58 protein-coding genes (1 of these 58 cut by a window edge) are annotated in these 56,233 nt (G+C 59.8%); 45 read left to right on the top strand and 13 right to left on the bottom strand.

Annotated elements, in window-relative coordinates:
- Positions 1-1,665 carry the 5' portion of a patatin-like protein gene (locus AC13F2_RS02870; RefSeq protein ID WP_482964235.1) on the bottom strand. The gene continues 654 nt to the left of window position 1, outside the view, so only the first 1,665 of its 2,319 coding nucleotides appear in the window; its start codon is at positions 1,663-1,665; its stop codon lies beyond the left edge, outside the window.
- Positions 1,666-1,736: 71 nt separating this feature from the next.
- Between AC13F2_RS02870 and radA the strand changes: the two genes are divergently transcribed.
- The 8 genes from radA (at position 1,737) to rnr (ending at position 11,353) form a co-directional block, all read left to right on the top strand.
- On the top strand, positions 1,737-3,104 hold the full coding sequence (gene radA, locus AC13F2_RS02865; protein WP_482964234.1) for a DNA repair protein RadA: 1,368 nt from the start codon (positions 1,737-1,739) through the stop codon (positions 3,102-3,104).
- A 20-nt stretch (positions 3,105-3,124) separates the two neighbouring features.
- Positions 3,125-3,646 (top strand): CvpA family protein, encoded by a 522-nt coding sequence (locus tag AC13F2_RS02860; RefSeq protein ID WP_103025030.1) that lies wholly within the window; start codon positions 3,125-3,127, stop codon positions 3,644-3,646.
- A complete protein-coding gene (locus tag AC13F2_RS02855; RefSeq protein WP_482964233.1) occupies positions 3,646-4,077 on the top strand; it encodes an iron-sulfur cluster assembly scaffold protein in 432 nt (143 codons plus the stop codon). Before AC13F2_RS02860 ends, AC13F2_RS02855 begins: the two co-directional genes overlap by 1 nt.
- Before the next feature lie 41 nt (positions 4,078-4,118).
- The gene (locus AC13F2_RS02850) at positions 4,119-5,765 is read left to right on the top strand and encodes an MFS transporter (RefSeq protein ID WP_482964232.1); all 1,647 of its coding nucleotides are present in this window, start codon (positions 4,119-4,121) and stop codon (positions 5,763-5,765) included.
- Positions 5,766-5,772: 7 nt separating this feature from the next.
- Positions 5,773-6,807: an alanine racemase gene (gene alr, locus AC13F2_RS02845; RefSeq protein WP_482964231.1), complete on the top strand. Its 1,035-nt coding sequence runs from the start codon at positions 5,773-5,775 to the stop codon at positions 6,805-6,807.
- A gap of 75 nt (positions 6,808-6,882) precedes the next feature.
- Positions 6,883-7,425 carry a polyhydroxyalkanoate synthesis repressor PhaR gene (phaR, locus tag AC13F2_RS02840; protein WP_397491275.1) on the top strand — a complete coding sequence of 181 codons (543 nt, stop codon included), beginning with the start codon at positions 6,883-6,885 and terminating at the stop codon, positions 7,423-7,425.
- A gap of 48 nt (positions 7,426-7,473) precedes the next feature.
- Positions 7,474-9,015 (top strand): proline--tRNA ligase, encoded by a 1,542-nt coding sequence (proS, locus tag AC13F2_RS02835; protein ID WP_482964230.1) that lies wholly within the window; start codon positions 7,474-7,476, stop codon positions 9,013-9,015.
- Between the two features lie 43 nt (positions 9,016-9,058).
- Positions 9,059-11,353, top strand: coding sequence for a ribonuclease R (gene rnr / locus AC13F2_RS02830; protein WP_482964229.1), 2,295 nt, complete (start codon positions 9,059-9,061; stop codon positions 11,351-11,353).
- Positions 11,354-11,460: 107 nt separating this feature from the next.
- Here the strand turns inward: rnr and AC13F2_RS02825 are convergent, their stop codons facing one another.
- Positions 11,461-11,913 (bottom strand): universal stress protein, encoded by a 453-nt coding sequence (locus AC13F2_RS02825; protein WP_103025024.1) that lies wholly within the window; start codon positions 11,911-11,913, stop codon positions 11,461-11,463.
- Positions 11,914-12,047: 134 nt separating this feature from the next.
- Between AC13F2_RS02825 and AC13F2_RS02820 the strand changes: the two genes are divergently transcribed.
- From AC13F2_RS02820 to AC13F2_RS02785, 8 genes are all read left to right on the top strand, one after another.
- Positions 12,048-13,388: a pyruvate dehydrogenase complex dihydrolipoamide acetyltransferase gene (locus tag AC13F2_RS02820; protein ID WP_482964228.1), complete on the top strand. Its 1,341-nt coding sequence runs from the start codon at positions 12,048-12,050 to the stop codon at positions 13,386-13,388.
- Positions 13,385-13,936, top strand: a complete 552-nt coding sequence (locus tag AC13F2_RS02815) for a hypothetical protein (RefSeq protein ID WP_482964227.1) — start codon at positions 13,385-13,387, stop codon at positions 13,934-13,936. Before AC13F2_RS02820 ends, AC13F2_RS02815 begins: the two co-directional genes overlap by 4 nt.
- Positions 13,936-14,319 carry an acyl-CoA thioesterase gene (locus AC13F2_RS02810; RefSeq protein ID WP_248284381.1) on the top strand — a complete coding sequence of 128 codons (384 nt, stop codon included), beginning with the start codon at positions 13,936-13,938 and terminating at the stop codon, positions 14,317-14,319. Before AC13F2_RS02815 ends, AC13F2_RS02810 begins: the two co-directional genes overlap by 1 nt.
- Positions 14,320-14,592: 273 nt before the next feature.
- Positions 14,593-16,005, top strand: a complete 1,413-nt coding sequence (lpdA, locus tag AC13F2_RS02805) for a dihydrolipoyl dehydrogenase (RefSeq protein WP_482964226.1) — start codon at positions 14,593-14,595, stop codon at positions 16,003-16,005.
- A 28-nt stretch (positions 16,006-16,033) separates the two neighbouring features.
- Positions 16,034-17,890: a cation:proton antiporter domain-containing protein gene (locus AC13F2_RS02800; protein ID WP_482964225.1), complete on the top strand. Its 1,857-nt coding sequence runs from the start codon at positions 16,034-16,036 to the stop codon at positions 17,888-17,890.
- Positions 17,887-18,813, top strand: a complete 927-nt coding sequence (locus AC13F2_RS02795) for an aminotransferase class IV (protein ID WP_482964224.1) — start codon at positions 17,887-17,889, stop codon at positions 18,811-18,813. Before AC13F2_RS02800 ends, AC13F2_RS02795 begins: the two co-directional genes overlap by 4 nt.
- A complete protein-coding gene (locus AC13F2_RS02790; RefSeq protein ID WP_482964223.1) occupies positions 18,810-19,532 on the top strand; it encodes a sulfotransferase-like domain-containing protein in 723 nt (240 codons plus the stop codon). Before AC13F2_RS02795 ends, AC13F2_RS02790 begins: the two co-directional genes overlap by 4 nt.
- 87 nt (positions 19,533-19,619) lie before the next feature.
- Complete coding sequence (locus AC13F2_RS02785; RefSeq protein WP_397491266.1) at positions 19,620-19,799, top strand: hypothetical protein; 180 nt, start codon at positions 19,620-19,622, stop codon at positions 19,797-19,799.
- A 1,050-nt stretch (positions 19,800-20,849) separates the two neighbouring features.
- Here AC13F2_RS02785 and fixJ read toward each other — a convergent pair.
- Positions 20,850-21,473, bottom strand: a complete 624-nt coding sequence (gene fixJ, locus AC13F2_RS02780) for a response regulator FixJ (protein WP_301642871.1) — start codon at positions 21,471-21,473, stop codon at positions 20,850-20,852.
- The gene (locus AC13F2_RS02775; protein ID WP_301642870.1) at positions 21,463-23,010 is read right to left on the bottom strand and encodes a two-component system sensor histidine kinase NtrB; all 1,548 of its coding nucleotides are present in this window, start codon (positions 23,008-23,010) and stop codon (positions 21,463-21,465) included. Before AC13F2_RS02775 ends, fixJ begins: the two co-directional genes overlap by 11 nt.
- Positions 23,011-23,091: 81 nt before the next feature.
- On the opposite strand from AC13F2_RS02775, the gene AC13F2_RS02770 reads away from it, so the two are divergent.
- The 5 genes from AC13F2_RS02770 to AC13F2_RS02750 are packed head-to-tail and all read left to right on the top strand — an operon-like array spanning position 23,092 to position 25,471.
- On the top strand, positions 23,092-23,781 hold the full coding sequence (locus tag AC13F2_RS02770) for an alternative oxidase (protein ID WP_301642869.1): 690 nt from the start codon (positions 23,092-23,094) through the stop codon (positions 23,779-23,781).
- Between the two features lie 28 nt (positions 23,782-23,809).
- The gene (locus AC13F2_RS02765) at positions 23,810-24,169 is read left to right on the top strand and encodes a response regulator (RefSeq protein WP_301642868.1); all 360 of its coding nucleotides are present in this window, start codon (positions 23,810-23,812) and stop codon (positions 24,167-24,169) included.
- Between the two features lies 1 nt (position 24,170).
- Positions 24,171-24,515, top strand: coding sequence for a TehB family protein (locus AC13F2_RS02760; RefSeq protein ID WP_301642867.1), 345 nt, complete (start codon positions 24,171-24,173; stop codon positions 24,513-24,515).
- Positions 24,502-25,002, top strand: coding sequence for a group III truncated hemoglobin (locus AC13F2_RS02755; protein WP_301642866.1), 501 nt, complete (start codon positions 24,502-24,504; stop codon positions 25,000-25,002). Before AC13F2_RS02760 ends, AC13F2_RS02755 begins: the two co-directional genes overlap by 14 nt.
- Entirely contained in the window at positions 24,995-25,471 is a 477-nt protein-coding gene (locus AC13F2_RS02750; protein WP_301642865.1) for a hypothetical protein, read from the top strand. Before AC13F2_RS02755 ends, AC13F2_RS02750 begins: the two co-directional genes overlap by 8 nt.
- Positions 25,472-25,511: 40 nt before the next feature.
- Here AC13F2_RS02750 and AC13F2_RS02745 read toward each other — a convergent pair whose 3' ends face one another.
- Both AC13F2_RS02745 and AC13F2_RS02740 read right to left on the bottom strand, forming a co-directional pair.
- Entirely contained in the window at positions 25,512-25,994 is a 483-nt protein-coding gene (locus AC13F2_RS02745; RefSeq protein WP_048884282.1) for an MgtC/SapB family protein, read from the bottom strand.
- 184 nt (positions 25,995-26,178) lie between these two features.
- A complete protein-coding gene (locus tag AC13F2_RS02740; protein ID WP_146029793.1) occupies positions 26,179-26,658 on the bottom strand; it encodes an Lrp/AsnC family transcriptional regulator in 480 nt (159 codons plus the stop codon).
- Between the two features lie 142 nt (positions 26,659-26,800).
- On the opposite strand from AC13F2_RS02740, the gene AC13F2_RS02735 reads away from it, so the two are divergent.
- From AC13F2_RS02735 to AC13F2_RS02700, 8 genes are all read left to right on the top strand, one after another.
- The gene (locus tag AC13F2_RS02735) at positions 26,801-27,745 is read left to right on the top strand and encodes a DMT family transporter (RefSeq protein ID WP_301642864.1); all 945 of its coding nucleotides are present in this window, start codon (positions 26,801-26,803) and stop codon (positions 27,743-27,745) included.
- Between the two features lie 92 nt (positions 27,746-27,837).
- The gene (locus AC13F2_RS02730) at positions 27,838-28,161 is read left to right on the top strand and encodes an META domain-containing protein (protein WP_301642863.1); all 324 of its coding nucleotides are present in this window, start codon (positions 27,838-27,840) and stop codon (positions 28,159-28,161) included.
- Complete coding sequence (locus tag AC13F2_RS02725) at positions 28,158-29,894, top strand: mechanosensitive ion channel family protein (RefSeq protein ID WP_301642862.1); 1,737 nt, start codon at positions 28,158-28,160, stop codon at positions 29,892-29,894. Before AC13F2_RS02730 ends, AC13F2_RS02725 begins: the two co-directional genes overlap by 4 nt.
- 85 nt (positions 29,895-29,979) lie before the next feature.
- Complete coding sequence (locus AC13F2_RS02720; protein WP_482964222.1) at positions 29,980-30,672, top strand: META domain-containing protein; 693 nt, start codon at positions 29,980-29,982, stop codon at positions 30,670-30,672.
- A 423-nt stretch (positions 30,673-31,095) separates the two neighbouring features.
- Positions 31,096-32,538: an FMN-binding glutamate synthase family protein gene (locus AC13F2_RS02715; protein ID WP_397490016.1), complete on the top strand. Its 1,443-nt coding sequence runs from the start codon at positions 31,096-31,098 to the stop codon at positions 32,536-32,538.
- Between the two features lie 395 nt (positions 32,539-32,933).
- Positions 32,934-33,236 (top strand): hypothetical protein, encoded by a 303-nt coding sequence (locus AC13F2_RS02710; RefSeq protein ID WP_301642859.1) that lies wholly within the window; start codon positions 32,934-32,936, stop codon positions 33,234-33,236.
- Between the two features lie 158 nt (positions 33,237-33,394).
- Complete coding sequence (locus AC13F2_RS02705) at positions 33,395-33,607, top strand: hypervirulence associated TUDOR domain-containing protein (RefSeq protein WP_301642858.1); 213 nt, start codon at positions 33,395-33,397, stop codon at positions 33,605-33,607.
- Complete coding sequence (locus tag AC13F2_RS02700) at positions 33,607-34,272, top strand: DUF488 domain-containing protein (protein ID WP_301642857.1); 666 nt, start codon at positions 33,607-33,609, stop codon at positions 34,270-34,272. Before AC13F2_RS02705 ends, AC13F2_RS02700 begins: the two co-directional genes overlap by 1 nt.
- Here the strand turns inward: AC13F2_RS02700 and AC13F2_RS02695 are convergent.
- From AC13F2_RS02695 to AC13F2_RS02675, 5 genes are all read right to left on the bottom strand, one after another.
- Entirely contained in the window at positions 34,227-34,436 is a 210-nt protein-coding gene (locus tag AC13F2_RS02695) for a hypothetical protein (RefSeq protein WP_301642856.1), read from the bottom strand. The genes AC13F2_RS02700 and AC13F2_RS02695 overlap by 46 nt on opposite strands.
- Positions 34,437-34,513: 77 nt before the next feature.
- Positions 34,514-34,915 (bottom strand): PRC-barrel domain-containing protein, encoded by a 402-nt coding sequence (locus AC13F2_RS02690; protein ID WP_301642855.1) that lies wholly within the window; start codon positions 34,913-34,915, stop codon positions 34,514-34,516.
- A gap of 59 nt (positions 34,916-34,974) precedes the next feature.
- Entirely contained in the window at positions 34,975-35,709 is a 735-nt protein-coding gene (locus tag AC13F2_RS02685) for a uroporphyrinogen-III synthase (protein ID WP_301642854.1), read from the bottom strand.
- Positions 35,702-36,673 (bottom strand): DMT family transporter, encoded by a 972-nt coding sequence (locus AC13F2_RS02680; protein WP_301642853.1) that lies wholly within the window; start codon positions 36,671-36,673, stop codon positions 35,702-35,704. The genes AC13F2_RS02685 and AC13F2_RS02680 overlap by 8 nt, the downstream gene beginning before the upstream one ends.
- Before the next feature lie 32 nt (positions 36,674-36,705).
- Positions 36,706-37,710 (bottom strand): rod shape-determining protein, encoded by a 1,005-nt coding sequence (locus AC13F2_RS02675; protein WP_301642852.1) that lies wholly within the window; start codon positions 37,708-37,710, stop codon positions 36,706-36,708.
- A gap of 272 nt (positions 37,711-37,982) precedes the next feature.
- Here AC13F2_RS02675 and rnk point away from each other — a divergent pair, with 272 nt between their 5' ends.
- The 14 genes from rnk to hemN all read left to right on the top strand — a co-directional run bounded on the left by rnk (position 37,983) and on the right by hemN (position 51,976).
- Complete coding sequence (gene rnk, locus AC13F2_RS02670) at positions 37,983-38,405, top strand: nucleoside diphosphate kinase regulator (protein WP_301642851.1); 423 nt, start codon at positions 37,983-37,985, stop codon at positions 38,403-38,405.
- 833 nt (positions 38,406-39,238) lie between these two features.
- Positions 39,239-40,456 carry an NnrS family protein gene (locus AC13F2_RS02665; protein ID WP_397490020.1) on the top strand — a complete coding sequence of 406 codons (1,218 nt, stop codon included), beginning with the start codon at positions 39,239-39,241 and terminating at the stop codon, positions 40,454-40,456.
- Entirely contained in the window at positions 40,453-40,902 is a 450-nt protein-coding gene (locus tag AC13F2_RS02660; RefSeq protein WP_301642848.1) for a hypothetical protein, read from the top strand. The genes AC13F2_RS02665 and AC13F2_RS02660 overlap by 4 nt, the downstream gene beginning before the upstream one ends.
- Before the next feature lie 23 nt (positions 40,903-40,925).
- Entirely contained in the window at positions 40,926-41,651 is a 726-nt protein-coding gene (locus AC13F2_RS02655; RefSeq protein WP_301642847.1) for a Crp/Fnr family transcriptional regulator, read from the top strand.
- 133 nt (positions 41,652-41,784) lie between these two features.
- Positions 41,785-42,474 carry a Crp/Fnr family transcriptional regulator gene (locus tag AC13F2_RS02650; RefSeq protein ID WP_301642846.1) on the top strand — a complete coding sequence of 230 codons (690 nt, stop codon included), beginning with the start codon at positions 41,785-41,787 and terminating at the stop codon, positions 42,472-42,474.
- Between the two features lie 87 nt (positions 42,475-42,561).
- Entirely contained in the window at positions 42,562-44,238 is a 1,677-nt protein-coding gene (gene ccoN, locus AC13F2_RS02645) for a cytochrome-c oxidase, cbb3-type subunit I (RefSeq protein ID WP_103022844.1), read from the top strand.
- A gap of 11 nt (positions 44,239-44,249) precedes the next feature.
- Positions 44,250-45,002 carry a cytochrome-c oxidase, cbb3-type subunit II gene (ccoO, locus tag AC13F2_RS02640; protein ID WP_301642845.1) on the top strand — a complete coding sequence of 251 codons (753 nt, stop codon included), beginning with the start codon at positions 44,250-44,252 and terminating at the stop codon, positions 45,000-45,002.
- Entirely contained in the window at positions 44,999-45,178 is a 180-nt protein-coding gene (locus tag AC13F2_RS02635; RefSeq protein ID WP_103022846.1) for a cbb3-type cytochrome c oxidase subunit 3, read from the top strand. Before ccoO ends, AC13F2_RS02635 begins: the two co-directional genes overlap by 4 nt.
- Positions 45,168-46,079 (top strand): cytochrome-c oxidase, cbb3-type subunit III, encoded by a 912-nt coding sequence (gene ccoP / locus AC13F2_RS02630; protein ID WP_301642844.1) that lies wholly within the window; start codon positions 45,168-45,170, stop codon positions 46,077-46,079. The genes AC13F2_RS02635 and ccoP overlap by 11 nt, the downstream gene beginning before the upstream one ends.
- On the top strand, positions 46,066-47,676 hold the full coding sequence (gene ccoG / locus AC13F2_RS02625; RefSeq protein WP_301642843.1) for a cytochrome c oxidase accessory protein CcoG: 1,611 nt from the start codon (positions 46,066-46,068) through the stop codon (positions 47,674-47,676). The genes ccoP and ccoG overlap by 14 nt, the downstream gene beginning before the upstream one ends.
- Positions 47,673-48,122 (top strand): FixH family protein, encoded by a 450-nt coding sequence (locus AC13F2_RS02620; RefSeq protein ID WP_301642842.1) that lies wholly within the window; start codon positions 47,673-47,675, stop codon positions 48,120-48,122. The genes ccoG and AC13F2_RS02620 overlap by 4 nt, the downstream gene beginning before the upstream one ends.
- Positions 48,095-50,248, top strand: coding sequence for a heavy metal translocating P-type ATPase (locus tag AC13F2_RS02615; RefSeq protein ID WP_301642841.1), 2,154 nt, complete (start codon positions 48,095-48,097; stop codon positions 50,246-50,248). Before AC13F2_RS02620 ends, AC13F2_RS02615 begins: the two co-directional genes overlap by 28 nt.
- Positions 50,245-50,430: a cbb3-type cytochrome oxidase assembly protein CcoS gene (gene ccoS, locus AC13F2_RS02610; protein WP_103022851.1), complete on the top strand. Its 186-nt coding sequence runs from the start codon at positions 50,245-50,247 to the stop codon at positions 50,428-50,430. The genes AC13F2_RS02615 and ccoS overlap by 4 nt, the downstream gene beginning before the upstream one ends.
- Positions 50,431-50,665: 235 nt before the next feature.
- Entirely contained in the window at positions 50,666-51,976 is a 1,311-nt protein-coding gene (gene hemN / locus AC13F2_RS02605; protein ID WP_301643090.1) for an oxygen-independent coproporphyrinogen III oxidase, read from the top strand.
- Between the two features lie 259 nt (positions 51,977-52,235).
- On the opposite strand, the gene AC13F2_RS02600 is transcribed toward hemN, so the two are convergent.
- A complete protein-coding gene (locus tag AC13F2_RS02600; RefSeq protein ID WP_301642840.1) occupies positions 52,236-52,826 on the bottom strand; it encodes a hypothetical protein in 591 nt (196 codons plus the stop codon).
- Between the two features lie 1,081 nt (positions 52,827-53,907).
- Here AC13F2_RS02600 and AC13F2_RS02595 point away from each other — a divergent pair.
- On the top strand, positions 53,908-54,630 hold the full coding sequence (locus AC13F2_RS02595; RefSeq protein ID WP_482964221.1) for an HPP family protein: 723 nt from the start codon (positions 53,908-53,910) through the stop codon (positions 54,628-54,630).
- 186 nt (positions 54,631-54,816) lie between these two features.
- Positions 54,817-55,209, top strand: coding sequence for a MerR family DNA-binding protein (locus tag AC13F2_RS02590; protein ID WP_301642838.1), 393 nt, complete (start codon positions 54,817-54,819; stop codon positions 55,207-55,209).
- Positions 55,210-55,450: 241 nt separating this feature from the next.
- Here the strand turns inward: AC13F2_RS02590 and AC13F2_RS02585 are convergent, their stop codons facing one another.
- Entirely contained in the window at positions 55,451-55,705 is a 255-nt protein-coding gene (locus tag AC13F2_RS02585; protein WP_103025010.1) for a helix-turn-helix domain-containing protein, read from the bottom strand.
- Between the last annotated feature and the right edge of the window lie 528 nt (positions 55,706-56,233).

Genomic DNA, 56,233 nt, shown 5'->3' with positions numbered 1-56,233 from the left:
TGCATCGTCCGGGATGTCGGGATCTGCCTCCCAGTCGCGCGCGAGGCGCCGGGCCAGCAACCGCAGACGGCGAATGCGAAATCCGATGTCATGTTCTCTCAGGAAAGCGATTGCTTCGGGCGATGCGCCCCCGCCCGGCGCAGAAAGCGTGTCCAAACCTCGCTGCGCCAATTCGGCCCGCAGGACCGCTTCGATAGGAGACGTATCGTCGACAGCGAGTTTTGGCGCAGCCTCGATGGCGAGCCTGGCCAATCTGGTGACGATCCCGGCAAACTTGGCCTGCGCATAAGCGTGGAATGCATATCCGGCCCTTTCAGCCGCCGCCTGCTGGGCTTTCTGGCGCCACGCATTCAACCGCGCTGGAGTGGGGCGATCCAGAAACAGTGTGCGTCCGAACAGTTTGTCGACGGCTGCATCAACTTCTGGCCGCAGGGCGCTGACGATCCGCCTCAGTCTTTCAGCCTCGCGGCTCTGTTCTTCGAGCTGTTCCAGATTGTCACGAATGGGCTGTTCGCGCGGAATGGTCGACAGGGATCCGAAGATCGCGGAGAAGAAACCAACCGGCTCGTTCTTTTCCGAGGTGCGATTGCTCGACCTGTCCGGACGCGGATCGACATATACGAAACGGCGATCCACCTCGCGCTGAGCGGGACGACCCTGAAGAGCGGAAATTGCGCCGGCGAACGGTTTGTTGACGAGTACCGATCCGTCGATAAGCGACACGTTTTCAATACTATCCCGCGCAGCATGAACGGGCATTATGCGTTGGATAAAATCATCGCGCCCAGCCCACGTACGTTCGGTCAGATTTGAAAGCTGATCGATCTCTTCGACGCGCAAGGGTGGGAAGGCGCCAGGAAAACTGGCTGTCGCACGGGCCGCAAATACCAGTTCGAGCGGATTGGCCAGATCGCGTCCACCCTCCGCCGGCGTACGCGTCCTGAACGATATGGGCATGCGATGTTCGGTGTCTTCGACGACAGGCGGGCTATGGAGCCGCAGGAGTTCCAGATAGCCATGAAAATCCGTCGTGGTGACATACAGGTCCAGCGGGTGGCCCGGTGGGAGGAGCGGCTTGTCTATTTTGCTTTCGGCCATTGCCGAAAACGCCCGTTCCAGCAGACGCGAAAAGCCGATGCCGGAAAATGGCGGTTCGAACCAGCGCCCACGTACGAGATGCGAGACCTTGCGTTCGACCTCTGCCCGCGTTTCCGGTGCGACGGCATCGGCGAGATCACCGCCCGGGCGGTTCAATAGCCAGGTCGCAAAGGGCTGTGCCCACATTTTCGAAAAGCGCCATTTGAGCCGCGCCTTGGGATCGACCAGTTTGTCCACATCGGCGACCTCCAGCCAGAGATCGGTCAACGGCTCCAGTGACTGGCCCGAATGAACAGCTTGGGCCAGAAAGACGGTGTTGATCCCGCCCGCGCTCGCGCCGCTCATGATGTCGGGCAGGACCCGGACATGCAGGTCCTGTTCTGCCGCAATCCGCTCAAGTAGATCGCGATAGACCTTGCCTACGCCGTCGGGGGAGGAACTTGTCGAATGGAAATCGCGGCTAGCCCTGGCGAGCTGCCACAATTCGCGTGTAACCCCGTGCATATAGACCGCCAGGCTGACTCCGCCATAGCATACCAGCGCGATCCTCAGTTCCTTGTGCCGCATCGCCCGATGCTGTGCACGGATAAACGCCGCAAGGCAATTGCGTTCATCAAATGTTCTGTCTAGCTGGGCTCATGGCAAAGCCGAAGAAACGCTATGTCTGCCAGGCCTGTGGCAGTGTCTCCCATCGCTGGCAGGGGCAATGTGCCGACTGCGCAGAATGGAATACGCTGGTGGAAGATGCCCCGGCGACCGTCTTTTCGATGAAACACGATCTTTCGAGTGGGGGGAGGGCCGTCGAGTTTGTCGAATTGGACAAGCCGGGACCTCTTCCCGTGCGGCAGCCCACCGGCCTGGCCGAATTCGACCGGGCTCTGGGTGGCGGGCTCGTTCCGGGTTCGGCGATCCTGCTCGGCGGGGATCCTGGCATCGGAAAATCCACCCTTCTGCTGCAGGCGGCAGCACGGATCGCCCGCGAAGGGCGCGGGGTCGTTTACGTCAGCGGCGAAGAAGCATCGGGTCAGGTGCGCATGCGCGCGGCGAGGCTGGGTCTCTCCGATGCCCCGGTAAAGCTGGCAGCGGCGACCGGTGTGCGCGACATTCTCACGACCTTGGGTTCTATGGATGCACCGGGTCTGCTGGTGATCGATTCGATCCAGACGATGCATTCCGACACGATCGAAGGGGCGCCGGGAACGGTCAGCCAGGTCCGTGGCTGTGCATTCGAACTGATCCGCTACGCGAAGGAAAACGGTGTCGCCCTTGTGCTCGTCGGTCATGTAACCAAGGATGGCAGCATCGCGGGGCCCCGCGTGCTCGAACACATGGTCGATGTGGTGATGAGTTTCGAAGGGGAGCGCAGTCATCAGTACCGGATTTTGCGCGCGCTCAAGAACCGCTTCGGCGCCGTCGATGAAATCGGTGTCTTCGCCATGGCGGGGGAAGGGCTGGAAGAGGTGGACAATCCTTCCATGCTGTTCCTCTCTGGCCGCGACGAACCGATGGCCGGCAGTGCCGTTTTCCCGGCCATCGAAGGCACGCGGCCGGTGCTCGTGGAAATCCAGGCGCTGATCGTACGGCTGCAATCCGGGGCGACGCCTCGCCGTGCCGTCGTCGGTTGGGACACGGGCCGGCTTGCGATGCTCCTTGCCGTACTGGAGTCGCGATGTGGGCTGAACTTCAGTTCGGCAGAAGTCTATCTGAACGTGGCTGGCGGTTATCGGCTTTCCGACCCTGCGGCGGATCTTGCCGTCGCTGCGGCACTCGTCAGCGCGATGTCGAACAAGGCTCTGCCGGCGCGCAGCATCTGGCTGGGCGAGGTCTCGCTCGCGGGCGAAATCCGCCCGGTCGCGCATGGCGGTCTGCGCCTGCGGGAAGCTGCCAAGCTCGGCTTCGATCGGGGGTTCGGACCGCTGGATGTGAAGGGGGGATCGTCTGCGCTCGCATACGATGGTTTGGGACAACTGGCGAACCTCGTTGACCGCGTAATCGGTAATTCATAAGTCACGACCAAGGAAGGGTCATGACCGGTTTCGATTACATCGTCCTGTTGATCGTCGGCATCGCTGCTGCGGGCGGCTTCATGCGTGGTTTCCTCCAGGAAATACTTTCGCTTGCAGCCTGGGTACTGGCCGCGTTCGCCATCCGCTTTCTGCACACGCCTCTGACCCTGTCGCTGCAGGATTTTCTCGGCGACGACATCACGACATCGCTGCTGGCATTCACCCTGCTGCTGCTCATTCCTTATGCCGCGATGAAGGTCATCGCCAACAATGTGGGGATGGCATCGCGCAATTCGCTGCTTGGGCCGATCGACCGGGTTCTCGGCTTCGGGTTCGGCGCGCTGAAGGGCATGCTTATCGTCGTGATCGCCTTTTCGCTGCTCGTACTCGGTTACGATACGGTATGGAGCTACAAGGGGCGGCCGAACTGGATCACCACGGCGCGCAGCTATGAGTTGGTGGATTCCAGCTCGCGTGCCCTTGTTCAGGTTCTGGCGGAGCGGCGAGCCACTTTGCGCGATCAGTCTGACGAAAGCGAGTGATGGCTTCCTCCCGCGCGCCTGCGCTCTACTCGACCGAACTGCTGGCTCTGGCTATCGAACTGGCCGATTATCCCTTTGATGCTGCAGCCCCCGCGAAAGGCCATGCCCGGTCGCGCAGCTGCGGAAGCGTAATCGATCTGTCGTCCTCTGGTGGATCACTCGAGGATCTTGGCCTCAGGGTTTCCGCTTGTGCTGTCGGCCAGGCGTCAGCAGCTATTTTCGCGCGAGAGTCGTCCGGCATGGACGCTGCGGCGGTAGCGGCGATGGTCGAAAACCTCGGCGAATGGCTGCGAGACCAGGCACCCAGTTCCATTCTTCCCCGACTTGAACTGCTTGAACCCGCCCGGCCGCATCTGGGGCGCCACGACGCAATTCTCCTGCCGTGGAGAGCGGCGCTGGATGCGCTTTCCAAGACTGAAGCGGCCCGCTAGCTTCCCGACGCAAAGAATATTCGCGGGGGAGGAAGCGCGAGATGGTCGAGACTGTGGCGGCGGTTAACCGGGAGCCCACGGACAAGGAAATCCGCCTTGTCATAGCTGCGAGCAGCGCCGGTACGATCTTCGAATGGTACGACTTCTTCATTTACGGCACGCTTGCCGCATTGATCGGCGCGGCCTTCTTCCCGAGCGACAACGAGACACTCGAAATCCTGCTCGTATGGGCAGGATTTGCAGTCGGCTTCGGTTTTCGCCCCCTTGGTGCGATCCTGTTCGGCTTTCTTGGAGACAGGTTGGGGCGCAAATACACCTTCCTTGTGACTGTCACCCTGATGGGGATTGCCACTGCCGGTGTCGGGCTCATCCCCAGCGCATCGAGCATCGGCCTGGCGGCTCCGATAATCGTCATAGGTTTGCGCATTCTGCAAGGACTCGCACTCGGCGGCGAATATGGCGGAGCGGCTATCTATGTCGCCGAGCACGCGCCGCCTGAGAAACGGGGGTTCTACACCAGCTTTATTCAAGCCAGCGTCGTCGGCGGGTTCGTCCTGTCGATCCTCGTGGTCATCGCGTGCCGGACATTGATCTCCCCGGAAGATTTTGCGGCGTGGGGGTGGCGTATCCCATTCCTCCTTTCGATTGTCCTCCTCGGGATTTCGCTGTGGATGCGGCTGAAGCTGTCTGAAAGCCCCGTCTTTCAGGCGATGAAAGCGGCCGGCGAGACCAGCGCCAACCCGTTCAAGGAAAGTCTGACCTACCCCGGTAATCCCAAGAGGATATTTGTCGCCCTGTTCGGCATAACCGGCGTGCTGACCACGATCTGGTACACGGCGTTCTTTTCGGGCCTGTCGTTCCTGCGCGGTCCCATGCGGGTGGACGAAACCCTGGTCGAATGGATGCTGCTGATCGCCGGGGCGATCGCCATGAGCTTCTATCTTGTCGTTGGAAAATGGTCCGACAGGGTGGGCAGGAAAAAACCCATCATCATCGGCGCGGCAGCAGCGCTGGCGCTGCTGTTTCCGATCTTCTGGGGGATCGGCGCACTGGCCAATCCAGGGCTTCAGGCAAGTGCGCAGGCAGCGCCGATCACAGTCACGGGGCCGCGGTGCGAATACGATCCTTTCGCGGAAATCCAGGCAAGCCCGTGTGGGCGCGTCCTGCAGGATCTGACCGCTCTCGGAGTTCCCTATACCATCGATAACGATCCGGCCTCTGGCCTGTCGATTGGTTCTGCGACTTACGTCTATGACGATATTCCGGACAACACCCGGCGGGCGATCGTGCAGGGCTGGCTCGAAACCAACGGCTACGATTTCACACGGCAATTCCCACCCCTGGTCAACATCGTGGGGATCATCGGGCTGCTGCTGGTGCTGGGCATGCTGTCGGCCCTGACATTCGGTTCGGTTGCCGCCCTGCTTTCGGAAATGTTTCCGGCCAAGATCCGATACAGTTCGATGTCGATACCTTACCACATCGGCGCGGGCTATCTGGGCGGGTTCCTGCCGCTGATTGCGGGCTATATTGTGGCGATGACGGGTGACGCATATGCGGGGCTCTGGTACACGATGGCGGTGGTCGGATTCGGCCTGATCGTTGCGTGGTGGGGTCTTCCCGATGGGCCTCCGCGAGATTTCGAAGATGGCGAACAGACGCCGCCGGTTACGCCTTCCTTTCCGTGAGTACTCCATGACAGACTGTCCGCCGCCGACTTTGCGGCTGAGCATCGATAGCGACGCTTTGACGCAAAACTGGCAGGCGCTGAATGCGATGTCGGGCAGTGGCCGGGCAGGCGCCGCGGTCAAGGCAAACTGTTACGGGCTGGGTGTCGATCGCTGCGTGCCGAAACTGCGCGATGCAGGCTGCCAGGATTTCTTCGTTGCCCACTGGAGCGAAGTTCCCGCGGTTCTTCGCCACGTCCCTGCGACGCAGGTCAGCGTACTGCACGGCGTCCTTAGTGCAGAAGAGGCAGCATACGCCCGCGCTACAGGCGTCAGCCCGGTAATCGACAATCTCAGGCAGGCAAGGATCTGGCAGGATGGCGGCGGGGGATCATGCCACCTGATGGTCGATACGGGGATAAACCGGCTCGGCATTTCGCCTGCCGACATCGCCGATCCTGTCATCCAGACGCTCGATGTCGATATTCTCATGAGCCACCTCGCCTGCGCGGACGAAGACAGTCCCATGAACGCACAACAGATGGGGGACTTTCGCGCCTGCATTCCAGCCATACGGCACCAGCGGGCAAGTCTGGCCAACAGCGCAGGCATCGCTCTTGGCGCGGATTATGCCTTCGATCTCACGCGTCCGGGTCTGTCGCTCTATGGCGGGGTCCCGCGCGCCGAACTGGACGGACCGATACGGCAGGTTGCCCGTCCCGAAGCTTCGCTCATTCAGGTGAAGGAGCTCCAGGCCGGGGACAAGGTCGGCTATAATGCGACATTCACCGCGCCTGCCCGCATGAAAGCGGGGGTTGTCTCCCTTGGCTATGCAGACGGCATCCTGCGCAGCTGGGCCGGCGCGCATTTCCGGTCGGGCGGAACACCGCTTCCGATACTCGGCAAAGTTTCCATGGACATGATCGTGATCGACCTGACCGCTGCGCCGGAACTGGGCGAAGGGGACTGGGTCGAATTGCCCTACTGGTTGCCCGATGCTGCGCAGCAAACCTCTCTTTCGCAATATGAATTGCTCACGGTTCTGGGGCAGCGTTTCGGTTGACGTTTAGGTGACGTTGCGCTGCACATTTTGCACGTGCTAAGTATCTCGCAATGCACAATCTGGGAGCATGCTGGCATGGCCAAGAGGACCGCCGAAGGCGAAGCGATCATCATCAAGAAGTACGCCAACCGGCGGCTCTATAATACCGATACGAGCAGTTACATCACTCTGGACGATCTTGCGAAGATGGTCCGCGAGAATGTGGATTTCCACGTGCTCGACGCAAAGACCGGTGACGACATCACCCATACGATCCTGACGCAGATCATCGTAGAGGAAGAAAGCCACGGTACGCAGATGCTGCCGGTCAGCTTCCTGCGCGATCTCATTTCCATGTATGGCAATTCCATGCAGGCGATGATGCCAAGCTATCTTGAAGCGAGCATGACGAACCTGCGCAAGAATCGCGAACAGCTCCAGGCGGCCTTCGCGAAGGGTATTGAAACCAATCCGCTGGCCAAGATGGCCGAAGCCAATTTCAAGATGATGCAGAACGCTGCGGAAGCCTTCATTCCGGCAACGCGAAAGCCTGCGCGGGACGATCAGTCGGATGACCTTGCTCAGATGCGCCGGCAAATGGCCGAAATGCAGAAGAAGCTGGACGAGATGAGCAAATAGCGGCATCGGCCCGCCCGCCGATCCGACCAGCAATTACGGGAATATAACGTGGCCCAGATACGCCATGCCTTGAACACCAAGCGCGACGATGATTTTGCAGCCTGGTACCAGGAAGTCATCAGCGCTGCCGAAATGGCCGAAGAATCGGGTGTGCGAGGCTGCATGGTCATCCGGCCCTGGGGCTACGGCATATGGGAGCGCATGCAGCGCTTGCTGGATGACCGGATCAAGGCAACCGGCCACGCCAACGCCTATTTCCCGATCTTCATACCGCTCTCCAATTTCGAGCGTGAGGCAGAGCATGTCGAAGGCTTTGCCAAGGAAATGGCCGTGGTCACGCATCACCGCTTGATTGCTGGAAAGGATGGCGGCCTTATTCCGGATCCGGAGGCCAAGCTGGAAGAACCGCTGGTTGTCCGGCCGACGTCCGAAACAATTATCGGCGATGCCATGGCGCGCTGGGTTCAGAGCTGGCGCGATCTTCCGCTCAAGCTCAATCAGTGGGCCAATGTCGTGCGCTGGGAAATGCGCACCCGCATGTTCCTGCGCACCAGCGAATTCCTCTGGCAGGAAGGCCATACCGCCCATGCCGACGAGGCCGAGGCGAAGGACCACACGCTCACCATGCTGGAGGTCTATCGCGCCTTTGCGGACGAGGATCTCGCTCTTGCAGTGATCGCCGGTGAAAAGCCCGAGAACGAACGTTTTCCCGGCGCAGTCGAAACCTGGTCCATCGAAGCGATGATGCAGGATGGCAAGGCATTGCAGGCTGGAACCAGCCATTATCTCGGCACCAATTTCGCCAAGGCCAGCGGTATCAAGTTCCAGAACAAAGAAGGCAGCGAAAGCCTCGCCCACACGACCAGTTGGGGCGTCTCCACCCGCATGGTCGGCGGCGTAATCATGACGCATGGCGACGACGATGGCCTGCGCCTTCCGCCCAAGATCGCCCCGCAGCAGGTCGTGATCCTGCCGATGTTGCGCGACAAGCCGGAAGACGATGCGCTGATCGAATATTGCGAAGCCTTGCGTGCCACCCTCGCCGGGCAGAGCGCATTCGGCGAACCGCTGCGCGTCCTGCTCGACACGCGGCCCGGCAAGGCTGCCCAGAAGCGGTGGGACTACGTGCGCAAGGGCGCTCCAATCATTGTCGAGGTCGGCGGCCGCGACATGGAAAACGGCGTTGTCAGCATGCTTCGCCGTGACCGCCTGTGGGATAGCCAAACCGGCAAGGTCGATTTCCAGAACCCGACCCGCGAAGTTGCTGGCCAGACCATCCCCGACGTTCTCGCCGATATGCAGAGCGCGCTGCTCACGCAGGCTGCCGAGCGGCGCGATGCCAACGTGACCCGCGGCATCACCGATTTTGCAGCGGTGGAAGATCACTTCGGCGCCTCCCGCTACCCGGGCTGGGTCGAAGTCCAGTGGTCCAAGCCCACGGGTGACGCTCTCGAAAAGGTCGTCGAACGCTTGAAAGAGCACAAGCTCACGATACGTAATGTCCCGATGGACGCAGCGCCGGTTGACGGCGCCTGCATCTTCACCGGCGAACCGGCGGTGGAGCGCGTGCTTCTCGCCAAGGCGTATTGATCCACACCGTGACATGGGGGCGGATCGTCCCCATATCGCGCGCATGACAAAACAGAACAAGCACCGGCAGCCCAAGGGACTGCCGAACAAAGAACAGATTCTAGAATTCATCCAGACCTCCGAGACACCTGCGGGCAAGCGCGAAATCGCGAAGGCCTTCGGGCTCAAGGGGCAGGAAAAGATCGCGCTGAAAAAGCGCCTCAAGGACATGGCCGAAGAAGGCCTGATCGATGGCAAGCGCACGGCCTATCACCGTATGGGCGGCGTGCCCAAGGTGACCGTCCTCAAGATCGTCGCGATCGAGGATGGGGAGCCTGTTGCCGAGCCCGAAAACTGGTCGCCCGACACCAAGGAAAAGCCGCCTCGCCTGATGGTGAAGGAAAGCAAGAAGATGGCCGCGCTCAAACGCGGCGATCGCATCCTTGCGCGTAACGAGGAAACCGAACGCGGGTGGCGCGCCACACCGATCAAGAAACTGCCTGCGCGCACCGAAGGTCTGATGGGCGTGGTCGAGAAGGACGGTAGCGGCAATTACTGGCTGGCCCCTGTCGACAAGCGCGTGCGCGATTCCGCCCCCATCGGCGATGTCGGCGATGCCGCGGTAGGCGAACTGGTACTGGCCGAGCGCATGGGCAAATCCGCCCGCTCCAAGGTCAAGGTCGTCGAAGTGATCGGCGATCCGCTTGCCCCCAAGGCCTTCAGCCTGATCGCGATTGCCAAGCATGGCATCCCGCATGTCTTTCCGCAGGAAACCATCGCCGAGGCGGAGCGCGCAGTCGACCTGCCGCTTTCGAGCGAGCACCGCGAAGACCTGCGCGATGTTCCCATCGTCGCTATCGACCCGGCCGATGCCCGCGATCATGACGATGCCATCTGGGCCGAGCCGGACGGGAAGGGAGGTTATCGCGCCATCATCGCGATTGCCGATGTCAGCTATTACGTCCGCCCGGGCGGCGCGCTCGATCGCGAAGCGCGCAAACGCGGCAATTCGGTCTATTTTCCCGACCGCGTCGTCCCCATGCTGCCCGAGGTGCTGAGCGCCGACGTCTGCAGTCTCAAGGAAGACGTGGATCGTGCGGCCATGGCCTGTCACATCCGCATCGACGCGGAAGGCAGGATCAGCGACTGGCGCTTTACCCGCGCCATTGTCCGTCTGGCCCGCAACATCGCCTATGAAGACGCGCAGGCAGCAATCGATGCAGGCGACGCGCCCGAATATCTGCAGAACCTGTGGGGCGCGTGGAAACTGCTGTTCAAGGCCCGCCAGGCTCGCGACCCGCTCGACCTCGAACTGCCGGAGCGGCAGGTACGGCTTAACGACGAAGGCGTGATCGAGGAAATCGCCATACGCGAACGGCTCGATGCGCACCGCGTGGTGGAGGATTTCATGATCGCCGCCAATGTCGCTGCCGCCAAGGCGCTGGAGGCCAAGGCTGCACCGGTCGTCTACCGCATCCACGAGACGCCGAGCCGCGAAAAGCTGATGGCGTTCAAGGAATATCTCGCCAGTCAGGGGCGCAAGTTCGCGTTGGGTCAGGTCATCACGCCGGGCCTGTTTAACCGCATGCTCAAGGATGTGTCGGATCCGGCCGAAAAGGCGCTGATCATGGAAGCCGTGCTGCGCAGCCAGACGCAGGCCTATTACGGCCCGGCCAATGCAGGGCACTTCGGCCTGTCGCTCGGCAGCTACGCCCACTTCACGTCGCCGATCCGCCGTTATGCCGATCTCCTCGTGCACCGCGCGCTCGTGGATGCCTACAAGCTGGAGCAACCCAAGCCCAAGATCGATCTGCCGGACGGTACGGGTCTATCCGACCGCGACAGGGCTGCGCTGCATCAGATCACCGATGCGATCAGCCAGACCGAACGGCGCGCGATGGAGGCGGAGCGCGATACGATCGATCGCTATGTCGCTGCATGGCTCTCGGGCCGCGTGGGCGAGACTTTCGACACCCGCATCACCGGCGTTCAGGGCTTCGGCTTCTTCGCCACTATCGACAAGCTGGGCGGTGACGGCCTCGTCCCCGTCAGCACGCTGGGCCGCGAATATTTCACCTATGACGAAAAGGCGCAGAAGCTCGTCGGTGAAAAGACCGGTACCGAATATGCGACGGGCGATCGGCTGAAGCTGAAGCTGGCAGAAGCCAACGCGCTGACCGGCGCGCTCAAATTCGAAGTGCCGGACAGCGATGGTAAAGGCATCGAACCGCGCGGCAACCGTCCTCCGCCCAAGAAGCGCACCCATCAGAAGAAGGGTGCGGGCGCACCGCGTCAGACGCACGATCAGGGCAAGCGCGGACGACCGGGCAACATCCGCCATCAGGGCCGCCGCAAGTAGCGGCCGCCGCCCTTATCGCGAGCAACACCGCAGGGCGTGGGCGGCAACCCCTTGGGGCATCCGCATGGCCTGCGGCTGCTCGCAATGATCCGTGAAGACGAAGCGCCTCAGGCCAGTTCGTCGATCCGTTCGCGGCTCAGCCCGCCGGGCACGAGATAGAGCGGGCAGGGCAGGTGGCCTGCATGGCCTGCGAAATGCGTCACCAGCGGGCCGGAGCCCCCTTCGGCGCTCGTCGCCAGCACCAGCGCGGCGATGTTGCCATGCTCCTCGATATATTTGCGGATGACATCCGCCGGCGGGCCGGGACGAACGGCGATGGTGGGCATCTTGCCCATTTCGCCGAAAATATTTCCGGCTGCGCTGTTGGCCATGACCTCGGCGCGTTCGCGCGCTTCCTGTTCGATGGTCGCCTGGACCCCGCCGAATGCATTGAAGGTCTGCTGCGGGACAAGGGCGAGGATGTGGACCGAACCATCGGTTTTCTGCGCCCGCAGCGATGCAAAGCGCAGGGCCTGCTTCGCTTCGTCCGTTTCATCCATCACGACTAGATAAGTACGCATATCTGCTCCCCGTCTCCCTCGGCTGCGGATTACTCGCTAATTCGTATTCTGCGCAAGGACCTTGCGAGGACCGCACCTTTTCGCCAGAGGTGCGGGCGCACAATCTCCCCAGCGAGGACGTAACGTAAACAGCCATGCCAACGCCGATCAAGATGCCCGCCCTTTCGCCCACCATGGAGGAGGGCACGCTCGCCAAATGGCTTGTGAAGCCGGGTGATACGGTCAGTGCCGGTGACATCATGGCCGAAATCGAAACCGACAAGGCGACGATGGAATTCGAAGCTGTGGACGAAGGCACCATTGCCTCGATCGCAGTGGAAGCAGGGACCGAAGGCGTAAAGGTCGGCACGGTAATCGCCATTCTCGCCGAAGAAGGCGAAGATGTGGACGAGGCGGCAGCCGCCGCTCCATCCGGCGATGAAGAGCCTGCCGAAGAAAAACCCGCCAAGGACGAATCCGAAGGCAAATCGGAACCGGCCAAGGCCGCACCGCGCGAAAGCGCCAAGCCCGCACGCGCATCGGTGGATGCCGATACCAAGGCACCCGCCGCGCCCAAGGACGATAGCGGCGAACGCATCATCGCATCGCCCCTGGCCCGCCGCATCGCCGAGCAGAACGGCGTTGATCTTTCCACCATAACCGGCTCCGGTCCGCGTGGCAGGATCGTGAAGGCAGATGTCGAAAGCGCAGAAGGCGGCTCGGCCAAATCCGCTGCCGATACCTCCGCTCCCAAGGACAAGGACGAAGCGAAATCTTCCGCAAAGGCACCTGCCAGCGATCACGGCGCGCCTTACGAGGAAGAAAAGCTCTCCAATGTGCGCAAGGTCATTGCGCGCCGCCTCACCGAGAGCAAGCAGCAGGTCCCGCATTATTACCTGGCCGTCGACATCCGTCTCGATGCGCTGCTCGACCTGCGCAAACAGCTCAATGCCGGTCTGGAAGCGGACGGGGTCAAGCTGTCGGTCAACGATCTGCTGATCAAGGCGCTGGCCCGCGCGTTGATGCGCGTGCCCGATTGCAACGTCAGCTATCAGGGCGATACGCTGCACCGTTACAGCCGTGCCGATGTCTCGGTCGCGGTGGCTGCCCCCAGCGGCCTCATCACGCCGATCATCACGGAAGCCGATACGCGCGGTCTCGCCTCGATCAGCACCAATATGAAGGAACTAGCGGAGAAGGCCCGTGAAGGCAAACTGCAGCCGCATGAATATCAGGGCGGCACTGCCAGCCTGTCCAACCTCGGCATGTTCGGCATCAAGCAGTTCGACGCGGTCATCAACCCGCCGCAGGGCATGATCATGGCCGTGGGTGCTGGCGAACAGCGCCCCTATGTCGTCGACGGCGCATTGCAGGTCGCCACGGTGATGACCGCCAGCGGCAGCTTCGATCACCGCGCCATCGATGGTGCTACCGGCGCGCAACTGATGGAAGCGTTCAAGAACCTGATCGAAAACCCGATGGGACTGGTTGTATGAAAATGTTGAAGCACATCGCACCGCTGGCCTCCCTTGCGCTGGTCGCTGCCTGCTCCAATGGCGGCGACGTGGACGAACAGGCGGAGATGACGCCGGATCAGCCTGCTTCCAGCGCACCGGCGGACACAGCGACGGAGCCGACCGAAACAACCGCCCCGACCGCCACGCCCGGATCGGATGCGGCCGCGCCGCTTGCATCCGGAACCTGGCAGGTAGTCGATACGCGTCTGACCAGACCTGGCGGCGTCCAGGCGATCGGCGACGCCGAACTCGAAGCCGCGCGTTCGCTCCAACTGGTGGTGTCCGACGATGACGTGCGGTGGCGGGGAAATGCCATCGGGACGACGTTGAAGGCATACAGTTTCGGCGACAATTGTTCATCGCCGGAACGCGTTACCGAGTCGGAAGGCCGCTTCGCCCTGCGTTGCTCCGATGGCCAGTTCTTCGGTCCGTCGAGCGCGGATGAGCCATCCTTTGCCACTCAGCCTGATGGCACTGTGACGGTGAACTGGTACGACGGCATCACCCTGATCCTCCGCCAGCGCTGATGACCGGGGACAGTCGCACCCCGTTCATTCGCGTCACGGCCATGCCGACCGACCTCAACCCCTATGGCGGGGTGTTCGGCGGGTGGCTGATGAGCCAGATGGCGCTTGGCGCCGGCAGCCTTGCGAGCCGCGAGGGCAAGGGCAAGGCGGTGGTCGTCTCGGCCACTGACTTCGCCTTTCCCGGCGCGATGTCGGTGGGGGACGAACTGTCGGTCTATTGCGCAATCGAAGCCACAGGAAACACTTCGCTCACCATCTCCGCCGAAGCGATCGCGCGCGAGCGGAATGGCGATGCGGAAACGAGGGTCGGGCAGGGCACGTTCAAATTCGTCCTGCTCGATGAAAACGACCGGCCCCGTGCAGTGGCGGAGCGGTGGGCATGAGCGCTGTCCTACAGGACTGCGAATATGCGATGGGTGCGATCATGACCCCGATATCGCCCATCGACGCTGCACCTTGCGCAGGCGCTCCGCAAGCCGACATTTTCACCTTACAAGCCGACAGGCAGGCGGCGCAAAGCGACACGCCGAAGGCGCAAGCCGACACCGAATCCCGGCAAGCTGACGCCCTGGCGCACAAGCCGACTTTCTTTGCCCCTGGACTGTGTAACACCCGGTCCATGTCTCGGGCGAACACACAACTGACAGGTACGAATCATGGCTGACAAATACGACGTAATCGTGCTCGGCAGCGGACCCGGCGGCTATGTCGCGGCTATCCGCTGCGCGCAGCTCGGGCTGAAAACCGCCATCGTGGAACGCGAACTGCTGGGCGGCATCTGCCTCAACTGGGGCTGTATCCCGACCAAGGCGCTGCTGCGCTCGGCGGAGATCCTGCATTACGCGCAGCACGCGAAGGATTACGGCCTCAAGATCGCGGGCGAGATCGAGGCCGATCTGGACGCGGTCGTGAAGCGCAGTCGCGGCGTCGCCAAGCAGCTCAATCAGGGCGTCACGCATCTGATGAAGAAGAACAAGATCGCCGTGCACATGGGCGAGGGCACGCTGACCGGTCCGACCAGCCTCACGGTGAAGGGTGAAAAGGGCGAGGAAAAGCTCACCGCCAAACACATCATCGTTGCCACCGGCGCCCGGGCGCGCGACCTGCCCTTCGCCAAGGCGGACGGCAAACGCGTGTGGACCTATCGCCATGCCATGACGCCCAAGGAAATGCCCAAGAAGCTGCTCGTCATCGGCAGCGGGGCGATCGGTATCGAGTTCGCCAGCTTCTACAACGACATGGGCTGCGATGTGACCGTGGTCGAAATGCTCGACCGGATCGTGCCGGTGGAAGACAAGGACGTGTCCGCCTTCCTCGAAAAGAGCCTGTCCAAGCAGGGCATGACCATCATGACCGGCGCCGGCGTCGACGACCTCAAGGTTTCCGACAAGGGCGTGAAGGCCAAGATCAAGGACAGCAAGGGCAAGGTCACCGAAACCGAATTCAGCCACTGCATCACCGCTATCGGCATCGTGCCGAACACCGAAGACATCGGCCTCGACAAGCTGGCGGATATGGAAAAGGGCTTCATCCAGATCGACGGTTATGGCCGCACGAAGTCCAAGGGCCTGTGGGCCATCGGCGACTGCACGCCCGGCCCCTGGCTGGCGCACAAGGCGAGCCACGAAGGCGTCACCACTGCCGAAGCGATTGCGAAAGAGCTTGGCAACAAGGATGTCCATCCCCACCCGCTCGACCGCAACGACATCCCGGGCTGCACCTATTGCCATCCGCAGATCGCCAGTGTCGGCCTGACCGAAGCCAAGGCGAAGGAAGCAGGCCACGAGGTGAAGGCGGGGACCTTCCCCTTCATCGGCAACGGCAAGGCTATCGCGCTAGGCGAGGCGGAAGGCTTCGTGAAGACCGTGTTCGATGCGAAGACGGGCGAACTGCTCGGCGCGCACATGGTCGGAGCCGAAGTGACCGAGATGATCCAGGGCTTCGTCGTCGGCAAGACGCTCGAGACGACCGAAGCGGAACTGATGCAGACCGTGTTCCCGCACCCTACGATCAGCGAAAGCATGCACGAGAGCGTGCTTGCGAGCTACGGGCGCGCGCTGCATATCTAGCCTGCGCTGCACATAGGGGGAGGGCGAGATGACCGGTTTCCTGATACTCGCCTTCCTCATCCTCGTGGCGATGGTCGTGTCCGTACCGCTCGCCACGCGGTTCGGGCTGGGCTCCGTGCTCGGTTACCTGCTGGCTGGCATGGCGATCGCGCCTCTGTTGGCCGCCCTCAACGTCGATGTCGTGGCCCTGCAGGTCTTCGCCGAATTCGGCGTTGTCATGATGCTCTTCATCATCGGCCTCGAAATGGAACCGCGCCGCCTGTGGGACATGCGCGGCAAGCTGTTGGGGCTGGGCGGCGGGCAGGTCGTCCTGACGACTGCGGTCATTACCGGCATCGCCCTGCTCGATGCCCGGCCATGGCAGACAGCGGTGGCGATCGGCATGATCCTGGCCCTGTCGTCGACTGCGATCATCGTCCAGTCGCTGACCGAGAAGAAACTCATGCGCACCGAAGGCGGTGAAGCAAGCTTCTCCGTCCTGTTGGTCCAGGACGTCGCGGTCATCCCCATCCTCGCTCTCCTGCCGCTGCTGGCCATGCCCGATCTCTATGCGTCGAGTGGCGGCCCCGTCGGCGCAGGCGCGCATCACGGAATTGACCTCACCGCCTCCATGCCGATGTGGCTCGCCGCCATCGCCCGCATCGGCGCGGTCGCCGCGGTGGTGGTCATCGGCATCTACGCGATTCGCCCCCTGTTCCGCTTCATTGCCGCCGCCCGCTTGCGTGAACTGTTCACCGGCGCTGCCCTGCTGGTCGTGATCGGCATCGCCCTGCTGATGTCGCTTGTCGGCCTGTCTCCGGCGCTCGGTGCCTTCGTGGCGGGCGTAGTCCTCGCGACCAGCGAATATCGGCACGAACTGGAAAGCGATATCGATCCGATCAAGGGCCTGCTGCTGGGCCTCTTCTTCATCACCGTCGGCGCTGGCATCGATTTCGACCTTGCTGCGCAGATATGGCAGGAAGTCGTGTTCTGGGCGGCAGTCGTCATCGCTGCGAAGTTCATCGTGCTGGCTGCTGTCGGGTGGTTTTACGGCCTGCGCAAACAGGCGCTCTGGCTCTTCTGCCTCAGCCTTCCACAGGCCGGCGAATTCGGCTTCGTGCTGATTGCCTTTGCGCTCGCCAATTTCGTTATCGACAGCGCATTGGCCGATCTCATGCTGCTGGTCGTGGCCCTGACCATGCTGGCCACGCCGCTGCTCTTCATTCTCTACGACAAGGTCATTGCCCATTCCTACTGCAAGGGGATGGAACGCGAACCGGACGCCATCGATGAAGAGAACGAGATCATTATCGCGGGACGCGGCCGGGTTGGCGGGATCGTCGATCGCATGCTCCAGACGGCCGGTTACACCACGACCGTGGTCGATTACGACAGCAGCCATCTGGAAATCCTCCAGAAGTTCGGCGTCCGCACCTATTACGGCGATGCGACACGCCCAGATCTGCTCCACGCGGCAGGCATCGCCCGCGCGAAGCTGCTCGTCGTCGCACTGGATGAGCGCGAACAGATCGACAAGCTCGTGAAATACGCCGTGCAGACCTTCCCGGAGCTGCATGTCATAGCCCGGGCGAAAGATCGCAACCATGTCTACGAACTGTGGGCTTATGGCTGCCGCGACGTCATCCGCGAAACCTACGATGCCAGCATTCGTATCGGGCGATCCGCATATGAGGCGCTGGGCGTAGACCGCCAGAATGCCATCGCGATGGCCGGCGCCTTCGAGGAAATGGACCGAAGTTCGATGCTCGAAATCGCCGAGGTCTACGACATGGACATACCGCCGATGGAAAACGAAGCACTGGTGGCGAAGATCAGGGAATTGCGTGCAAGATGGGATCCCGTCCTGCGTGAACAGATGGATGAGATCGTCAAGAGAGGTCAATGACACAAGGCACCCACAATTACGTAGCTGATGATCGCAACGCATCGGTCGTCATCGATATCAACGGGGACCACTTCCCGCGACCGGATGCGAAGATCAGCGTTTTCGACAGCGGCTTCATGCTGGGCGACGGCGTATGGGAAGGCATTCGCCTGCATCATGGCCGCCTCGCCTTTCTGGATCGGCACCTCGACCGCCTGTGGCGCGGGGCGAAGGCCATCCACATGGATATCGGCGTCTCGCGCGAAGAACTCGAACGCCGCCTCTACGCCGTACTCGATGCAAACGGCATGCATGGCGATGGCGTCCATATCCGCCTGATGGTGACGCGGGGCATCCGTTCGACGCCATATCAGGACCCGCGCGTGGTGGTGACGCCCGCTACGATCGTGGTCATCCCGGAATGGAAGGAGCCTGCGCCCGAAACCGCCACGCGTATGCTCAAGCTTGCGACCGTCCACGTGCGTCGTGGCTATCCCGACGTTCAGGATCCGATGCTGAATTCGCACAGCAAGCTCAACTGCATAACGGCATGTATTCAGGCGGCACAGGCTGGTGCCGACGAGGGGTTGATGCTCGACCCTCACGGGTTTGTCGCGACCTGCAATTCCACGCATTTCTTCATCGTCAAGGATGGGGAGGTGTGGACCTCCAGCGGCGACTACTGCCTCGACGGGATCACGCGCGGGGTCGTCATCGAGATCGCGCGGAATGCCGGTATTACCGTGCGCGAACGCAATTTCTCGCTGACCCATGTCTATGGCGCGGACGAGGCCTTCACCACCGGCACCTTCGCCGGCGTAGCGCCCATCGGCTCGATCGACGGACGGATGCTTGGCGAAGAACGCGGCCCCATGGTTGAGCGGCTCCAGCAGCTCTATCTGGCGCGGCTTGCTGACGACGTGAGCGGAAGGAGCCGTCCATGACCATTCGCATCGCCATGTGGTCCGGCCCGCGCAACATCTCGACCGCGATGATGCGCAGTTTCGGTGCGCGCCGCGACTGTGCGGTTTCGGACGAGCCATTCTACGGTGCCTTCCTGCAGGCGACCGGAGAACCGCATCCGCTGGCAGCCGAAACGATCGCCGATATGGATTGCGACTGGCATTCGGTGCTGGCCACCCAATCCGGGCACCCGCCCGGTGGCGAACCGGTCTGGTATCAGAAGCACATGCCGCACCACATGGTCGGCCCGGTGTCGATCGCCGACATGCCCGACCACCGGCACGCCTTCCTGATCAGGGCGCCGGAGCGGGTTGTCGCAAGTTACCAGCAGAAGAATGAATTACGCCGTGCCGATCTGCTTGGTTTCTCCCGTTTGCGGCGGTATTTCGATTACGAACGGGAGCTTAAGGGGACCGTCCCGCCAGTCGTGGACTCAGATGCCATTCTCACTGATCCGCCAATGATGCTGGAAAAGCTTTGTACGGCTTTGGGCATTGGTTGGGACACTTCGATGCTGCATTGGCAAACCGGTCCACACCCCGAAGACGGCGTGTGGGGTCGGCATTGGTACGACAAGGTCAACGCGTCGACTGGCTTCGGCAAACCACCCGCAGATCTGCCGCAGCTGAAGGGGGCCTTTGCCGATGTGGCGGCCGAATGCCGTGAGGATTACGAGGCCCTGTTGCAACACGCCTTGTGATGCATCCTGTCGCAAAGTAAAATCGTTTCATCGCAACCGCTTGCGCCGGATTTCGCACCGTTCGTTTCCCTCCCAGAGGAGACAGAGATGGAATACGAAATCAGGGATGACCCGCAGGGCCTTGAAGAAAGGGACCATGCAAACCGGGACGGCGGATTGGTCGAAGACCATGTCGCTCTGGAAAGGCAGCGAAGCACGCGCCAGGCAGGCTATCGGGAGCATGATCGCAGCGGCACCTCTTCGGGCGCGCCATTGCAGGCGGAGTAGCTGGCGGACAGGGTGGACTTATTAAGTCTCAATCTAATGATTTGAAATCATTTTTTAGTTAATTGGCCGCCAAATCCAAACCCACATTCTACCCCACACACCTGCTATATCGCGTGTCTGGACCAAAGAATACTGCTCCATCTTACGCCACATTGTCCAGCTGTTTTCTGTAGCATTCCCAGTTGGGCGTAGAGGCTATCTCTCTCGATCAAACGACCGCGGCGCTTGCGAACCTTTCACAACTACTAGCTAAGTTTGACGCATGCGAAGCTTCGCCGCGTTTTAGTTCAGACGTCGCTTCTCAAAGTTGCGCGGAAACCGCGAGCGGTGTGATACATGCCGGGGATGGTGTGCGGAAACGCACCTAATCAATCACAGCTTTAACAATGCCATGCAGACTTGAAGGATTACGAGGCAATCGTCGTGTCAAAGGTTCGTCGCTGGCAGTTCTGCCAGGTTTCTGGCTCGAAATTTCGGGGAAGGCAATGTTGAGCCGTCGCAGACATTGGAAAAGGGGGGCCCCGCCGCCAAGGGAAGCTTGAAACGGCAGGGCTACACCAACATTTCGAATCGAAGAAATGAAGGTGCAGGGCCAGTCTTATACTAGCCCGAGGCGCTGGTATCATTCGCACATGCTCGGTTGCAGCATCGCTTTCGAGCGCTCTTTGACTATTTCGATAGCAGAGGTGCCCTGTCGCTTAGAACCGAATCTACAACGACAGGGCTACACCATCTGCACGTTCGCATGGGGGCGTAAGGACGATGGTGCAGCAGATGAACTCGCAATCATAAATCTCGTTCCTGAGCGTCTCGCGTGAAGTGCTGGTGCCCTGCCGCAATAAGGAGGCAGACACAACAGGGCGCACCATCGGACGGGTCGCATCGTAAAATGGTGCAAGGCGGTTGTGACAGCCCCACCAGCAGAACTCGTAACAGCAGTTAATCTAGTTCGTTTCTGAGCGGTCCTGCTGAGGGTGCTCAATGGCTGCAAATGGGCCGTTTACGGACCGTCCGCTTCCGTCCGAAATCCGGTGAAAGCAGACGAACCAGCTAGCCCAGCCGGGCAATCGTAACCATGCGCACGAGATCGGAGAGGGTCTTCGCTTGCATCTTCATCATCGCATTGGCGCGGTAGACTTCGACAGTTCGTGGGCTGATGTCGTGATCGAAGGCGATCATCTTGTTGGCCTTCCCTTCCACAAGGCCATCGACCACCTCGCGCTCCCGCGTAGAGAGCAGAGCGAGACGGTCGAGCACTTCGCGGCGTTCGTTTTGTTTCTGCTCATCTTCGGTGCTCTCGTTCAGCGCCTTGCGGATTGCCGCTAGTATGGCCTCGTCGTCGAACGGCTTCTCGATAAAGTCCGCAGCGCCAGCCTTCATCGCTTGAATGGCCAGGGGCACGTCGGCGTGACCGGTGATGACAATCACCGGCACCGCCGCATCGCGCTCCTTCAGCTTCTTGGCCAGTTCGACACCGTTTGTGCCGGGCATGCGCACGTCGGTCACCACGCAGGCGCCGGAAAGCGGAGGTGCGGATTTCAGGAAAGCATCAGCCGAGGCGAACGAGCGAACACGGATTTCGGCGACGTCGAGAAGAAACTCCAGCGAGTGCCGCACACTCTCGTCGTCGTCGACGACATAGACGATCGGATCACTGGCACTACTATTCGCCATCATATAGTTCCTCGCTTGCAACACGCTGGACCGTAAAGCCGAACTCCGCCCCGCCATCGGGAGCTGGCCGGACCCAGATACGCCCGCCATGCGCCTCGACGATCGTGCGCGAAATCGACAGCCCCACGCCCATACCGGTGCGCTTGGTAGAGATGAAGGGCTGAAAAAGTCGGTCGGCGACTTCGGGATCGATGCCGGGACCGGAGTCGGTCACCGATACCTGCGCCATATCGTCGTCCGCCGGTTCGACCATGATCGTCAGCCTACGCGGCGAGGAGCCTGAGTCTGCCAGCGCGTCGACGGCATTTCGCACAAGGTTGAGCACGACTTGCTGAATCTGCACCTTGTCGACCAGCACCAGATCGATTGCAGGGCTGAACTCATACTGCACCCGGATGCCATGCTCCTTGGCACCCACGAGCGCGAGAGCGCTGGCCTCCTCGACGAGCTTCGGCAGGCTCTCGATCGTGCGTTCGGTTTCGCCGCGGGCTACGAAATCCCGCAGCCGGCGGATGATGTCGCCCGCCCTGAGCGCTTCCGCGGCGGCCCGCTCAACGGCTTCCGCTACGCGCTCGTGCTGGACCTCCTCTCGCATGAGCAGCAACCGGCTACCCTTGAGGTAATTGGCGATCGCCGAGAGCGGCTGGTTGATCTCGTGCGCGAGCGCAGACGCCATTTCACCCAAAGCGGTAAGCCGCGAGACGTGCACCAGCTCGCTTTGTAATTCCTGCAATCTTGCCTCGGCCTGCTGGCGCTCGGTCAGGTCCCGGATGAACCCGGTGAAGAAGCGCTGCCCTTCCGCCTGCATCTCGCCCACCGCGAGTTCGAGCGGGAAGGTCGAACCGTCCTTGCGCTCGCCGACGACCACGCGACCCTTGCCAATGATCCTCCTCTCGCCGGTGCGATAGTAGCGCTCCAGATAGCCGTCATGCGCGCTGCGGTAGGGATCGGGCATCAACACCTTGACGTTCTCTCCGGCCACCTCTGCCGCATGCCATCCGAACATCCGTTCGGCCGCAGGACTGAAATCGCGGATCAATCCGGATTCGTCGATGACGATCATCGCATCTGGCACGGTGTCGAGGATCGATTGCAGATGGGCTTCACGCCGCGCGAGAGCGACGGCGGCGGTTTCAGTTTCGATCCGCGCGCGTTGAAACCATTCGCCGCCGATGGCCACGGCCAAGCCGATAAGCACGAAGGCTGCGGCGGCAATCAGGCTTCCGCCCTCGATCGGTCCGCTCAGCGCGTCGCACCATAGACCCGCGGCAGCGCCGACCACAGCCGCAAGACTTCCGGCTCGAATCCCGGAAAGTGCGCTCGCGACAACCACGCCGGGAACGAAGAAAATGAACGTCGCGCGCTGACCGAGTTCGTCGGCCGCCAGCAGGCGGACCGCCACGCCCGCCGCTATAGCGAGCAGTGCCAGTAACAGCGCGGTCGAAAACGACAGGCGCGGCAGGAAGCGGCTGACAAAGCTGGTGCGCCCTACCTCCGGTAAGGCCCTTAGGGTGCTTGGCGTAGGGTGATCATCCAAATTTCGTGGTCCCGTGCATCGGCATAGAAGGAGGGCATCAGCGGCGCTCCAACAACATTTGCCGCAAGCGGAGAAGTTTCAATGACTGCACCCTTCATCGATCTCGGTGTCCACCACAACCCCCGCGGCATGTCGGATCGGATTGCCTTCGGCTTCACCAAGGCGCTGCGCTGGTGCGCCGATACTTTCTTTGCCGAGCGTTACGGCCACCGTGCCGTTGTGCTCGAAACGGTTGCGGCCGTGCCGGGCATGGTCGGGGCGACGATCAACCATCTCGCCTGCCTGCGCCGCATGTGCGACGACAAGGGCTGGATCAAGACGCTCATGGACGAAGCCGAAAACGAGCGCATGCACCTCATGACCTTCATCGAGGTCTCGCAGCCCACACGGTTCGAGCGAGCGGTGATCATTGGCGTGCAATGGGTGTTCTACCTGTTCTTCTTCGCGCTCTATCTGATCAGCTCGAAGACCGCGCACCGTGTCGTGGGCTACTTCGAGGAAGAGGCGGTGATCAGCTACACGCACTATCTCGCCGAGATCGATGAGGGTCGCAGCCCGAACGTGCCCGCGCCGGAGATCGCCAAGCGCTACTGGGGTCTCCCTGAGGATGCCACGCTGCGCGACGTCGTGCTGGTGGTACGCGCCGACGAGGCCCACCATCGCGACGTCAACCACGGTTTCGCCAACGAGCTTGCGGGTCTACCGGTCGGCCAAGTCGCCGAATGCCCGCCGCACGTGACGCTTGAACCCAACTGGAAGAAGGCCGCCTGATCCAGGCTGCTGGCGAGGAGGACGGAAGATGGTCGATCAAGCCAAGATCCTGTTGCTGGTCGAAGATATCTCCGTCTTTTCCGCGCTGCGTTTCTCGCTCTCGGTCGAAGGGTTCGAAATCGCCAAGGGGATTGCGAAGGAGGGCGACCTTTCCACGGCGGCCGCGCTGGTCATCGACGAACGCTACGCTGGCGACGGTCTTAATGCTCTCGATGGGTTGAAGAGACAGGGCTGCTGCGCGCCAGCGATAATCCTTGCGACCAATCCTACTGTTAAGCTGCGAGCCCGTGTCGCCGCCGCAAACGCAGAGCTGATCGAAAAGCCGCTTCTGGGCGACGAGTTGAGCAGTGCGATCCACGCCATCTTCGAAACACGAAAGGCGGCCTGACGTGACCACCCATCTTCCCGACGGCATCAAGCCATACAAGCGCACGGCAACTTTCAGCGAAGACACTGTGCCGGCAGGTCTGCTGGCTGAGCATTCCACCAAGGACGGCGTCTGGGGTCTCATCCAAATCGAGGAAGGCAAGTTGAGATACGTCGTCACCGATCCGCGCCGCGCCTCGACCGAATTACTGCTCACGCCCGAATGCGAACCCGGCGTAGTCGAACCGACAATCCTTCACCGTGTCGAGCCGGTCGGAGCGGTGCGGTTTCATGTGCAGTTCCTGCGCGTTGCAGACGCAACACCTTTCGCCGACAAAGACGAGGGAGGCGCTCATGACCAGCGCTAACATCCCTTCGCATCCGGCCGATCCCGACACCCGTTCCTTCGCGCAGCAAAAACGCGCTGAAAAGCGCGCAGCGGCCGAGGAAATCGGGATTGACGCGGCGTTTATCGATCGCCTGGTCGAAGCATTCTACGCTAAAATCCGTGAGGATGACCTTCTCGGCCCGATCTTCGCCGAACGCATTGCGGATTGGTCGCCGCACCTAGCCAGAATGAAGGGTTTCTGGCGCTCGGTTCTCCACAATAGCGGCGAGTTCTCGGGCAATCCCATGCTCAAGCACCTTGCTATTCCGGGCCTCGAACTCCGGCATTTCTCGCGCTGGCTCGAGCTCTTCTACGAAACGCTTCGGGAAGCAGAAGGGAATCCTGCCGCGACCGATCTCGTCGGCGCACGGGCGAGGATGATCGCCGACAGCTTGCTGACTGCCATAGAAATGCGCCGAAACGGACTTGCCGGAGGGCGCGCAGGAAAGGACCTACCCCATGCCTGATACCGTTCTTCGCACGCAATCCGCGGCGCCACTGCCGGAGTCTCTCGATGCACTGCCCGATGTGCTGGTTCCGATTCCCGCGCTCGAGGCCAACGACAACGAAGCGCCGAGGCAAGCACAGCAGCCCGAATCCCGAATGTTCGAACTGCCCGCATCGGTATGGCGGGCGATGATTGCCTGCTACGCGATCTTCCTGATTGCCCAGCTTGGTGCGACCGGCGGCGCTCACGCCGCGTTCGCGATCGCAATCTCGGCGATCTACGTCACCATGTTCTTCGGAACCGCCCGTGTGATGCTACGGCAAGCATCGTCGCAACCGCGCAGCGTTCTCGATCGTCCGGGCACTGTCCTGCAAACTGCCTACGGACCGCTGGCGCGCAAGGAAGTTTATGGCCAGGTGCTCATAGTTCCGGCAGCCGTCGCCTTTTTCGGGATAGGTATCAGCGTCATTAGTGCGGTCGTAATGTAGGAATATCAGCCGACGTATCGCAAAAAACCACTGCCTGCTGTTACTTCTCCTTGCGAACTTCGTCGCTGCCATCCTCCTGTTCAAGATGACCGAAATGCTTCAGCGGCGCCATGATCCACAGCGTCGCGACGGTTATGACAGAAAGCATGATCGCAACATCAAGGCTGCCAAGACCAACTGCCGCGCCGATAGCACCGGTAATCCAGAGGCTGGCGGCCGTGGCGGTGCCCTTGACCGAATCCTTGAGGCGCAGAATGGCCCCGCCACCGATAAACCCCATGCCGGTTATCAGACCTTCGACAATGCGGGCCATCGCCTCCGGAGTATCTGCAGTCATCGATTCCGCTGCCTGGATAAACCCGCAACTGGCAACAGCGACGAGCGGGAAGGTCCGAAGCCCCGCACTCCTTTCCGATTTTTCCCTGTTCCAGCCGATCGGGAACGCCAGAAGATAGGCCAGGCCAATCGCGACCAGGTGAGGCATGATGTCGAAATGGTCAGGCCCCAGAAACTGTTCAAACATCCCAAACTCCGCAGCATTTTAGGAACTTAATTAAAATCAGCGAGGAGGTTCCGCGCCACGATCATACGCAAGGAATTATGTTCTAAGCCCCAGGGCGTGCCTCTCGGGCTCCGGGGCCAACGGAACATGGTTGAACCGGCGGTGCCATTCATCTCGGAGCCTGCACTTGTCTTAGACGCGAGGGTCAGGTCGCTCCTAGAGGAACGCCCACCCATCCTTTTATCCGGCGCATTACGGCCACGGTTCTTACGGTCTCGATCTTGAGTTCTCCATCGGCCAACTCGTCTGCTAGATTGGTCCAGAACTCCATGTCCGGAACCAGGAAACGAACCAGAAAATCGTAGCTCCCGCTCACCTGATAAGCCTCGATTGCTTCGGGGATGTCGGCAAGCGCCTGTTCGATCCTTCGCGTGCTTGCAGGATCGTGTGCCGAAGCAACAATCTCTGCGAACACGGTAAGATTAGGACCCAGCTTGGCTGCATCGACCTGGGCCTTGTAGCCCGTGATGACCTCTTCTTTCTCCAGCCTGCGCAGGCGCGCGAGACAAGCACTCGGTGAAAGAGCCACCGCCTCGGAAAGACGCTGATTGGAAATCCGGCCATCGCGCTGAAGGATATCGAGGATTTTGCGGTCGATTCGGTCAAGCGAGGGTTTCTGCGGCACGCTCGTCTCCTTTCCGCAGATTCTATTGTGCAGGGGAAAAACTTTGAAGGGAAATACGGTTTTCCAGCCTCTATATTTGCAGTCGAAGCGCCGCAAGATCTGCGGCGCTCGTTTTTTTTGGCTAGCGAGACAGGAAGTCGGCATGCAGCGACTGCACATCCCCCGTCGTATCGTTCCCGAGCTCGCTCTGCTTGCTGCATCGGTGCTTTGGGGCGCGAGCTTTCTCGCGACCAAGATCGGCATGGAATTTACAGGGCCGCTCGGCTTTGTCGCCCTACGCTATCTGATGGCAACCGTTGCCTTTGCGCTGGTCCTGCCGCGTGCGACCCGCGAAATTGGTGCCACCGAAATGGTTGCCGGTATCGTCGTCGCTGCCACTGCGTGCATCGCATATGGCGCACAGGCCTATGCGCTGCAAACCACGGACACTGGGCGCGTAGCATTTCTTTCCGCACTCTACGTGCCACTTGTTCCTGTGCTTCAGCTGCTGTTTTTTCGCCAACGCGCAGCTGCCGGGATCTGGATCGGAGTTGTCCTTGCCTGTCTCGGTGTAGCCATCATGTCGGGCCTGTCGCCAGCCGACATCACCCTTAGCTACGGCGATACACTTTCGATCGTTGGCGCCGTTGCAATCGCGGTAGAGGTTGTCATCCTTGGATATTACGTGCGCCGGGCCGATCCTGTGCGGATCGCGTTCGTGATGATGGTCACCACCACGCTGCTGTGTGCTGCCTTCGCGCTCGCCACAGGGGAGCCAATGCCGGTTGCTTCGCCGACACTGTTCTGGGTGGTCGTGGGCTATGGTATCGCTACCGCCTACATCCAGTTCGCGATGAGCTGGGCCCAGGCCCGGGTCGATTCCTCGCGTGCCGCAATTATCTACGCGCTCGAACCAGTCTTCGGTGGGTTGTTTGGCTATGCGGCGGGCGAAATCTTCGGCCTGTCCGACGTGGTCGGTGCGCTCGTTATCTTGGCCGGCGTGATCATCGCTTCATTGCCACGGCTGGTGGACAGGCTTCTTATGCGCAGACCGGTCAGGACGTCTGTTCGATTGGCCGATCGGCCCATGACGGAAACCTCGCCATGATCTCGTCTGTGAGAATGGTCGGCATCACAGCGATGTTTTATATCTCCGGGTGCGCGGGCCTCCCGAGGTCAACGGAACCGCTCGTCGGAGCCTTGATCGTCGAAGACATCGCCGGGCGCGGGATCATCGATTATTCGCGTATCGAACTGGTCCTGGAATATGACGAGCAGCTTTCTGGCTCGACAGGATGCAATCTCCTTCTCGGCCGATACCGCGTCGATGGCTCGGCCATGACGATCGACATCGCAATGACGACGCGTAAAGTCTGTCCTGAAGCGCTGATGTATCAGGAACGGGTCTTCCTAGGAACCATTGAGTCGATCGATAGCTACCGCTTCGACCCGACCGGTGCCTTCGTGTTGCAGGACGGCAACCAGCCATGGGTTTTGGCGCAATCCCACAAGAGACGACCATGAAATCCACCCCAATTTGTTCGATCTTGCGGCGTTTCCTTAGTCACGCAGTCGCGGTCATGGCTCTTCTTGTCGGGGCGACAGTTGCGCAAGCCCAGCTTCCGACGCCTGAGCCTTCCGAAACAGCGCAAACCGAAGCTCCCGTAGACACATTCGAAAGGCAAACTCCGCGCTCCAGCGTAACAGCGCTGCTGAATGCGCTTGCCGCCGAGGACTACGAACGGGCCGCGCGCTACTTCGCCGGCACTCCCGATCCGGCCACGCTGCCCCTAGACAATGAAGGCTCGCAAGCGACCGACGCGTCGGAAGGACTGGCTCAAGGTGCAGATCTCGCTCGAAAATTGAAACTCGCGCTCGACAGCGGGGGGATGCTTCGACCCTTTGCTGTGCTTTCCAACGCTCCCGATGGCGACTTGGAAGACGGACTCGATCCTCTCCTGGAGCAAGTCGGCACGTTCCAGCTCGAAGATTCCGACCAGCCCATTATCCTCCAGCGCGTCGCCGTAGGGGAACGGGACTTACTGCAATGGCGAATTTCGCCGGAAACAGTGTCGGCTCTCGAAGATTGGACACCTTCGCCTGAGGTCGCGGAACAAAACGAGGAAAAGGCGATCGAAGTCGCCGGCGCGCCAGTCCTCGACTGGCTTTTGTTGATCGGCGTAGCGGTCGCGCTTTTCGCAGCGCTACGCCTGCTCGCTGCTGCAATTATCTCGGTCCTGCGGCGACTCATTCCCGAACACAGCAGCAGCACCGTCTTTCGTTTGATCCACGCCGCTCTCCCACCGCTCGCGCTCTACGTGGCGACAATCGCCTTCTTCTATGTTGCAGGCACCATGGAGGCCTCGATCATCGCTCGCCAGCAGCTGCTGCGCGGCGCAGGTATCGCGGCCTGGCTTTCCCTTGGCTGGTTTTTGTTCAGGCTGATCGATGCTGTCGCGCGGATGGCGAGCGAACGGATGAACCGCGCGGAGCGGCGCCAGGCCGCATCGGTCATCACGCTGTTGCGGCGGATCGCCAAGCTCACATTGCTGGTCATGATCTTCATTGGCGTGCTCGACACGTTCGGTGTCGACGTAACCACCGGTATCGCTGCTCTCGGCATCGGCGGGCTCGCCTTGGCGCTCGGCGCGCAGAAAACGATCGAGAACCTGGTCGGGTCTGTCACGATCATCGGAGATCATCCGGTGCAGGTAGGCGACGCTGCCCAGATCGGCGATACGTTCGGCACGGTCGAGGATGTCGGCATGCGCTCGACCCGTGTGCGCACGATCAACCGGACGCTGGTAACGATCCCCAACGGATTTCTTGCCGGCGAGAAGATCGAGAATTTTTCCGCTCGCGACCAGTTCCTCTTCAAGCACGTGATCGGGGTCAGCTACGACACGGATGCCGAGAAGATGAGCGAGGTTCTGGCCGCGTTCCGGACAATCCTGGCGGAAAACGATCATGTCCTCGAAGAAGATGCTCGCGCACGCTTCATAGGTTTCGGCGAAAGCGCACTCAACATCGAGATCTTCGCATATTTTCGGACTGCATCGTTCGCGGAGTCACTCGAGATGCAGGAGGTTCTGCTCCTCGCGCTGATGCGGAAACTGAAAGAACTCGACGTGGAAATCGCCTTCCCCACTCGCACGCTTCACATCGACGCTTACGGCTCGGCCAACGGCCGCTCGGCGCCGATCTCAACCGCCCGCCCAAATCAGGAGGGTAACAGGGAGAATGGCGGTGAAATGTAACTTGCTGTTAGCATCGGCTGCCCTCGCCATGAGCCTGAGTGCCTGTGCCACCATTCAGCCCGCTGCAGAAAGCAGTGAGGTCGTCATGGTAGAAAGAATTACCGGCGCACTGTCCTATCGCGAGCGCATCGCGCCGCCCCCCGAAGCGCAGGTGGAAATCGTTGTTTCCGACATCACCCTCGGTCGCAACCAGGAGCTCATCCTCTCGCGCACGATGAACACGATCGGACAGGCATCGCCGCCGATCCCGTTCTCGATTGACGTGTCGAAGCTGAATTTGAGCGACGGCCCGCTCTACGGCCTGCGAGCCTTCATCCGCGAGCCCGATGGCACAATCCTGTTCCGCACCAGTGAACCTTTCCTGCTCGATCTTCGCAGCGACACCGTCGATATCGGCGACATAAGGGTATCGATGACATTGCCAGACGATCCCGGCCTTGCCGGTATTCCTGACCTGCAGGACGGCGAATGGCGTGTAACCCAGATCGGCGGCGATGTCGTGGCGCAGATCTCCGCTCCTACGATGACCTTCACGGCCGATGGTCGCTTGTATGGTTCCACCAGCTGCAACCGCTTCAGCAGTTCATATGGCCTCGATGGCAACTCGCTCGAGGTTGGCAATGTCGCTGCGACGAAGCGCGCCTGTGAAGCCGGATTGATGCAGCAAGAGCGCCGTTTCCTCGATGCCCTTTCTCTGATCGAGAACGCATCGCTCGAAGCTGGGGGTTTTCTCGTCCTCTCCGGCAATGGCCAGCGCCTTGTCGCAGTCCTCAACTAAGGATTATCCGATGTTGAAGAAATTCCGAAGTCGCGCCACTTGAAATTACCATGTCGAAATCGCACTACCTTTTTATGACACTGGTCGATCATGGTCTCGGGGTGATGGTTCCAGCAGGCAGCAGCACCGCGCGCCTGTATCCCTAGAGCGCTTCGGGCGTTCTAGGGATGTGCGCCACGCTGCAACTTCCAGCATCGATGTTTTCCAAGCCCAAGGCGATAACGAGCCCGAGGCATGCTCGCTTCATTTGCGAGACCGGAGCCAACAGTGTTCTTCTCCCGCTTTACCGTGCTCGGCCTCTGTCTGGCTGGCCTCCTGTTTGCTCTCACGAGGCTTAGCGACGCATGGGCATTGCCAGTTCTCGCAATTTTCTCGTGTCTATGTCTCTTGGGCGTCATCGACCTTATCCAAACGCGGCATGCGGTGCGCCGGAACTATCCGATCATCGGACGCCTGCGATGGGCTTTCGAGAAGATAAGACCAGAAATTCGTCAATACCTGATCGAAGGCGATGACGATCAGACGCCCTTCTCGAGGGCGCAGCGCTCCTTGGTCTATGCTCGCGCAAAGGACGAGGTTAGCGACCGTCCGTTCGGAACGCTCTCTGACGTCTACAAGAACGGCTACGAATTCATTTCGCATTCCACAAAGCCCAAGCCGTTGGCAGATCCCGACAGCTTCAGAGTGCCGATCGGGGGAAGCGACGCGCGCGATCCCTACATGGCCTCGATCTTCAACATCTCCGCGATGAGCTTCGGCTCCCTGAGCGCCAACGCTATCCGGGCGTTAAACGAGGGAGCCAAACTCGGCGATTTTGCGCATGACACTGGCGAGGGAGGGATCAGCCCCTACCACCGTGAGAATGGCGGCGACCTTATCTGGGAAATTGGCAGCGGCTATTTCGGTTGTCGAACCGAAAAGGGACGCTTTGACCCGGTGCGCTTCGCTGACAATGCTGCCGACCCGCAGGTCAAGATGATCGAACTGAAGCTGAGCCAGGGTGCCAAGCCCGGTCACGGCGGCATCCTTCCCGGCGAGAAAGTCAGCCCCGAGATCGCTGCTACACGCGGTATTCCGGTAGGCGTCGATTGCATTTCCCCTGCCGAGCACTCGGCATTTTCCACACCGCTTGAGATGATGCACTTTCTCGCTCAGCTCCGAACCTTATCGAAAGGCAAGCCAGTCGGTTTCAAGCTGTGCGTCGGACACCCATGGGAGTTCATGGGAATGGTCAAGGCGATGCGCGAAACGGGGATCTTTCCCGACTTCATCGTCGTCGATGGCGCAGAAGGCGGAACCGGGGCGGCCCCGGTCGAGTTCGCCGACAACCTCGGCATGCCGATGCGCGAGAGCCTCCTGTTCGTCCACAATACACTCGTAGGTGCCGGGGTTCGTGACCGGATAAAAATCGGCGCGGCCGGCAAAATCGTCAGTGCGTTCGACATCGCTGCGGTCCTAGGGCTGGGTGCCGACTGGACCAATGCGGGGCGCGGCTTCATGTTCGCGCTCGGATGCATCCAATCGCTTTCCTGCCATACGAACCGCTGTCCGGTCGGCGTTGCCACGCAGGACCCCTTGCGCCAGCGGGCCCTGGTCGTGCCTGACAAGGCAGAGCGGGTCCGGCGCTTTCATCGCAATACGTTGCGAGCGCTCGCGGAAATGACTGCTGCTGCCGGTCTCTCGCACCCATCCGAGCTTGGACCGCACCATCTAGTAAGACGTGTCTCTCTGACCGAAATCCGGCTCTTCTCCCAGCTTCACATTTTCCTCGAGGACGGCGAGCTGCTTTCAGGAACGCATGACCGGGATTTCTACAGCGCCGCCTGGAAACTCGCACGCGCCGACCGGTTCGAGCTGGTAGCCTGAAACTGATTTTCCATTTCCTGACGGCTGTTCTTGCAGCCCTTCTTCACTCACAGGGTGCCGCAGCGGATCAAGGTGGCACCGCGCGGGATTCGACCGCATGGACCATATCGCAAGCTACCGCCTGTTACGATACCGGTCCTGGGCGTGGTGCCGAACTCTCGGCAGATACCGAACTGGGCGCTTCGGCCGATGGACCCGCCGGACCGCGCGGAGTGCTGGCCTTGGTTCGTCAGGCGCACGCATGGGAACGCAATGAGGAGGTCCGGCAATCCTACCACCGGATGGCCGACGCACCTGCGCAATGGTCGCTTCCCCCTCCGACCGGCCCTCCATTTTCCTGACACTCTGGACCTTTTTAGCGGACTTTCGTCCGCATCCAACAGTCAGGACATTCAATGGAAACCGAAATGCAACGCGGTGCGATCCGCGACGAACGGCGTGCATACGCCAAGGCCTTGTCGGCCCGATACCCCGACCTGCCGATTGATCAGCTCGACGATCTTCTGCGATGGTCCCGCAAGGAGGCAAGCGCGCTCGATGCCGGATTGATTTCGATGGATGACGAGGTGTCGCAGCAATATGCATTGTTGAAGCGCGACGAACTCGATCGGTTCGCGATGCCCGATATCGTCTTCATGCTGCTGTTCTGGTCGGCGATGTGCGCCATCATCGGCGGTATCGGTTATCTGGGTAGTTGATATGTGGAAGGGCCCGAAGCGAGAATCCCTTCGTTCCGGGCTCATACCCCGTCGCCAGATCCTGCCAGCTAACAAGCCATTGCAGCCCCTTGCGAAACGTTCCTGTCTATGCCCCGTTTGATAGGAAGAACGACATCGTCCCAACGCAGGAGCGCATCATGGCGAAATACGCAGTCGGAGATCATGTCAGCTGGAATTCCGAGGCAGGAAGAGTCAGCGGAACAATCTCCAAGGTTCACGAATCGGATTTCGACTACAAGGGTCATACGCGGCGTGCCTCGAAGGACGAGCCTCAATACGAGATCGAAAGCGACAAGACCGATCATGTGGCAGCCCACAAGGAAGATGCGCTGACAAAGCTGAAAAGCTGATGCCAACCGTTTTCACGATCGGCCATTCCAATCGGGATGCGGACATTGTCATTGCCATGCTGAAAACAGCAGGAGTGGACATGCTGGCCGATGTTCGGGCTTTCCCCCGCTCCCGCGCCAGTCCCGCATTCAACATCGATTCCTTCCCCGATCTGCTCGATGAGCACGACATCGCCTACGGACACTTCGATAAACTCGGCGGCAGAAGGAAACGACAAGATGATGTGGATCCGGCGCTGAACGGATACTGGTGCGTCCAGAGCTTCCATAACTACGCCGACTATGCGTTGAGCGGCGACTTCCAGTCGGCGATCAAGGACCTCGTTAACCTAGCGGATAATTGTCGCGTGGCGTTGATGTGTTCCGAGGCGGTCTGGTGGCGATGCCATAGGCGTATCATCGCCGATCATCTCATGGTTCGCGGTCATGAAGTTATCCATTTGATGGCTCCCGATCGTCAGGAACGGGCAAAGTTGACGGATGGAGCCGTTGTCAGCGGATCAACCGGAGTCGTCTATCCAAGCTCGGAATACCGTGAGGAGCCGAACGAGCATATCCCATTATGCCGATACGAAAGGCTCGCGACCCGCGAGAACGAACTTCGTGCGCGTCACGTGGATCAGTCTACCCGCTCGAGCAGCTCCTCCGACGAGACGATCTGGTAAAGATCTCTGTCGATCTGTCGGACAGGCTCATCATCGGAAGTTCGCCAACCGATGGCGCCCACACGGCGACGCTCGCCGCGCTCAGATTTCGAAATGGCGATGTGGCGATACTGGATGACTTCGACCGGCCTGTCCGCATCGCCGCGGCAGGACATATTGGACATTGTTTCTTCAATTACATCGGCTTCGGCGGGCGTTGAAGCAGTCGGAAGCTGACTTGCCGGCTTGCTTCGCTCGATCGTCACAGAATCTGCGCATCCGGAAGCGAACCGATATCTTCCATCGTCATCTCCGACGAAAGATCGGTGTCATTGCCACGGGTCGTCACGGTCAGACCGTCAATCGGTATCGCGACGTAACGATCAGGATCGCTGTCCTCGACTTCTATAAGAAGTTCGGTCGCATTGCCGTCGGCATCTTTCGTCACGGCTTCCACGTCACCCAATTTGGTTCCGTCGGCGGCCAGGATTTCAGCATCGAGCAACTGGCGTTCGGTCAGACCGAGTGCCACCGGGGTGTCGCCGGACTCCTGCGCGCTCTGCTCGGCTTGTTCTTCAATACGGTCTTCGACCTGGTCTTCCTGATCATTGCAGGCGGAGAGGAGGAGAGCGGATCCGAAAAGCAGGCGGGCGAACTTGTTCATGTTGATCTCCATTATTATCTATCCGTCACGCTAAAGAATGCGGCTGCTCCTGTGTTCCGTTAAGGGTTCGCGATGAGCGCCAGCATCGAGGCTTCGTCGGGCCGTGCGGCGACACGAATATCCATTCCTTGCTTCCCCTCGAAAGGAGCCGCGGCTGCATCGGAGATGCAATAGACGATGCCTCTGAAAGGCCGGGATGTCCGTTCCAGGCAGCGCTTCACCACATGACCAGCGCGCGGCGAGTGGATCAGAATTCCGTTTATCTCGTGCGGTGCTGGAAGGGATGCCAATAGCTTCGCGACAGCGACATCGCGGGTCTCATAGACCGGCTTTCTCGTGGCGAGATAACCCTTGCGGCGAAGGTTGCCGGTCAGGTCTCCAGCCGGCCGGTGGGCGGAAAAGTGCAGAAGCCGACTCCCTCGCGGGAGGGACTGAACGATCAGGCGCTCCAGATCGAGAACATCCCCAGCCGCCGAGACAACATGGGTATATCCAGCGTGGGCGGCACTCGCCGCTGTCCTGTCGCCCACCGCGAACACTGGAATATCGAGAAGTGCCGGGCAGATAGAATGATGGCGCACGCCATTTACCGACGTGAACACGATCGCATCGGGCGGCTCGTCCAAAGCTTTCTCAGGGAGACCTTCCACTCGCAGAACGGGCACAGCCAGCGCATCGAACCCTAACCGCCGCAAGGCGCCCGCAGTCTTTTCGTTATCCGGCGACGTGCGTGTGACCCAGATCGTCGGCCCGAATGCGGGATCCTTCGCGTGTGTCGGGAAACGGTCACTCACTTTCATTTCGTCGTTCGATATTGTCTGTCTTCGAAGAAACGACAGCTCCCGCCAGAGGCTTGCTACCTCGGCCAGCGAGAAGAATGCCGCCAACTATCAGCGCCATTCCGATCGCATGAAAGCCTCGCAAATGTTCGCCTAGAAAGATAATCGCAAGCCCCGCGCCCATAACTGGCATGACGTTCATATACATCCCGGTTCCTGCAGACCCGATGAGTTCTACGCCCCTGTTGAAGAAGAGGTAGGCGAGGATGGAAGGAAAAACCGAAACATATCCGATCGCCAGCAGGCTTTCCTCCTGCAAAACGATATAGCGCCCCGAATTGAGCTCCAGCGCATAGAACGGCGCGATCACGATTATGCCGACGATCAAGGTCACTGCAAACAGGCTTAGGGGATGGATCGCAGGGCAGCGCCTGAGCATTACCGCATAGACCGCCCACAGACACACGGCGAGGCCGATGATGAGGTCGCCTTCGTTGAAATTCAGGGTGCCGAGAACACCAAAGTTCCCGCGAGCGATGATCCAGAGCACACCAGCCAGCGCGATGGCGGCACCGACGATCTGGCGCAGTGCCGTGCTGTCGCCCATGAAAATCGCGCCAAGAAACAGAATGAGGGCGGGTTGGCCCGACTGCAGCAACATGGCGTTGAGCGCTGTGGTCTGTTGCAATCCGCTGTAGAGCAGGGTGTTGAAGGCGCCGATGCCGAGTGCGCCAAGCACCAGCAGCATCCTCCAGTTCCCTCGGATGACGGGAGCATTCCGCCGCAAGTGGCGCCATGCAAATGGCAGGATGATGGCCAGGGCAATCGTCCATCTCCAGAACGCCAAGGCGACGGGAAGGACCAGCTCGCACGCCGCGCGCGCAACGATTGCATTACCGGCCCAAAACAGGGCGGTGAACGTAAGGAGCACGTAAGCGCGCGACCACAGGCTTGCAAAGAAGCGGGACTTGTTTTGCATGTTCGACCCGGACGAAACGCTGCCGTCGAGAGTTAGGCAGCGCGCTCCTCCATCAACCGCATCAGGCCGCGCGAGACGCAACCGGAGGGATCGTTGGCGATGGTCACGGCAACACCGCATTCAGCGGTGATCGCCTCAGCCAGGAATCTGGCGCAGATCCCACCGCCCGTGGCGACAACGCGCTCGCTCAACAGGTCGGCGGCAAGATCGGGAGATATTTCGCCGACCACAAGCTTGGCGGCATCTGCAAAACGACCGAAGTGTCGCTGCAGCACGGGGTGAAACTCGGAAACCGTCAAGGTCAACGTTCCTGGAAGACCATTGTGCAGTGATCGACCTCTGATTTCCACTACCGCGTCCTCGGCACCTTCTGCCGCGAGATGCTTCTTCAGCGTCTCGGCGGTGATTTTGCCTATGAGGAAGTGATGCCGGAGATGAAGATGTTCGGTAATCGCCTCGTCGAGGCCGAGACCGCCCAAACGCACGGAGCGCGAACGACATTGTCCGTCGATCGAGAAGACCGCAACCTCGGTCGTTCCGGCGCCGCATTCGACGACCATGGACGCGCGGGCTTCGCGGACGGGCAGGTCTGCCCCAATAGCCGCTGCAAAAGGCTCGCGCACCAGTTCGATCCTTCCGAAGCCGGCATCGTCCGCGGCAGCGAGCAATGCATTCGCCTCTGCCTTCGTGGCGTCCGCCGGAATACCGATCATGGCTGGGGGGCGTCCTCTACGCTTCCTGCCAACCACCGACGAGAGACCATGAGCAAGCAGTGCGGAAGCTGCGTCCATATCCTGCAAAACACCGCGGGCAAGGGGACGGCGGACCACATGGGTTCCGGGAACCCGATCGACCATCGCCAGAACGTCCCGGCCAGCTGCAATCAGTTTCATCTGACCGGCCGTCTTCTCGTAATAGCACAGGGATGGTTCGTCGAAGACCACGCCTTCGCCTCGCACCATGATACGCATGTTGGCAGTGCCGAGATCGATGGCGAGATCTGGTCCGCGTCTGGAGCCGAAAGAAGGAAAGTTCATCATTTCCTTCAGATAGGCCTTTCGGACATGAAAGTCTCGAAATAGTCGATGAGGCGATTGGTCTTATGCCATTTGACTAAACCGAAGATCGCGCCCACATGTGGCTCATGGTCTTTTCGCAACACATCGACCGACATTTCGCGCACGCAGGTCAGCTGCCCGCACGGGCGCACGCCTCGTCTCGACGGCCGTGATCCGGTCCGGGACGAGGCTCCCGGACGATCTTCAGCCCAGCCGAGATTCTCTTGCGGCTCTCTAGCGAGTTACGAAAAATGACCACTTCCCAAAACGGCCAAAAGCCGATCATTCATGTTATCGATACCGAAGCGGACGCGCTCTACGAACTGGCGATGTCCATCGAGGAGCGCAGTCCGGATGTAGCTGGAAAACTGTGCGAGGAACTGGATCGCGCTAATGTCGTGGCAGCCGAAGACCTACCTCATGACGTTGTGACCATGCAATCCGAGGTCGAATTCGTCGACGAGCGATCGTGTGACCGGCGCAAGGTTCAACTGGTATGGCCGCGCGATGCGAACCTGGACCAGAACCGTCTCTCCGTGCTGACCCTCGTGGGCGCCGGTCTCATTGGAATGCAAGCCGGTTCTGCGATCAACTGGCCCGATCGTTCTGGCAAGGAACGCTGCCTGCGGATCGTCGACGTGCGACAGCCGGAAAGGACGGACCGGGCAGCCTAGCATTGCGGGATATTCGTGTTGTTCCCGGGGCTTCCGTTATGAGAAGATCTCGATATGACCGGGAACCTCGAACCTGCTCTGGCGGCCGGATGAGGTGGATCTATGCTCCGCTGATCCAGATCGCAATCAGCGATACTCGAGCAAGCACGATCAATGACAAAACCACCGTAGTAATCACTTTGGGACCGGCATTCCCCAGATTGCGCACACCCACGTCTAGGCCCAGTGCAGCCATGGATACCTCCGTCAGCAGCGTTGCCACGAAGCTTAAGGGGGCGAGCGCAAATTGAGGTAGGAGACCAAAGGATCTGGCCGCATCGCCGAACGCCTGTCGGAGTATTCACCGTTGTCGGCGGACGGTGCAAAAAGAGGGGCGACGGTCAAGCACACGGACCGCATCGCGGTGTTGAGGCATCATATCGATGACCTAGCGAAAGTCACCGACTTGGTAGCAGGGGATATTTTACTGGCATCCGCGCTCGTCACGTCATCACTGGTCCCGATGCAATTCAATGCGCCTTGGTCCAGACCTTCGATGTCTTAAGATCATTTGCGGACCTCTCGCCCTTCGTGGCTTCTCGACACTGATGATAATACTGGCTGGCCATCACGCGATTTGCCCACTCTCTAGTGCCCCCCAGTATTGTCGGTTGCGCGTGTCATCCCGCGCTTTCCCATCACCTGAACCGTCCTAGCAATCGATGCATTCTAGGAGCGAAGGTGGAAGCGATCGCGAGCAATTCGGTTCGACGTTTTAGCGAAGTTTGAGGTAAATCAAGTTGTCCGGCGGGGTGTAGTGCTATCGGTGACCTAATCGAACAAGGTCGCCTCGTATGCCGACAAATTCTGAAAGACTGGAGCTGCGCCGCAGACGAATGGCGAAAAGCCCGCCGATCCTGCGCGGCGGCTTCAGACCATTCTTCCTCGGTGCCGCAGCTTGGGCCATATCCGCCCTAGCGGCATGGCTGACCGTGCTTTTTGGTTTCGTGTCGTTCGACCTGCTCGACAATCCACTCGCATGGCACCGTCATGAAATGCTGTTCGGCTTTGTCGGTGCAGCGATCGCAGGATTTGTGCTGACAGCAGTTCCGAACTGGACGGGGCGGCTGCCCATTGCAGGTGGTCCCTTAGCCGCCCTTTTCGCAGTGTGGCTCTCCGGGAGACTTCTTCCGTTCGTATCGCCCGACAATAATCCCATGCTCATTCTCGTCGATGGAGGCTTCTATCTCCTTCTGGCATTCCTCCTCGCACGCGAGATAATCCAGAGCAGAAACCGCAATCTGCCTGTCGTCGCGATCGTGCTCCTCTTTGGAGCTGCCGGTATCCTAGACCGGCTTGAAATGGCAGGTTCGTTAGATTCGTCGCTGGGATGGCGAGCCGGACTCAGTCTCGTCGTCTTGTTAATCGCGATCATCGGAGGACGAATTATCCCGAGCTTTACGCGTAACTGGCTCAGCTCCATCGGCGCTCGTGAACGATTGTCCACGCAGCCTCGCACCTTGGACAAAGTGATAATCGCCCTGACCGCCGCCGCACTGCTGGCGTGGCTAAGCGCACCGTTCAGCTTGTTGAGCGCGGTGCTCCTATCGAGCGCTTCCGTTGCCCACTTTCTTCGCCTGTCGAAATTGCATGGCTGGCGGTGCAGCGCCAATGCTCTGGTGTGGATTCTGCATCTGGCATACCTCTGGCTCCCGGTGGGGCTCTTGCTTCTTGCCGGTGCCCAAGTCGAGATCGTTCCGGAGACAGCGGGTATCCACGCCTTTTCGACAGGCGCGATGGCAACGATGATTCTCGCAGTCATGAGCAGAGCCAGCCTCGGCCATACCGGCCGGGCGCTCTTTGCCAGTCGGGAGATTGTCGCCTCGTATATTCTCATCACGATTGCGGCTGTCTTGCGGGTTCAGGCAGCTCTCTCCATCGGCGACGGACAGGCGGCGCTGGCGGTTGCTGGAGCAGCTTGGCTCGGAGCATTCGGCCTCTTTCTTTTCCGATACGGACCGACCCTGTGTGCGCCGCGATCCGATGAGAACACGAAGGCAGGTCAGGCATGACAAACCGTTCAGCCCTGAGAACCCTAGGGCTTGCTGTCGCTGTTCTTGCGACGCTTTTCTCTCTGTCGTTCATCGCGACGCCAGTAAAATTCCTGGCAGCCGACGTGCCGATGTCTCATTTACTCGCGGTGGGGCGAGAGACCTTCCGGGCGTCCGTCGCGATCGAGAGCATTCTGCTGTTTGCCCTTTTCGTTTCGGCACGAGGAACATCGCGCCGTTTGATAATCGTAGCAATCGCGACAGTGGCTCTGCAGTGGATCGTAATCATGCCGGAATTGGACGACCGCACGATGGCGCAGATCGCAGGTGCGGCGGTCGGACCAACATCGCTGCACGATTGGTGGATCGGGCTCGATGTCATGCGCTTGGCGATCTATGCCTTCGTCGTCCACACGTGCTCGCGCCATCTTCGTAAAACTGTCCGGACGAACGGGTTGGAAAGCTAAGCATGCAGGGCTAGACGGTGGCCATGCAGGCCGAAGATCCAACAAATGAAATCAATTTCTGTCAGGCTTGCTCCGTCCGAAACCGCGCGATCTGCGCCGACCTGGACGATCATGAAATAGCGTTGTTGAACAAGATCGGGCGCAGAAGACGTCTGGCGCCTGGAGAAACCCTTTTATGGGAAGGCGACGAAGCCGTCTTTGTCGCCAACGTGGTTTCTGGTGTGCTGAAGCTCTCCACCCAGAAAAGTGATGGCCGGGAACAGATCCTCGGGCTCGCCTATCCATCCGATTTCCTCGGTCGTCCCTTTGGCGAGGTTTCTCCCTACAGCGTAGAAGCTCTGAGCGAATCGATCGTCTGCGTTTTTCAGCGATCGGATTTCGAGCGCTTTGCCGAGGAGCATGGGCGGCTGGAGCACAAGTTACTTGAACGAACGCTGGGTGAACTCGACAGAACCCGACGCTGGATGCTGCTTCTAGGGCGGATGAACGCAGAGGAAAAGCTCGCAACTCTGCTTCTCGAAATCGCCTCACGAACAGTCTTGGCGACCTGTGAGAATACGGGATGGAAAGTGCCTGACGAGTTCGAGCTTCCAATGTCACGCCAGCAGATCGCGGATATTCTCGGCCTCACTATCGAAACAGTCAGCCGCCAGTTTACGAAGTTCCGTGAGGAAGGCCTCATTGAAATGCGAGGCCGTCGGGACGTCACCATTCGTAAGCGTGACGCTCTCGAGATGCTGGCTGCATAATCGCGCCTTATACCTTGTCGCCAAACCCGATGCGTCACGTTTAGAAATATTCTAGCCGTTTGATCTGCCTCAAAGACCTGATGGAAGTTCAACTGCACATGTCGATCCGGAACCTATTGCGGAGCTCCGGGCCTTGTCCGACAACGATCTTCAGCGCCTTTTCGCTGCCTTACTCCATTTGGACCTGCCAAAGTCCATGGCATCACGCCTTTGCGCGTTGGGCGGCGACGTAGACATCAAATGCGGCGCAGTTGCGGAGCTCGACGACCCCGCTGTCAGATTTATTGTCTTCGTTGCAGAGGGTGTTGCGAAGTTTGTCGGACATCTTGGTAATGATCGAGAACAGGTCGTTGCGTTCTTGCTGGCGAACGATCTCACAGTGTTTCCGCGGTCAGACGCCGTGCCATACTCGCTACACGGCATCACCGACTGTCGCCTCTTTGCTTTTCCGGCAGACGCCTTCATTCGAACCATCGCGGCAGATCCCGATTTAGCGAAGGCGGTTTGCGAACACATGTTCGTCGCATTTGATCAATCCCGAGACATGTCGGTGCTCCTTGGCCGCAAGACCGCGCAGGAACGTGTTGCGACTTTCCTAACATCGATGGCCGAACGCATTGGAAAACAAAATGATGACGGAGTATCGCTCAGTCTTCCGATATCTCGACGCGAAATCGCTGACAGCTTGGGGCTGACCATCGAAACAGTCAGTCGGCAATTCACCGAGCTGCGGGAACTTGGCATCATAGATACCAACGGCAGATCCGACGTTACGATATTAGACCGGCTTCGAATTCGGGAGGTGGCTGCGCTTCCTTGTTGAAAAGCAAAATTTTTCGAATTTTGATCCAGGTCAATGCGGTTGTGCGTCCAGCCGCATAGAGCCGTGAAAAAGCGATCGGAGTAATTGATGCAAGCTGAAGCTGCACTGGGGCGGGTGGGCCTCTGGTTATTGATCATGGTCCTATCTATCGTGATGGTTGCGACAGCGGCCGATAGCGGGATGGCGGCGCACGCGACCATAATCGGAGTTATCGCGTTCGTGATGGTCTGGGTGACCGCCGCTGGTTTCGATTCTTTAGGAAAAGCGCAGGGCTTCTTCAAAATGCCTGAAGGGCCGTCGCGATATGACGACGACCCTATCCGCTGGGGCGTCCTGGCCACCATGATGTGGGCTCTCGTGGGTCTACTCGCTGGCGTGTTCATCGCCTCGCAGCTGGCTTTTCCGCAGCTCAACATCGAGCCCTACTTCAATTTCGGGAGGGTTCGTCCGCTGCACACCTCCGCAGTAATCTTCGCGTTTGGTGGCAACATCCTGATCGCGAGCAGCTTCTACGTCGTCCAGCGCACCTGCCGCGCGCAACTCGCGTTTCCCGCTCTCGCCCGGTTTGTGTTCTGGGGATACCAGTTGTTCATCGTGCTTGCGGCATCGGGCTATCTGTTCGGCGTCACGCAGAGCCGCGAATACGCAGAGCCGGAATGGTATGTCGACCTGTGGCTAACCATCGTTTGGGTGGCCTATCTGATCGTCTTCGTTGGCACGCTGGCGCGCCGGACCGAACCGCACATCTACGTCGCGAACTGGTTCTACCTCTCGTTCATCATTACCATCGCGATGCTGCATATCGTCAACAACCTGGCGGTGCCTGTCGCGTGGAACGGATCGCTTTCGTTCTCCGCCTTCGCAGGCGTCCAGGATGCTTTGACCCAGTGGTGGTATGGACACAATGCGGTCGCGTTCTTCCTGACTGTGCCGTTCCTCGCCATGATGTATTACTTCGTGCCCAAACAGGCCGAACGACCGGTCTACAGTTACCGGCTCTCCATCATCCATTTCTGGTCGCTGATCTTTCTCTACATCTGGGCGGGACCGCACCACCTGCATTACACCGCATTGCCCGATTGGGCGCAGACGCTGGGTATGGTTTTCTCCGTGATCCTGTGGATGCCCAGTTGGGGCGGCATGATCAACGGACTGATGACGCTCAACGGCGCATGGGACAAAGTCCGCACCGATCCGATCATCCGAATGATGGTCATGGCGATGGCGTTCTATGGCATGGCCACCTTCGAAGGGCCGATGCTCAGTATCAAGGCGGTCAATTCGCTGTCCCACTATACCGACTGGACCGTCGGGCACGTGCATTCGGGCGCTCTCGGCTGGAACGGGCTGATCAGCTTCGCTGCGGTCTATTTCCTTGTCCCGCGACTGTGGAAGCGCGAGCGCATGTATTCGCTGCGCATGATCAACTGGCACTTCTGGCTCGCGACGCTTGGTATCGTCTTCTACGCAGCCAGCATGTGGGTGGCAGGTATTACCCAGGGCCTGATGTGGCGTGAATACGGCCCGGACGGCTATCTCGTGAACAGCTTCGCCGAAACGGTGGCCGCGCTGCACGAACTCTACATCATCAGAGCGCTGGGCGGTGTCATGTATCTCAGCGGCGCCATTATCATGGGCTACAACGTCTGGATGACCATTGGTGGCAAGCTGCGAGAGGAAAAGCCGATGGGTGCCATGCCCGCTTACGACCCCGACAAGGACCGGCCCATCGCAGGCTCGGCATCCCCCGAACCCGCAGAATAGGATAGATCGCCATGGGTCTCGCTACCCAGCACAAGAAGCTGGAAAAGAACATCAACTTGCTTGCGATCGGTTCCTTCATCGCGGTGGCGATCGGCGGCATCGTGGAGATCGCTCCGCTGTTCTGGATGAATAACACGATCGAGGAAGTGGAGGGGATGCGTCCCTATACGCCGCTCGAGCAGGCCGGTCGAAACGTCTATGTGCGCGAGGGCTGCTATTCCTGTCACAGCCAGATGATCCGACCGTTCCGTGACGAGGTAGAGCGCTACGGGCATTACAGCCTCGCCGCCGAAAGCATGTATGACCATCCTTTCCAGTGGGGTTCGAAGCGCACCGGGCCAGACCTCGCGCGCGTCGGTGGGCGCTATTCAGATGAGTGGCACGTCCAGCACCTTGAGGATCCGCAGAGTGTCGTCCCGGAAAGCATCATGCCAAAATACTCGTTCCTTGGTGACACACCGCTCAATACCGACCATGCCGCTGCTATGCTGGTCGCCCTGCGGCGTGTTGGCGTTCCTTATTCGGATCGTGACGTCGGCGAGGCGATGGCGGACATGATCCTTCAGGCCGATCCCGACAGCGGAGGCGATGTTGAAGACTTCCAGCAGCGCTATCCCAAGGCACAGGTCCGCGACTTCGACGGTGATCCGAGCAGACTGACCGAAATGGACGCACTCGTTGCCTACCTGCAGATGCTCGGGACTTTGGTCGACGTCGATAGCGCTGCCGCACAGGAGCGGTTGGCCGAGGAGAAAGGCCGATGAGCCTCTACGACCAGTTGCGTCACTTCGCGGACAGCTACGGACTTGTCGCCCTCCTGATCCTGTTTCTCGGCCTTTGTCTCTGGGTGTTCCGGCCCGGGGCAAAGCAACAAAACCAAGAAGTAGCGCGTTCGATATTCAAGGACGAGAAAACCGGGGAGCGCCAGGATGGCAAATAAGCGCATCGACGAGCCGACCGGAACGGAGACTGTAGGACACGAATGGGACGGCATCGAGGAACTCGATACGCCTATGCCGCGCTGGTGGCTGTGGACGCTATACCTGACGATCATCTGGGGCGTGGTCTACGTGATCCTCTATCCGGCTTGGCCATTGGTTAACAAGGCTACGGAAGGCGTGCTTGGCTGGTCCAGCCGAGGCGAACTTGCCGAGGAGATGAGCGTCGTCGACCAAGAGCGCGCGACCGTTCGCGAAGAACTTGCTCGAATTCCTATCGAACGTCTGCCAGAGAACAGCGAACTGTTCGCGCAAGCGGTGGCTGGGGGAAGATCGGCTTTTCAGGTCCATTGCTCGCAGTGCCATGGTTCGGGAGCGGCCGGAAGCCAGACACTTGGCTATCCCAACCTCAACGATGATGATTGGCTGTGGGGTGGCGATCTGAAGGCCATCGAATACACGTTGGTGAACGGCATTCGCGCACCGGGCGTTGACGATACCCGCACGAGTGTCATGCCGCCATTCGAAGGCGTTTTTGAACCAGCTCAGATCGACGGACTGGTAAACCATGTGCTTTCGCTTAGCGGCAAAGGTGCATCAAGTCGGACGGGTGCGCAGCTCTACCAGGACAATTGCAGCGTCTGTCATGGCACCGCTGGCGAAGGAAACCGTGAACTAGGAGCACCGCGTCTGAACGATGCGATCTGGCTCTACGGCAGCTCTCGCGAACAGGTCCGCGACCAGATCCTGACCCCCAAGATGGGCCGCATGCCGCACTGGAGCGAACGTCTCGACCCGGTCACGATCAAGATGCTCTCGGCCTATGTCTGGTCTCTGGGTGGCGGCGAGGAATTCGTCGAGGTCGCCGAAGATTCTACGGTAGAGGTCGATGAAGAACCGTGACCCCGGCCGCGCGTCGAGCGCTCCTTCTCGCCGAGAAGGCGAGGAGCGTGACTGGTCGGTTGTTGTCGAGGACGGGCGAGCGAAGACCAACGAGCCGGTCTCGAGCGCGGTAGCCGAGCCGGAAGCGACGACGCTGCGTCATGAGCCGCACGAGCCGCCGCGTCACCAGCTGCCGACTAAGCTGTTTGAGAAACGCACCAAGGTCCACAACAAGCGGATCGACGGACCCTTCCGCCGGTTCAAGTGGTTCGTGATGTTCGTCACTCTGGCGATCTATTACGGCACGCCCTGGATCCGTTGGGATCGCGGTCCTTATGCTCCCGACCAGGCAGTGCTGGTCGATTTGGCCAATCGCCGTTTCTACATGTTTGGCATCGAGATCTGGCCGCACGAATTCTACTATGTCGCCGGCCTGCTGATCATGGCGGCGCTCGGGCTCTTCCTCGTGACGAGCGCGGTCGGACGTGCCTGGTGCGGATATGCCTGCCCGCAGACTGTCTGGACAGACCTGTTCCAGCATGTCGATCGCTTCGTCGATGGCGACCGCAATGCTCGCATGAGGCTCGACGCGGCGCCGATGGGACCGAAGAAATTCGCAAAGCGGAGCTTCAAATACACGATTTACCTCGTCATCAGCTTCTGGACCGGCGGTGCATGGATCATGTACTTCGCCGACGCGCCGACCTTGGTGCAAGACTTCTGGGTCGGCGATGCGGCACCAGCCGCTTATATCACAGTGGCAATCCTGACGCTCACCACGTTCACGCTCGGCGGGTTCATGCGCGAGCAGGTCTGCATCTACATGTGTCCCTGGCCACGTATCCAGACCGCGATGATGGACGAGAAGTCGCTGCTCGTGACCTACAAGGACTGGCGCGGTGAGCCGCGTGGGAGTGTCAAGAGGGCGGAAAAGAACCCCGGCAAGTTCGGCGACTGTATCGACTGCCTCCAATGCGTTGCCGTTTGTCCGACCGGTATCGACATTCGCGAAGGTCCGCAGGTTGGCTGCATCACCTGTGGATTGTGCATTGATGCCTGTGACAAGGTAATGGCCGACGTTGGCCGCCCACGTGGTCTGATAGACTACGCAACGCTCGAGGATTGCGAGAAAGAAGCGATTGGAGAACCCACGCGCTCACCTTGGAGAGCACTGCTTCGTCCAAGGACCCTCGCTTATTTCCTGATCTGGGGCAGCATCGGTTTCGCCATGCTGTTCGCATTGGGCGTGCGCAACCATGTGGGCCTTTCGGTATCCCCCGATCGCAATCCGCCTTACATCCTCATGAGCGATGGATCGGTGCGCAACTCCTACACGCTCAAGCTGCGTAACATGGAAAGTCGACCGCGCGAGATGGAGATTGCTGTCGAGGGCCTTCCCGGCGCGCTAATGTGGACGGATACAATCGGGAGGGACGACGCTGCGCGCACCCAGGTCAAAACAGTGCCTGCCGATCAGGTTCTCTCGGTTCGGGCCTATGTGGTTGCGCCCGAAGGAACCTCTACGCAGGATTTCAGCTTCAGCGTGACTTCGCGCGATGAGCAGCAGGAAACAGCGACAACGGAAACGCGGTTCGACACGCCGGGAGGCGAGGAATGAAACGCGAATTCACAGGTAAGCATGCGGCAGCAATCATCGTCACCGGGTTCGCCATCATCATTGCGGTCAACCTTTTCATGGCTACGCTCGCCGTGCGCGGCTTCGGCGGTGTGATCGTCGAAAACTCCTATGTCGCAAGCCAGGAGTTCAATGACTGGCTCGAAGCTGCCGAAGAGCAGGAGGCGCTGGGCTGGTCGGTCGAGATGACGCGAAGTGAGAACGGGCACTTGCTGATCGACACCACATCAGTGCCCGATGGCGCGACCGTGACCGCAGAAGCTCGCCGACCGCTGGGGCAACCGGAAAGCAAGAGCCTTAGTTTTATCGAAGCGACGCCCGGGAATCACGTATCGCTCGAACCACTCGATACGGGACGCTGGATCGTGCGCCTGAAAGTCGCATCTCCCGAGGGAGAGGCATGGTCGACCGAAGAGCAGTTGCCGTGAACGCGCCTACGGCAATCGAAACGCTTGAGCGACCCGGCCTCGTCGATAGCAGGTTCACCGTGCCCGGCATGCGCTGTGCCGGTTGCATCGCCAAGATCGAACGCGGTCTACAAGAGATCGACGGTATCGAGGCTGCGCGCGTCAACTTTTCCGCCAAGCGTGTCGCCGTCCGGCACGACCGGGAGTTCGACGCAGAAGAGCTTGTTGCAGCCATCGGCAGGATCGGCTTCGAAGCGCAGGTCGCCGATGCAAACCCCCTAGGCCAGGACGATGCCGAAGCCCGCATGCTCCTGCGCTCGCTTGCCGTGGCGGGGTTCGGCATGATGAACATCATGCTGCTCTCGGTCAGCGTCTGGTCGGGTGCGGGCGGTGTAACCCGCGAACTGTTCCACTGGCTGTCCGCGCTGATCGCACTGCCCGTGGTGGCCTATGCCGGACGCCCTTTCTTCTCGAGCGCGGCCATGGCCCTACGGCATCGTCGGACAAACATGGACGTGCCGATCTCGATCGGTGTCCTGCTCGCTACCGGGCTCAGCGTCTACGAAACAATCATCGGCGGCGGGCATGCCTATTTCGACAGCGCGGTCATGCTGTTGTTCTTCCTACTTGCCGGCCGCGCGCTCGATGCGACGATGCGGAACAAGACCCGCGCAGGCATCGGTGCACTGCTGTCGCGTATGGGAAAGTCAGCTCGCGTCTTGGCGGAAAATGGTTCCAGCCGAACGGTCGAAGCGGACGATCTTGAGCCGGGAATGCTCATGCTTATCGCCGCGGGCGAGGCGCTTGCGGCGGATGGTGTGATCGAGGACGGACGAAGTTCGATCGACAATGCGATGCTCACCGGCGAAAGCACCCCTCAACCTGTCGGTGTTGGCGATACGGTTCATGCCGGAGCGATCAATCTCGGCGATCCCATCCGCGTGCGCGTTACCGCCGCCTCGTCCGATACAGCGATTGCCGAGATCGCTCGGCTGATGGATGAGGCGGGGCAGTCGCGCAGTCATTACGTCCGTATCGCTGACCGTGCATCGCGCCTTTATGCGCCAGCCGTCCATACTCTTGCGCTGCTGGCGTTTGCTGGATGGATGATTGCCGGGGCCGGCTGGCACCAGTCACTCGTGATTGCGATCGCAGTTCTTATCATTACCTGTCCGTGTGCCATGGGGCTGGCAGTTCCAGCTGCTCAAGTGGTTGCTTCAGGGGCGCTCGCCAGGAGAGGCATGCTGGTCAAGGATGGAAGCGCGCTCGAACGATTGGCCGAAGTCGATACCGCACTGTTCGACAAGACCGGAACGCTGACGCTGGGCGAGCCTGTTCCAAGCCTCGATCATCTCACGAATGACCAAAAAGCTATCGCGCTAGCCCTCGCGCAGTCTAGCCGACACCCCTTGAGTAAGGGCATCGTGTCCGCGCTCGGAGCGGAAGGCGTCTCACCTGCATCGCTCACTGAGATTACCGAAACAGGAGGACAAGGCATAAGCGGGATGCATGGCGAGATCCCCGTCTCATTGGCTCGTGGTGCTTTGGATCAAACGGGGGTGGCATCGACCCTGCACATTGGTGAGGAAAAAATTGCCATCGTTTATGCGGATCCAGTGCGGGCCGATGCCGCCCAGACGCTCGCCGCACTGGATGCAAGCGGCTTGGACAGCAGGATCGTCTCAGGCGATCGGCATTCTCCCGTCCGCGCACTCGCAGGCGAGCTTGGTATTGAAGGCGAAGGCGAAATGCGTCCCAATACCAAGTTGGCCCTGCTCGATGCCTTGAAGGCAGACGGACATCGCCCACTAATGGTCGGTGACGGTATCAATGATGGCCCTGCGCTGGCAGCGGCCCATGCCTCCATCGCGCCCGGCACCGCTAGCGACGTGAGCCAACAAGCCGCAGACGCGGTGTTCCTTGGCAAGGGGTTAATGCCGGTTGCGCTGGCGATCACCATCGCCCGCCGGACGATGCGCATCGTCCGCCAGAACTTCGGATTTGCGATCGGCTACAACGTGGTTGCAGTGCCGCTCGCGCTCGCGGGTCTCGTGACACCTCTGATCGCCGCCATAGCCATGTCGCTCAGTTCATTGGTTGTCGTTGGAAACTCCCTGCGGCTGGCGCGCATGAGAAACGCACCTTGAACGTGCTGGTCTTCCTCATCCCGGTCGCGCTGTTTCTGGGCGGTGCCGGGTTGGTCCTGTTCTTTTGGGCCATGCGCGACGGCCAGTTCGAGGATCTCGACGGCGCGGCAAACCGTATTCTTATCGATGACGAGGATGATGGCCGGAATTCAACCAACGAAGATGAGGAAGGGTGCCGATGAAGACGAGGTTCGCCTTTCTGGCCTTGCTTCCGGCATCATTCGGACCGGTTCCTGTTGCTGCTCAGACCATCGAAACACGTCTATGCGGCGGCGGTGTCCTCAGCATTCCGATCCCGATGCGCGAATCGCCTCCCACGGCGCCCTGTCATAGCGAGGGTTGCCACGCGTCCTGTTCCCGTAAGCGAATTGATCCAGCGCAATGAATACGATCTCGAATACGAGCAACGAGCCCGCCATGTGGACCTATCACCCCGATCTGCTGGCAACTCCGGTTCCCCGCTACACCAGCTATCCGACTGCGGCCGAGTTCGGCCCCTTGTCAGCCACCCATTTTGCCGAGGCTCTTGGCAATGCGAGCGGCGCCGTTTCGCTCTACGTCCACATCCCGTTCTGCGAAAAAATCTGTTTCTACTGCGGGTGCAACACGGGCAAGTCTGGCAAACGGCAGCGGCTCGAATCCTATCTTGATGCGCTGGTCTGCGAGATAGATCTCGTTTCCGATATGTTGCGGAGCGACGCACATGTGCGTCGGATCGCGTTTGGCGGCGGCAGCCCAAATGCGATCAGCCCAACAGAATTCCTATCGCTCGTCGACTGCCTGATCGCACGCTTCAAGATCGATGATCCCACATTTTCGATCGAGCTCGACCCCCGAACATTTTCGGCGGAATGGGCGCAGGCGATCGGGAGTGTCGGGATCGAACGTGCAAGCCTCGGTGTGCAGACCTTCGCACCACACTGCCAGGAGGCGATCGGCCGGGTTCAGCCCGAAGGCCTAATCGAACACAGCGTAGACCTTCTTCGTCAGAATGGGATTACCTCCCTGAATTTCGATCTGATGTATGGTCTCCCGCACCAATCGCAGGACGACCTCCATGACAGCTTACAGCGCACGGTCGCCATAGCACCGGACCGCATCGCGCTCTTCGGTTACGCTCATGTTCCGCATCTGATTGCGCGACAGCGAGTCATCGACGGCAACGCCCTTCCAGATCCGGAAGAAAGGTTTGCTATGGCTCAACTCGGGCATGCTTACCTGACCGAGCAGGGCTACCGCTCCATTGGTTTCGACCACTTTGCCAAACCCAGCGATCCGCTCGCCCAAGCATCTGCGACGGGAAAGCTGCGGCGAAACTTTCAAGGCTTCACGGACGATCAGTCACTGGTCCTGATTGGTCTCGGCAGTTCGGCAGTAAGCAGTTTCCCAAAGCTGCTTGCCCAGAACGAGAAGAATAGCGGTCGCTACAGGATGCAAGCCAGCCAGAGCCGATTGACAACGGCGGTGGGCATCGCTCGGACCGACGACGACCGAGTGCGCGGGGAAATAATAGAAGCACTCCTATGCCGTGGCAGCGCGACGATCGACCCTGTGTTGGATGAGCCTGTGCTCAACGCCCTTCGCCCTTTCATCGAGCTCGAGCTTGCAACCCTCGATAATGACCAATTATCCATTACAGCGAGCGGGTTGCCCTATGCACGCGTGATCGCTGCCTTGTTCGATACCTACCGTCCGCAGTCCGTCCGTCGTTTCAGCTCGGCTGTCTGAGTTCGGTCCGAAAGGAGTTTCTTCAATGCCGTTGTGGTTCCTTCCTGCTCTCATCGCGCTTTTTGCAGTCGTCAGCTTGGGCGCGGGCATTTGGCTCTTGCTACACCTGCGCGATGTCGCTCGCGTGTTCCGCGGGAATAGGCCGGGTGAGTTGGTGCGCGGGCCAGGAAAACGGAGGGCAACACCGGCAGCGGTGTGGACAGCACTTATCATATTCAACGCGGGGTGGATCGCCTGCATTGTTATCTGGATCTTCGTTCTAGGAGGGGAGGCTAATACGGTCGTGGACGCCAAAAGCTGACAGTTTCGAGCTTGTTTCTACACCCCTATGTCCACTCCTGTCGCCCTGCGTCTCACGACCCCAGCTAGCCGAAGCGAAAACGCCGTGCGCTGACTGAGTCGCGTCTCCGTCAGCGCAGCGAACCACATTGCGTCCATCAGCCTTCGCCTTGTAAAGCGCAGCGTCCGACCTTCTCAACAATGAGAAGAGATCCTCATCGCTTCTCAGGCAACCAACTCTATTCGATGGCAGAAAGCTGATGGCTTTCGCAATGTATCCTGTGCACCAGAGCAGCAGACCGACTGAGAACAAACCGCTACCGAGCATTACAGTAGACCAGTATAAACCAGCACTTCTAGCAGCCTGTTGCACAGCATACTCATTGGAAAAGCTGTAAAGGTCGTTGCCTACGTTGGCATAGGCGAGCGATGCAATGAGGGTGATGCACAACCCTATCGCCATGGCATAAGCACTTCCTGTCATTAGCGCCTTTCCATCAGGCCGCTCATCTACAGCTTCAATTTCAACCCTACATACGTGATTGTCCATCGCGGTTTCATCGCCAGTCATGCCGCAAGCATCGCATCTAATCATGACTCCCCTCTTGAACCATTTTCGGCAGAGGTGATGGCTCGAAACGCCATCGAAGGCATTGCGGAGCCATTCAGAAGCTTTCAGGGAAGAATGCCCTGCCGCCAAGGGAAGCTTGAAACGGCAGGGCTACACCATCAGTTCGAATCGAACAACTGAAAGCGCAGAGCCAGTTCCATACCAGCCCATCAAATGGCTATCATTGGCAAGTGCTTGATTCCAGCGAGCCTAAGCACTTCATGCGGGCGGTCCTGTTGCTATTCCGAGGGGGTACTGGCGCCCAGTCGCTCTAAGGAGGTAGACAAGACTGGGTGCACCATTTGAACGGGTCGAAGGCTCTATGGCACAAGGCGCACGAAACCGCCTCACCAGCATCGTTTTGAACAGCCGTTCCTGCACTTCGTTCCTTAGCGTGCCTGCTCAGTGCTCGCATTGGCTAAATACTGCCATGGCAAATAAAAATCCCCCCACGACCAAGGCGAGCTTGCGAAACAGACTCTAGCAGAGCGCCACGATGGCATCACAAAGGCTGTCGATGGCCGCCTGGCCCACATGCAGCACACTAAGCACGGCGAACTCATCGGCAAACTGTCTGATGAGGATTGGCTAAACGTTCTCAATCAAACAATTTGTGGCGATTACCCTCGTGGGCGTCGGTCTCATCGGAACGCAAGCCGGCGCTGCGATCGACTGGCCTGATCGTTCTGGTAAGGAATGCTGCTTGCGGATTGTCTAAGTGCGACAGCCGACACTGAAGGACCGAGCAGCTTAGCTCCATGCCTCATAATCTACAAAGTGCAAAAGCCCTTTGGGATTACCGTTGATCGAAGCAAATAGCTTCAGGGCACGATCTGGAATCGAAGAAAGCGCGCCTTGAGTGTTGGCGGTGAGAATAGGGAACAAAGAGACAGCGCTCGTGATTGCAAGGCGAATGGTTACCGTGATGGTGCACCACGCTGCCGGTAGATAGTGCGTCTATCAGTATGATTGCGAATTTTGCCTCGTTTCCCGGCATTGGGTACCGCATTGGCGCCAGGCGATGACATCAAAACAGGCTACCATGCGACGCATCTTCGAACCAATACTTGCTGGAGCCACTTTTCGCGATCGCATGCTGGCGTGCGCCGGTGGTCTGACGGGTATCGCTCTTACAAGCTTCATCACGTCGTGGATCCTGAACGATAGCGCGATCCTACCTTTCATCGTCGCTCCGATGGGAGCGTCGGCCGTGCTCGTCTTCGCCGTTCCCGCGAGTCCCCTAGCTCAGCCTTGGCCGGTTATAGGCGGCAATGCGATTTCTGCCTTTGCGGGCGTATTCTGCGCGCATCTTTTTGGTTCGCCGCACGTTGCAGCCGGTTTCGCTGTAGGACTTGCCATCTTGGCGATGTCGCTCACGCGCAGCCTGCATCCTCCCGGGGGAGCAGCGGCGCTCACGGCGGTCATCGGCGGAGAAACCATCGAAGCCCTAGGATATAGCTTCGTCTTTCTGCCCATTGTTTTCAATGCAGTATGTCTGGTGATCGTCGGTGTCCTATATCATAGGATTTCCGGACACAACTATCCTCATCAGGCGCGATCAATCGGAGCGCAGGCTATACCACAGCATGAGCCTACTGCGCCACATTCCGACGATATCGAGGCCGCACTGAGAGATTTGGGAGAAACTTTCGATATCGGGAAGGACGATCTGGAGCTTATAGTGCGCCAGGTGGAATTTCATGCCGCGCGGCGCCGCAGGAAAACAATACACCGAAGCTTTCTCTCTTCGAGAAAAGCTCGTTAGCGAATGCTTCGGTAAGTGACGTTCATCACCGACATTGGTCGATGTCGGAACGCGTAGTCGAGTTGGTTTGATCGGCGAGACCATCTATCTCCTCGCCCGAAATCACTTCGACCCGAATCGAGTCATACTGAAGTCGCCGCCCGAGCCTTCTGACCCGGACAGGATCAAGCGATTCTTAGAGGCGAATTGACAAGGTCCACCGACACGAAGGCGGAGACGATCCGCTATTACGAGCGCGAGGGCATCCGGCCAGCAGCCGACCGGACCGATATTGTTTATCGCGATTACTCCGACGAGCATTTGGCGACTCTAACCTTTTTGCGTCGCACGCGCGAACTCGGGTTCGGCATGGCGCAAGTTCGAGAACTGCTCGCGCTATCCGATCACGATGCAAAGCCGTCCCAGGACATCGATCAGCTGATCTCACAGCAATTGGCCGAGATCGATCGCAAGAACGTTCATCTCGGCGCTCCGCAACGAACTTTGACAGATGTTACGATCCTGCCAGGCGGACAAGATCCGCGAATGCCATATCATCGGAAGCCTGGGGCGACTTGCCGTAGCGCGAGGGCGCAATAGACGTCCGCTTTCGGGCGTTTCGGGCAAGAATTGGAACGGCCGAAATTGGGGCGCGAAGCCGCCATCGGCAAAGAGACTAGGACCGCTGCAAAAGAGCGATCACAAGTCTGGCCGCGAGAGCTTGCTCTGCTTTTTCACGTCGCTCCCGCACTTTCGAGACGAGCTGGCGTTTGGAGTGATCCGGCGTGCTGGACGATGGCAGCAAGCACGACAGCTTGCAGGAGGTCACGGTGCGCGGTCATCATACTGTGCTACTTGCCTGCTGTGCGTTCGGACTTCGCAGCCGTTCCACCAGCGATCGAAGGCTGGCTGTGATGACGAGAGTAGCGCTTCCCATTTTGATGACCTCGATCTCGCCTTTGCCGATAAGCACATAGAGCGTGCTGCGCCCGATCCCAAGATAGCGACAGGCGTCCGGGACACGCATGACGATCGGTTCGATAGCCGGGCTCCCACGCTGCTTTCGAAGATGCTCTGTCGTGCCTGCAGTTGGCATACCGGTCGATCCTTTCGTCTGTCGGGTGATGACGGACCGACCTGGGGAGCAGGGGAGGGGACAGACCGGCCCGCCATCGACACCGAGTATCGATCGAACACGCCGTTCAGCGCCACATGACGTTCGTACGCTGTCGTTGCCGTTATTACGCTGCAGCGCCGAAGTCTGAGAGCGAGCTCACCATTCGCATGTACCAGAGTTCGAGCGAACGGCGAGGGACTTCCGAATTGAGGCGGTTTGTCCAGCAAACATACCATCCCAAGTTAAGTGCCGTCGCTAATATACCTGAGAACAAACGCCTTTTCCAGGAAAGCGCCGCGGAGCCAGCTCAAGTGCCGTCGCCTATTGCTCAACAAAACCAACCACCTGCAGCATGGACGACGGCGCTGCTTTTATCTCGCCATCTTATTTGGCTTCGTTTTTGAGCAAGTATTCGCCATCGTCGTTTCCTCTCTTTAGCACTAAAAGACCAACTATTCGACGCCAATGTAGGCTGGTCTGCGAAGTAGCGGTTGAGGTCTGATACGC

Source organism: Qipengyuania sp. L-5Y, from assembly GCF_056859455.1.
This window is presented reverse-complemented; position numbering and strand designations above follow the sequence as displayed.

Excerpts from the sequence above, each read along its gene's own strand:
- radA (WP_482964234.1), top strand. The coding sequence starts at position 1,737 with ATGGCAAAGCCGAAGAAACGCTATGTCTGCCAGGCCTGTGGCAGTGTC.
- AC13F2_RS02860 (WP_103025030.1), top strand. The coding sequence starts at position 3,125 with ATGACCGGTTTCGATTACATCGTCCTGTTGATCGTCGGCATCGCTGCT.
- AC13F2_RS02855 (WP_482964233.1), top strand. The coding sequence starts at position 3,646 with ATGGCTTCCTCCCGCGCGCCTGCGCTCTACTCGACCGAACTGCTGGCT.
- AC13F2_RS02850 (WP_482964232.1), top strand. The coding sequence starts at position 4,119 with ATGGTCGAGACTGTGGCGGCGGTTAACCGGGAGCCCACGGACAAGGAA.
- alr (WP_482964231.1), top strand. The coding sequence starts at position 5,773 with ATGACAGACTGTCCGCCGCCGACTTTGCGGCTGAGCATCGATAGCGAC.
- phaR (WP_397491275.1), top strand. The coding sequence starts at position 6,883 with ATGGCCAAGAGGACCGCCGAAGGCGAAGCGATCATCATCAAGAAGTAC.
- rnr (WP_482964229.1), top strand. The coding sequence starts at position 9,059 with ATGACAAAACAGAACAAGCACCGGCAGCCCAAGGGACTGCCGAACAAA.
- AC13F2_RS02825 (WP_103025024.1), bottom strand. The coding sequence starts at position 11,913 with ATGCGTACTTATCTAGTCGTGATGGATGAAACGGACGAAGCGAAGCAG.
- AC13F2_RS02820 (WP_482964228.1), top strand. The coding sequence starts at position 12,048 with ATGCCAACGCCGATCAAGATGCCCGCCCTTTCGCCCACCATGGAGGAG.
- AC13F2_RS02815 (WP_482964227.1), top strand. The coding sequence starts at position 13,385 with ATGAAAATGTTGAAGCACATCGCACCGCTGGCCTCCCTTGCGCTGGTC.
- AC13F2_RS02810 (WP_248284381.1), top strand. The coding sequence starts at position 13,936 with ATGACCGGGGACAGTCGCACCCCGTTCATTCGCGTCACGGCCATGCCG.
- lpdA (WP_482964226.1), top strand. The coding sequence starts at position 14,593 with ATGGCTGACAAATACGACGTAATCGTGCTCGGCAGCGGACCCGGCGGC.
- AC13F2_RS02800 (WP_482964225.1), top strand. The coding sequence starts at position 16,034 with ATGACCGGTTTCCTGATACTCGCCTTCCTCATCCTCGTGGCGATGGTC.
- AC13F2_RS02795 (WP_482964224.1), top strand. The coding sequence starts at position 17,887 with ATGACACAAGGCACCCACAATTACGTAGCTGATGATCGCAACGCATCG.
- AC13F2_RS02790 (WP_482964223.1), top strand. The coding sequence starts at position 18,810 with ATGACCATTCGCATCGCCATGTGGTCCGGCCCGCGCAACATCTCGACC.
- AC13F2_RS02785 (WP_397491266.1), top strand. The coding sequence starts at position 19,620 with ATGGAATACGAAATCAGGGATGACCCGCAGGGCCTTGAAGAAAGGGAC.
- fixJ (WP_301642871.1), bottom strand. The coding sequence starts at position 21,473 with ATGGCGAATAGTAGTGCCAGTGATCCGATCGTCTATGTCGTCGACGAC.
- AC13F2_RS02770 (WP_301642869.1), top strand. The coding sequence starts at position 23,092 with ATGACTGCACCCTTCATCGATCTCGGTGTCCACCACAACCCCCGCGGC.
- AC13F2_RS02765 (WP_301642868.1), top strand. The coding sequence starts at position 23,810 with ATGGTCGATCAAGCCAAGATCCTGTTGCTGGTCGAAGATATCTCCGTC.
- AC13F2_RS02755 (WP_301642866.1), top strand. The coding sequence starts at position 24,502 with ATGACCAGCGCTAACATCCCTTCGCATCCGGCCGATCCCGACACCCGT.
- AC13F2_RS02750 (WP_301642865.1), top strand. The coding sequence starts at position 24,995 with ATGCCTGATACCGTTCTTCGCACGCAATCCGCGGCGCCACTGCCGGAG.
- AC13F2_RS02745 (WP_048884282.1), bottom strand. The coding sequence starts at position 25,994 with ATGTTTGAACAGTTTCTGGGGCCTGACCATTTCGACATCATGCCTCAC.
- AC13F2_RS02735 (WP_301642864.1), top strand. The coding sequence starts at position 26,801 with ATGCAGCGACTGCACATCCCCCGTCGTATCGTTCCCGAGCTCGCTCTG.
- AC13F2_RS02725 (WP_301642862.1), top strand. The coding sequence starts at position 28,158 with ATGAAATCCACCCCAATTTGTTCGATCTTGCGGCGTTTCCTTAGTCAC.
- AC13F2_RS02720 (WP_482964222.1), top strand. The coding sequence starts at position 29,980 with ATGGTAGAAAGAATTACCGGCGCACTGTCCTATCGCGAGCGCATCGCG.
- AC13F2_RS02710 (WP_301642859.1), top strand. The coding sequence starts at position 32,934 with ATGGAAACCGAAATGCAACGCGGTGCGATCCGCGACGAACGGCGTGCA.
- AC13F2_RS02705 (WP_301642858.1), top strand. The coding sequence starts at position 33,395 with ATGGCGAAATACGCAGTCGGAGATCATGTCAGCTGGAATTCCGAGGCA.
- AC13F2_RS02700 (WP_301642857.1), top strand. The coding sequence starts at position 33,607 with ATGCCAACCGTTTTCACGATCGGCCATTCCAATCGGGATGCGGACATT.
- AC13F2_RS02695 (WP_301642856.1), bottom strand. The coding sequence starts at position 34,436 with ATGTCCAATATGTCCTGCCGCGGCGATGCGGACAGGCCGGTCGAAGTC.
- AC13F2_RS02690 (WP_301642855.1), bottom strand. The coding sequence starts at position 34,915 with ATGAACAAGTTCGCCCGCCTGCTTTTCGGATCCGCTCTCCTCCTCTCC.
- AC13F2_RS02680 (WP_301642853.1), bottom strand. The coding sequence starts at position 36,673 with ATGCAAAACAAGTCCCGCTTCTTTGCAAGCCTGTGGTCGCGCGCTTAC.
- AC13F2_RS02675 (WP_301642852.1), bottom strand. The coding sequence starts at position 37,710 with ATGAACTTTCCTTCTTTCGGCTCCAGACGCGGACCAGATCTCGCCATC.
- rnk (WP_301642851.1), top strand. The coding sequence starts at position 37,983 with ATGACCACTTCCCAAAACGGCCAAAAGCCGATCATTCATGTTATCGAT.
- AC13F2_RS02665 (WP_397490020.1), top strand. The coding sequence starts at position 39,239 with ATGCCGACAAATTCTGAAAGACTGGAGCTGCGCCGCAGACGAATGGCG.
- AC13F2_RS02660 (WP_301642848.1), top strand. The coding sequence starts at position 40,453 with ATGACAAACCGTTCAGCCCTGAGAACCCTAGGGCTTGCTGTCGCTGTT.
- AC13F2_RS02655 (WP_301642847.1), top strand. The coding sequence starts at position 40,926 with ATGCAGGCCGAAGATCCAACAAATGAAATCAATTTCTGTCAGGCTTGC.
- ccoN (WP_103022844.1), top strand. The coding sequence starts at position 42,562 with ATGCAAGCTGAAGCTGCACTGGGGCGGGTGGGCCTCTGGTTATTGATC.
- ccoO (WP_301642845.1), top strand. The coding sequence starts at position 44,250 with ATGGGTCTCGCTACCCAGCACAAGAAGCTGGAAAAGAACATCAACTTG.
- AC13F2_RS02635 (WP_103022846.1), top strand. The coding sequence starts at position 44,999 with ATGAGCCTCTACGACCAGTTGCGTCACTTCGCGGACAGCTACGGACTT.
- ccoP (WP_301642844.1), top strand. The coding sequence starts at position 45,168 with ATGGCAAATAAGCGCATCGACGAGCCGACCGGAACGGAGACTGTAGGA.
- ccoG (WP_301642843.1), top strand. The coding sequence starts at position 46,066 with ATGAAGAACCGTGACCCCGGCCGCGCGTCGAGCGCTCCTTCTCGCCGA.
- AC13F2_RS02620 (WP_301642842.1), top strand. The coding sequence starts at position 47,673 with ATGAAACGCGAATTCACAGGTAAGCATGCGGCAGCAATCATCGTCACC.
- AC13F2_RS02615 (WP_301642841.1), top strand. The coding sequence starts at position 48,095 with ATGGTCGACCGAAGAGCAGTTGCCGTGAACGCGCCTACGGCAATCGAA.
- hemN (WP_301643090.1), top strand. The coding sequence starts at position 50,666 with ATGTGGACCTATCACCCCGATCTGCTGGCAACTCCGGTTCCCCGCTAC.
- AC13F2_RS02600 (WP_301642840.1), bottom strand. The coding sequence starts at position 52,826 with ATGACTGGCGATGAAACCGCGATGGACAATCACGTATGTAGGGTTGAA.
- AC13F2_RS02595 (WP_482964221.1), top strand. The coding sequence starts at position 53,908 with ATGCGACGCATCTTCGAACCAATACTTGCTGGAGCCACTTTTCGCGAT.
- AC13F2_RS02585 (WP_103025010.1), bottom strand. The coding sequence starts at position 55,705 with ATGCCAACTGCAGGCACGACAGAGCATCTTCGAAAGCAGCGTGGGAGC.